The 56013-nt window shown below is 69.9% G+C and carries 54 protein-coding genes (1 of these 54 only partly in view); 23 read left to right on the top strand and 31 right to left on the bottom strand.

Annotation, left to right across the window (positions count from 1 at the left end; genetic code table 11):
* From AB0C38_RS41600 to hisS, 4 genes are all read left to right on the top strand, one after another.
* Positions 1–606 carry the 3' portion of an MAB_1171c family putative transporter gene (locus tag AB0C38_RS41600; RefSeq protein WP_360684215.1) on the top strand. Its footprint begins 522 nt before the window's first position, so 606 of the gene's 1128 nt are visible here — the last part of the coding sequence; its start codon lies beyond the left edge, outside the window; its stop codon occupies positions 604–606.
* Position 607: 1 nt separating this feature from the next.
* Entirely contained in the window at positions 608–1771 is a 1164-nt protein-coding gene (locus AB0C38_RS41595; RefSeq protein ID WP_360684212.1) for an amidohydrolase family protein, read from the top strand.
* Positions 1772–1856: 85 nt separating this feature from the next.
* Positions 1857–2246 carry a hypothetical protein gene (locus tag AB0C38_RS41590; RefSeq protein WP_360684209.1) on the top strand — a complete coding sequence of 130 codons (390 nt, stop codon included), beginning with the start codon at positions 1857–1859 and terminating at the stop codon, positions 2244–2246.
* Positions 2247–2270: 24 nt separating this feature from the next.
* Entirely contained in the window at positions 2271–3560 is a 1290-nt protein-coding gene (gene hisS, locus AB0C38_RS41585) for a histidine--tRNA ligase (protein ID WP_360684206.1), read from the top strand.
* A gap of 111 nt (positions 3561–3671) precedes the next feature.
* Here hisS and AB0C38_RS41580 read toward each other — a convergent pair whose 3' ends face one another.
* From AB0C38_RS41580 to AB0C38_RS41545, 8 genes are all read right to left on the bottom strand, one after another.
* Positions 3672–4862 carry a HAMP domain-containing sensor histidine kinase gene (locus tag AB0C38_RS41580; protein ID WP_360684203.1) on the bottom strand — a complete coding sequence of 397 codons (1191 nt, stop codon included), beginning with the start codon at positions 4860–4862 and terminating at the stop codon, positions 3672–3674.
* On the bottom strand, positions 4859–5506 hold the full coding sequence (locus tag AB0C38_RS41575; protein WP_360684314.1) for a response regulator transcription factor: 648 nt from the start codon (positions 5504–5506) through the stop codon (positions 4859–4861). Before AB0C38_RS41575 ends, AB0C38_RS41580 begins: the two co-directional genes overlap by 4 nt.
* A 64-nt stretch (positions 5507–5570) precedes the next feature.
* Positions 5571–6851 carry a cation:proton antiporter gene (locus tag AB0C38_RS41570; protein WP_360684200.1) on the bottom strand — a complete coding sequence of 427 codons (1281 nt, stop codon included), beginning with the start codon at positions 6849–6851 and terminating at the stop codon, positions 5571–5573.
* The gene (locus AB0C38_RS41565; RefSeq protein WP_360684197.1) at positions 6848–8113 is read right to left on the bottom strand and encodes a cytochrome P450; all 1266 of its coding nucleotides are present in this window, start codon (positions 8111–8113) and stop codon (positions 6848–6850) included. The genes AB0C38_RS41570 and AB0C38_RS41565 overlap by 4 nt, the downstream gene beginning before the upstream one ends.
* The gene (locus AB0C38_RS41560) at positions 8110–9180 is read right to left on the bottom strand and encodes an alpha-hydroxy acid oxidase (protein ID WP_360684194.1); all 1071 of its coding nucleotides are present in this window, start codon (positions 9178–9180) and stop codon (positions 8110–8112) included. Before AB0C38_RS41560 ends, AB0C38_RS41565 begins: the two co-directional genes overlap by 4 nt.
* Positions 9180–10727, bottom strand: coding sequence for an NAD(P)-binding domain-containing protein (locus tag AB0C38_RS41555; protein WP_360684311.1), 1548 nt, complete (start codon positions 10725–10727; stop codon positions 9180–9182). The genes AB0C38_RS41560 and AB0C38_RS41555 overlap by 1 nt, the downstream gene beginning before the upstream one ends.
* Positions 10728–10807: 80 nt before the next feature.
* Entirely contained in the window at positions 10808–11731 is a 924-nt protein-coding gene (locus AB0C38_RS41550; RefSeq protein ID WP_360684308.1) for an aldo/keto reductase, read from the bottom strand.
* A 50-nt stretch (positions 11732–11781) separates the two neighbouring features.
* Entirely contained in the window at positions 11782–12183 is a 402-nt protein-coding gene (locus tag AB0C38_RS41545) for a MerR family transcriptional regulator (protein WP_360684191.1), read from the bottom strand.
* Positions 12184–12267: 84 nt separating this feature from the next.
* Between AB0C38_RS41545 and AB0C38_RS41540 the strand changes: the two genes are divergently transcribed.
* Positions 12268–12885 carry a TetR/AcrR family transcriptional regulator gene (locus AB0C38_RS41540; protein WP_360684188.1) on the top strand — a complete coding sequence of 206 codons (618 nt, stop codon included), beginning with the start codon at positions 12268–12270 and terminating at the stop codon, positions 12883–12885.
* Here AB0C38_RS41540 and AB0C38_RS41535 read toward each other — a convergent pair.
* Positions 12858–14114, bottom strand: coding sequence for a hypothetical protein (locus AB0C38_RS41535; RefSeq protein ID WP_360684185.1), 1257 nt, complete (start codon positions 14112–14114; stop codon positions 12858–12860). The two genes, AB0C38_RS41540 and AB0C38_RS41535, sit on opposite strands and share 28 nt — an antisense overlap.
* Entirely contained in the window at positions 14111–14680 is a 570-nt protein-coding gene (locus AB0C38_RS41530) for an RNA polymerase sigma factor (RefSeq protein ID WP_360684182.1), read from the bottom strand. Before AB0C38_RS41530 ends, AB0C38_RS41535 begins: the two co-directional genes overlap by 4 nt.
* A gap of 76 nt (positions 14681–14756) precedes the next feature.
* Here AB0C38_RS41530 and AB0C38_RS41525 point away from each other — a divergent pair, with 76 nt between their 5' ends.
* A complete protein-coding gene (locus AB0C38_RS41525) occupies positions 14757–16160 on the top strand; it encodes a hypothetical protein (RefSeq protein WP_360684179.1) in 1404 nt (467 codons plus the stop codon).
* Here the strand turns inward: AB0C38_RS41525 and AB0C38_RS41520 are convergent.
* Genes AB0C38_RS41520 through AB0C38_RS41510 form a run of 3 tightly spaced genes read right to left on the bottom strand, consistent with a single transcriptional unit; the run spans position 16142 to position 18156 of the window.
* Positions 16142–17089 (bottom strand): pentapeptide repeat-containing protein, encoded by a 948-nt coding sequence (locus AB0C38_RS41520; protein ID WP_360684176.1) that lies wholly within the window; start codon positions 17087–17089, stop codon positions 16142–16144. The genes AB0C38_RS41525 and AB0C38_RS41520 overlap by 19 nt on opposite strands.
* Positions 17090–17092: 3 nt before the next feature.
* Positions 17093–17716, bottom strand: coding sequence for a uracil phosphoribosyltransferase (gene upp, locus AB0C38_RS41515; protein ID WP_285482509.1), 624 nt, complete (start codon positions 17714–17716; stop codon positions 17093–17095).
* Positions 17717–17721: 5 nt separating this feature from the next.
* Positions 17722–18156, bottom strand: coding sequence for a protein-tyrosine phosphatase family protein (locus AB0C38_RS41510; RefSeq protein ID WP_360684172.1), 435 nt, complete (start codon positions 18154–18156; stop codon positions 17722–17724).
* 85 nt (positions 18157–18241) lie between these two features.
* On the opposite strand from AB0C38_RS41510, the gene AB0C38_RS41505 reads away from it, so the two are divergent.
* The 5 genes from AB0C38_RS41505 (at position 18242) to AB0C38_RS41485 (ending at position 23564) form a co-directional block, all read left to right on the top strand.
* Positions 18242–18856: a DUF1707 domain-containing protein gene (locus tag AB0C38_RS41505; RefSeq protein ID WP_360684305.1), complete on the top strand. Its 615-nt coding sequence runs from the start codon at positions 18242–18244 to the stop codon at positions 18854–18856.
* 84 nt (positions 18857–18940) lie between these two features.
* The gene (gene deoC / locus AB0C38_RS41500) at positions 18941–19915 is read left to right on the top strand and encodes a deoxyribose-phosphate aldolase (protein ID WP_360684169.1); all 975 of its coding nucleotides are present in this window, start codon (positions 18941–18943) and stop codon (positions 19913–19915) included.
* Positions 19915–21348 (top strand): aldehyde dehydrogenase family protein, encoded by a 1434-nt coding sequence (locus tag AB0C38_RS41495; protein WP_360684166.1) that lies wholly within the window; start codon positions 19915–19917, stop codon positions 21346–21348. The genes deoC and AB0C38_RS41495 overlap by 1 nt, the downstream gene beginning before the upstream one ends.
* Entirely contained in the window at positions 21341–22207 is an 867-nt protein-coding gene (locus AB0C38_RS41490; RefSeq protein WP_360684163.1) for an aldehyde dehydrogenase family protein, read from the top strand. The genes AB0C38_RS41495 and AB0C38_RS41490 overlap by 8 nt, the downstream gene beginning before the upstream one ends.
* A gap of 142 nt (positions 22208–22349) precedes the next feature.
* Complete coding sequence (locus tag AB0C38_RS41485; RefSeq protein ID WP_360684160.1) at positions 22350–23564, top strand: YbaB/EbfC family nucleoid-associated protein; 1215 nt, start codon at positions 22350–22352, stop codon at positions 23562–23564.
* On the opposite strand, the gene AB0C38_RS41480 is transcribed toward AB0C38_RS41485, so the two are convergent.
* Positions 23561–24406: a hypothetical protein gene (locus tag AB0C38_RS41480; protein ID WP_360684157.1), complete on the bottom strand. Its 846-nt coding sequence runs from the start codon at positions 24404–24406 to the stop codon at positions 23561–23563. The two genes, AB0C38_RS41485 and AB0C38_RS41480, sit on opposite strands and share 4 nt — an antisense overlap.
* A gap of 86 nt (positions 24407–24492) precedes the next feature.
* On the bottom strand, positions 24493–25143 hold the full coding sequence (locus AB0C38_RS41475) for a helix-turn-helix domain-containing protein (RefSeq protein WP_360684154.1): 651 nt from the start codon (positions 25141–25143) through the stop codon (positions 24493–24495).
* Between the two features lie 180 nt (positions 25144–25323).
* Between AB0C38_RS41475 and AB0C38_RS41470 the strand changes: the two genes are divergently transcribed.
* Genes AB0C38_RS41470 through AB0C38_RS41460 form a run of 3 tightly spaced genes read left to right on the top strand, consistent with a single transcriptional unit; the run spans position 25324 to position 27980 of the window.
* Positions 25324–26547, top strand: coding sequence for a cytochrome P450 (locus tag AB0C38_RS41470; RefSeq protein WP_360684151.1), 1224 nt, complete (start codon positions 25324–25326; stop codon positions 26545–26547).
* A gap of 10 nt (positions 26548–26557) precedes the next feature.
* Complete coding sequence (locus AB0C38_RS41465) at positions 26558–27751, top strand: cytochrome P450 (RefSeq protein WP_360684148.1); 1194 nt, start codon at positions 26558–26560, stop codon at positions 27749–27751.
* A 34-nt stretch (positions 27752–27785) separates the two neighbouring features.
* Positions 27786–27980, top strand: coding sequence for a ferredoxin (locus AB0C38_RS41460; RefSeq protein WP_086858280.1), 195 nt, complete (start codon positions 27786–27788; stop codon positions 27978–27980).
* Between the two features lie 60 nt (positions 27981–28040).
* Here the strand turns inward: AB0C38_RS41460 and ugpC are convergent, their stop codons facing one another.
* Genes ugpC through AB0C38_RS41435 form a run of 5 tightly spaced genes read right to left on the bottom strand, consistent with a single transcriptional unit; the run spans position 28041 to position 33249 of the window.
* A complete protein-coding gene (ugpC, locus tag AB0C38_RS41455) occupies positions 28041–29114 on the bottom strand; it encodes a sn-glycerol-3-phosphate ABC transporter ATP-binding protein UgpC (RefSeq protein WP_360684144.1) in 1074 nt (357 codons plus the stop codon).
* Positions 29115–29116: 2 nt separating this feature from the next.
* Positions 29117–29989, bottom strand: coding sequence for a carbohydrate ABC transporter permease (locus AB0C38_RS41450; protein ID WP_360684141.1), 873 nt, complete (start codon positions 29987–29989; stop codon positions 29117–29119).
* Positions 29986–30918, bottom strand: coding sequence for a sugar ABC transporter permease (locus AB0C38_RS41445; protein WP_360684138.1), 933 nt, complete (start codon positions 30916–30918; stop codon positions 29986–29988). The genes AB0C38_RS41450 and AB0C38_RS41445 overlap by 4 nt, the downstream gene beginning before the upstream one ends.
* Complete coding sequence (locus AB0C38_RS41440; RefSeq protein ID WP_360684135.1) at positions 30918–32252, bottom strand: sugar ABC transporter substrate-binding protein; 1335 nt, start codon at positions 32250–32252, stop codon at positions 30918–30920. The genes AB0C38_RS41445 and AB0C38_RS41440 overlap by 1 nt, the downstream gene beginning before the upstream one ends.
* Positions 32245–33249 (bottom strand): zinc-dependent alcohol dehydrogenase family protein, encoded by a 1005-nt coding sequence (locus tag AB0C38_RS41435; RefSeq protein WP_360684132.1) that lies wholly within the window; start codon positions 33247–33249, stop codon positions 32245–32247. The genes AB0C38_RS41440 and AB0C38_RS41435 overlap by 8 nt, the downstream gene beginning before the upstream one ends.
* 128 nt (positions 33250–33377) lie before the next feature.
* On the opposite strand from AB0C38_RS41435, the gene AB0C38_RS41430 reads away from it, so the two are divergent.
* Both AB0C38_RS41430 and AB0C38_RS41425 read left to right on the top strand, forming a co-directional pair.
* Entirely contained in the window at positions 33378–34361 is a 984-nt protein-coding gene (locus AB0C38_RS41430) for a sugar-binding domain-containing protein (protein ID WP_360684129.1), read from the top strand.
* Positions 34362–34694: 333 nt separating this feature from the next.
* Positions 34695–35366 carry a hypothetical protein gene (locus tag AB0C38_RS41425; protein WP_360684126.1) on the top strand — a complete coding sequence of 224 codons (672 nt, stop codon included), beginning with the start codon at positions 34695–34697 and terminating at the stop codon, positions 35364–35366.
* Here the strand turns inward: AB0C38_RS41425 and AB0C38_RS41420 are convergent.
* On the bottom strand, positions 35257–35580 hold the full coding sequence (locus tag AB0C38_RS41420; RefSeq protein ID WP_360684123.1) for a helix-turn-helix domain-containing protein: 324 nt from the start codon (positions 35578–35580) through the stop codon (positions 35257–35259). The two genes, AB0C38_RS41425 and AB0C38_RS41420, sit on opposite strands and share 110 nt — an antisense overlap.
* A 68-nt stretch (positions 35581–35648) precedes the next feature.
* On the opposite strand from AB0C38_RS41420, the gene AB0C38_RS41415 reads away from it, so the two are divergent.
* Entirely contained in the window at positions 35649–36251 is a 603-nt protein-coding gene (locus tag AB0C38_RS41415; RefSeq protein ID WP_360684120.1) for an NAD(P)-binding domain-containing protein, read from the top strand.
* Here AB0C38_RS41415 and AB0C38_RS41410 read toward each other — a convergent pair.
* Complete coding sequence (locus AB0C38_RS41410; protein ID WP_360684117.1) at positions 36225–36794, bottom strand: hypothetical protein; 570 nt, start codon at positions 36792–36794, stop codon at positions 36225–36227. The two genes, AB0C38_RS41415 and AB0C38_RS41410, sit on opposite strands and share 27 nt — an antisense overlap.
* A gap of 39 nt (positions 36795–36833) precedes the next feature.
* A complete protein-coding gene (locus tag AB0C38_RS41405; RefSeq protein ID WP_360684114.1) occupies positions 36834–39338 on the bottom strand; it encodes a DUF3516 domain-containing protein in 2505 nt (834 codons plus the stop codon).
* A 151-nt stretch (positions 39339–39489) separates the two neighbouring features.
* Here AB0C38_RS41405 and AB0C38_RS41400 point away from each other — a divergent pair, with 151 nt between their 5' ends.
* Positions 39490–40761, top strand: a complete 1272-nt coding sequence (locus AB0C38_RS41400) for a primosomal protein (RefSeq protein ID WP_360684111.1) — start codon at positions 39490–39492, stop codon at positions 40759–40761.
* A gap of 263 nt (positions 40762–41024) precedes the next feature.
* Here AB0C38_RS41400 and AB0C38_RS41395 read toward each other — a convergent pair whose 3' ends face one another.
* Both AB0C38_RS41395 and AB0C38_RS41390 read right to left on the bottom strand, forming a co-directional pair.
* The gene (locus AB0C38_RS41395; RefSeq protein ID WP_360684302.1) at positions 41025–42236 is read right to left on the bottom strand and encodes an MFS transporter; all 1212 of its coding nucleotides are present in this window, start codon (positions 42234–42236) and stop codon (positions 41025–41027) included.
* Positions 42237–42336: 100 nt separating this feature from the next.
* Positions 42337–43431, bottom strand: a complete 1095-nt coding sequence (locus tag AB0C38_RS41390) for an adenosine deaminase (RefSeq protein WP_360684108.1) — start codon at positions 43429–43431, stop codon at positions 42337–42339.
* 212 nt (positions 43432–43643) lie between these two features.
* Between AB0C38_RS41390 and AB0C38_RS41385 the strand changes: the two genes are divergently transcribed.
* The gene (locus AB0C38_RS41385; protein ID WP_360684105.1) at positions 43644–44768 is read left to right on the top strand and encodes a PA containing protein; all 1125 of its coding nucleotides are present in this window, start codon (positions 43644–43646) and stop codon (positions 44766–44768) included.
* Positions 44769–44962: 194 nt separating this feature from the next.
* Here the strand turns inward: AB0C38_RS41385 and AB0C38_RS41380 are convergent, their stop codons facing one another.
* From AB0C38_RS41380 to AB0C38_RS41355, 6 genes are all read right to left on the bottom strand, one after another.
* Positions 44963–46246, bottom strand: coding sequence for a thymidine phosphorylase (locus AB0C38_RS41380; protein ID WP_360684102.1), 1284 nt, complete (start codon positions 46244–46246; stop codon positions 44963–44965).
* Entirely contained in the window at positions 46243–46632 is a 390-nt protein-coding gene (locus AB0C38_RS41375; protein ID WP_360684099.1) for a cytidine deaminase, read from the bottom strand. The genes AB0C38_RS41380 and AB0C38_RS41375 overlap by 4 nt, the downstream gene beginning before the upstream one ends.
* Positions 46632–47909, bottom strand: coding sequence for an ABC transporter permease (locus AB0C38_RS41370; protein ID WP_360684096.1), 1278 nt, complete (start codon positions 47907–47909; stop codon positions 46632–46634). Before AB0C38_RS41370 ends, AB0C38_RS41375 begins: the two co-directional genes overlap by 1 nt.
* Positions 47909–48997 (bottom strand): ABC transporter permease, encoded by a 1089-nt coding sequence (locus AB0C38_RS41365; RefSeq protein WP_360684093.1) that lies wholly within the window; start codon positions 48995–48997, stop codon positions 47909–47911. The genes AB0C38_RS41370 and AB0C38_RS41365 overlap by 1 nt, the downstream gene beginning before the upstream one ends.
* Positions 48994–50565: an ABC transporter ATP-binding protein gene (locus AB0C38_RS41360; protein ID WP_360684090.1), complete on the bottom strand. Its 1572-nt coding sequence runs from the start codon at positions 50563–50565 to the stop codon at positions 48994–48996. The genes AB0C38_RS41365 and AB0C38_RS41360 overlap by 4 nt, the downstream gene beginning before the upstream one ends.
* 81 nt (positions 50566–50646) lie before the next feature.
* On the bottom strand, positions 50647–51789 hold the full coding sequence (locus AB0C38_RS41355; protein WP_360684087.1) for a BMP family ABC transporter substrate-binding protein: 1143 nt from the start codon (positions 51787–51789) through the stop codon (positions 50647–50649).
* Positions 51790–52411: 622 nt separating this feature from the next.
* Here AB0C38_RS41355 and sdhC point away from each other — a divergent pair.
* The 4 genes from sdhC to AB0C38_RS41335 are packed head-to-tail and all read left to right on the top strand — an operon-like array spanning position 52412 to position 55823.
* Complete coding sequence (gene sdhC, locus AB0C38_RS41350; RefSeq protein WP_284747961.1) at positions 52412–52855, top strand: succinate dehydrogenase, cytochrome b556 subunit; 444 nt, start codon at positions 52412–52414, stop codon at positions 52853–52855.
* Position 52856: 1 nt separating this feature from the next.
* Positions 52857–53270, top strand: a complete 414-nt coding sequence (locus AB0C38_RS41345; protein ID WP_360684083.1) for a succinate dehydrogenase hydrophobic membrane anchor subunit — start codon at positions 52857–52859, stop codon at positions 53268–53270.
* Between the two features lie 28 nt (positions 53271–53298).
* Positions 53299–55053, top strand: a complete 1755-nt coding sequence (sdhA, locus tag AB0C38_RS41340) for a succinate dehydrogenase flavoprotein subunit (protein ID WP_360684080.1) — start codon at positions 53299–53301, stop codon at positions 55051–55053.
* On the top strand, positions 55053–55823 hold the full coding sequence (locus tag AB0C38_RS41335; protein ID WP_360684077.1) for a succinate dehydrogenase iron-sulfur subunit: 771 nt from the start codon (positions 55053–55055) through the stop codon (positions 55821–55823). Before sdhA ends, AB0C38_RS41335 begins: the two co-directional genes overlap by 1 nt.
* The last annotated feature ends 190 nt before the right edge of the window (positions 55824–56013 follow it).

Here is a 56013-nt window from a genome sequence, read left to right as displayed (position 1 = left end):
CGGATCGGCCTGCAGCTGGGCGCGGCCGGCATGGCCTGCGCGGCCGCGGGCAGCATCTTCCGCGCGCTGTACATCGTGGTGGCGTGGGCGTTCGGCCCGGTCGTCAAGGTCCTGCTGCTGCTCGGGGTGCCGTTCGTGATCATCGGCGGGATGCTGTTCCTGCTCGGCGTCACCTACCCCGGTGTGCGGGCGCGGGTTTCGGCGTTGCGCCGCCGCCGCCAGCACCGCCGCGAACACCACGCGCTCGGTCCCTTGTGGACGGTCCTGGTCCAGGCGTTCCCCAGCATCGTGCTGCGGACGCCACCGCGCCGGCGGGTCGAACGCCTTTCCCCGCGCAGCATCCACCGCGTGCACTACCGCCGGGTGATCGAGATCCGGGACGGCCTGGTGCAGCTGTCGCCGTACCTGGCCGCGAACTTCGGCGAGGTCGTCGCGACCGATCCCGGTGCCGCCGCGGCCGCGTTGAAGACGGCGCTGGCGCGGCACGCGGCCGGCGAGGAGAGCGACGGCCACGCCAAGCAGGTCCTGCCCGGGCCGGCCGACGACATGGAATCGGACGTCCGGCCGCTGCTGGCGCTGTCGGCGGCGATGGAGAGCGGGGCGTGACGTGGACACCCTGATCACCGCGGGCCGGGTGCTGCCGCGGCCGTCGGCGCCGGTCGGCGACGGCGCCGTGCTGGTGCGCGACGGGGTGATCGTGGCGGCCGGTCCGCGCGCGGACGTCGTCGCGCGGGCGGCGCCGGACGCGACGCGGCACGACTTCCCCACCGGCACCGCGCTGGCCGGGCTGTTCAACGTCCACGTGCACCTGGCTTTCGACGCTTCCCGCGAGATGCTGGCGCATTTCCAGGCCGGCGATCTTCTGGAGGGCGCGCGTTCGCGGCTTTCTTCGATGCTGCGCAGCGGCGTCACGACGGTGCGGGACCTCGGCGACCGCGACCACCTGGGCGCGGCGGTCCGCCGGTCGTTCGACGGTTCGGTAGCGCCCCGGCTGCTGGTCTCGGGGCCGCCGATCACCGTCCCGGACGGACACTGCCACTTCTTCGGTGGTTCGGTCGCTTCGGACGGCGAAATCCGCGCGCTGATCGACGCGAACGCGGCGGCGGGCGCGGACGTGATCAAGGTGATGGCCAGCGGCGGCCAGATCACCGAGGGCGGCGCGGACATGTGGGAGTCCCAGTTCGACGCCCGGCAGCTTTCGGTGGTGGTCGCGCACGCGGCGTCCCACGGGCTCCCGGTGGCGGCGCACGCCCACGGCGCGGACGCGATCGAGGCGGCGGTGTCGGCCGGCGTGTCGACGGTCGAGCACTGCAGCTTCCTGACCGGGCCGCGCGAGTTCGACCGCCGCGAGCCCGTCGCGAAGCGGATGGCCGCCGACGGCATCTCGGCGTGTTCGACGAGCAGCCGCAACTGGCGGGTGATCGTCGAGAAGCTCGGCGACGACGTCGCGCAGGCGATGTACGGACGGCTGCCGTGGCTGGAGGAGCACGGGGTCCGGCTGCTCGCGGGGACCGACGCGGGGTTGCCGGGGTCGGTGTTCGACGACCCGGTGGGCGCGCTGGAGCTGTACGAGTGGCTGGGGTTCCCGCGGCGGCGGATCTTGGAGATCGCCACCTGCGACTCCGCGGCGGGGCTGGGTCTCGCCGACGTGACCGGCCGGCTCGAGCCGGGCTTGGCGGCGGACGTGCTCGTCGTCGAAGGTGACCCGCTCGCTTCGCTCGCCGCGCTGCGAAACCCGCTTTTGGTGCTGACCCAGGGCCGCGAAGCCTAGTTCCCCGATCGGGGAATGCCCGGTTTGGTGACACCGTTTTAAAACAGTGTTACGCTCGCCGCACCCACCTCGAAGGAGTCCCCCGATGCACGGACCTGTCCAGCTCTTCACCGTGATCGCCCTGGTCTCGCTCCCCACCGTCATGTACGGCGGCTACGCCCTCATGGGCGTCCTGCGCGACCGGAAGCTCACCGACCACCAGCGCGCGATGTTCCGCGCCGGCCACGCGCACGCCGGTGTCCTGCTGATCCTCGCCCTCGTCGCGCTGCAGATCCTCAGCCGGACGACCCTGTCCGACACCACCCTGTGGGTCACCTGCTTCCTGCTGCTCTTCGGGATCCTCGCCCAGTCCGGCGGCTTCTTCCTGCACCTGATCCCGAACAAGGGCAAGCTCGGCGGCCGCGTCACGTCGGTCGGGGCGGTGCTGCTGGCCGCGGGCACGCTGCTCACGGCGTACGGGGTCGCCTTCGCCTGAGCACCGGTCGTTAAGCTGGGTGACGTGCCTGAATACCTGCCGACCGCGCCCTACAAGGGGACCCGGGACTTCCTGCCCGCCGAAATGTCCGTCCGCACGCAGGTCTTCGGTCATCTCTACGACGTCCTCGAGCGCCGCGGCTTCCTCCGCTACGACGGCCCGATCCTCGAATCGGCCGAGATCTACGAGCGGAAGTCCGGGCAGGAGCTCGCCGACAAGCAGCTGTACACCCTCACCGACAAGGGCGGGCGGCGGCTGGCGCTGCGCCCGGAGATGACGCCGTCGGTGGCGCGGATGATCGCCGGGAGCGCGAAGTCGCTGTCGTTCCCCGTCCGCTGGTACAGCCACCCGAACTGCCACCGGTACGAGGCGCCGCAGCGCGGCCGCGTGCGCGAGCACTGGCAGATCAACGCGGACATCTTCGGCTCGGACAGCGCCAACTGCGAGATCGAGATCTTCGAGCTGGTCCACGACATGATGGCCGCGCTGGGCGCGACGCCGGACATGTTCGTGCTGCGCGTCAACGACCGGAACCTGCTGACGTCGGCGCTGACCGACGTCGCCGGCGTGTCCGAGGACCACCTGGCCCAGGTGTTCGCGCTCGTCGACCGGTGGGAGAAGTACCCGCGCGAGAAGCTGGCCGAGAGCGCCGCGGAGATCGGGCTCTCGGACAAGCAGTTCGAGAAGCTGGCCGAGACGCTCGACGCGGGCGAGGCCCTGCTCGACGAGCTGCCGGCCGAGGTGCGGGAGCAGTCGAACCTGGTTCGCGTGCTGAACAGCAGCGCCGGGTCGTTGGTGAAGTACGAGCCGATCATCGTGCGCGGGCTGGCGTACTACACGTCGACGGTGTTCGAGGTCTTCGACACCTCGCCGGAAAACCGCCGCGCGCTGTTCGGCGGCGGCCGCTACAGCGACCTCGCGTCGATGTTCACGCCGCAGCAGATCCCGGGCATCGGGTTCGGCATGGGCGACGTCACGCTGATCGACTTCCTCGAGACGCACGGCCTGACGCCGGCCCCGCGCAGCGAGGTCGACGTCATGGTGATCCCGGTGACCGAGGACCTTTCGGACGCGGCCCGCTCGGTGGCGGCGTCGCTGCGCACCGCGGGGCTCCGGACGTCGACGCCGATCGAGCACCGCAAGCTGGGCAAGGAGCTGACCCGCGCGGACAAGGCGGGCGCGGCCGCAGTGGTGATCATCGGCCAGGAGGACTGGGCGGCCGGCAACGTCACGGTCCGCAGCCTCGCAACGCGCGAGCAGAACCCGGTCGCGATCGCCGACGCCCCCGCGGCGGTCCAGGCCCTGCTGGCCTGACACCGATCTCGCGTGATTGAAGACGTGACCCGCGTGATTGGGGCCGGAACTCGCGAGTTCCGGCCCCGATCACGCGAGATCCGGGTTCCGTCACGCGAGTTCCGGCTCTGATCACGCGGGGTCGGCGCGGAGCAGCCGGAGGGTGAAGGTCGCTCCCGCGCCCGGGCGGGATGCCGCCGCGATCGTGCCGCCGTGGCCCGTCACCACTTCGCGGACCAGTGCCAGGCCCAGGCCGAAGCGGCGGCCGTCGCCGTCGGAGCCTCGGGCGAAACGCTCGAAGATGCGGTCCGCGTCCGCCGCCGGGAAGCCGATGCCCGTGTCGCGGACTCGCAGCTCCACGTGCCTTTCGTCCGGCACGCCCAGCCACACCTCGATCGAGCCGCCCGGTGGGGTGTGGCCCAAGGCGTTGTCCAGCAACGCCGAAAGCACGCGCCGCAACGCCGTCGGGACGCCCTGGACGACGTACGGGCGCCGCTCCCGGGACACCGCGAGCCGGACCTGGCTCGCCCCCGCGCGCACCGCCTCCGCCGCGACCGCCTCCTCGGCGAGGACGCCCAGTTCCACCGGTTCGAACTCCGGCCGGTCGCACGCCTGCGCCGACAACAACAGGTCCTCGACGACTTCGCCGAGCTCCCGGGTGCCACGGACCAGCTGCTCGAGGTCGTCCGCGTCGCGGCCGGTCGCGCGCCGGGCCAGCAGCTGCGCCCGCGTGTGCAGCCGGGTCAGCGGGGCGCGCAGCTCGTGGGACGCGTCCGCGACGAACGTCCGCTGCCGCCGCAGCGCGTCGGCCAGTGGCCGGATCGCCCGGCAGGCCAGCACCCGGCCGCACAGCACCGCCGCCAGCAGGGCGAGCACCTCGGCGACGACCAGCCCGGACACCAGCGCCGAACGGTCCTGGATCTGGTAGACCTCCTCGAAGAACGCCTGGGAGACCACGCCGTCGCGGTTCTCCACGCGGATCGTGTACGTCATCCCGCCGATCGGCCGGCGTTCCGTGTGGACGTCGCCGGGCACCGGCACCGACGCCGTCAGCGCCGGGAGCGGCATCCCGGCCGGCGGCGGTCCCGAAGGCGCGTGCGACGCCGGGGTGAACAGCCAGACGCAGCCGGGCGGCGTCGCCGCGGGGCCGAGCTCGATCGTCCGGCTCAGGGTCCGGTCGGCCTCCGCGTGCTGCCGGGACAACATCATCGCGTAGGCGATCCCGCCCGCGACCGCCACCAGCATCGACACCACCACGGCGATCTGCGCGGTGATCGCCCACCGCGCCCGCCGCAGGGCCCGCTCCTCCGGGTCGGGTCTCATACGGCGCCGAGCTGGTAGCCGAGGCCGTGCACGGTCCGGACGACGTCGCGGCCGAGCTTGCGCCGCAGGTAGTACACATAGGTGTCCACAATGGACTCACCGGTCGAGTCGGCGAAAACGTTCGTCCGCAGCGACGCCCGCGGGTGGATCGCCTTGGGCCGCTGCGCGAGCGTCCGCAGCAGCTCGAACTCCCGCCCGGACAGCGTGATCCGCTCGCCGCGCGGCAGCACGACCTCGTGCCGCTGCAGGTCGAGGGCGGCCGCGCCGAGCGGGAGGCACTCCGCGCCCTCCATGTCCCGCCGACCGAGCGCCCGCAGCCGGGCCAGCAGCTCCTCGGCCTCGAACGGCTTGACGAGGTAGTCGTCGGCGCCGGCGTCGAGCCCGCCGACGCGGTCGGCGAGCTCGCCCAGCGCCGAGAGCACCAGGACCCGCGTGGTCACCGCCTGCGCGCGCAGGCGGGCGAGCAGTTCGAGGCCGTCCAGCACCGGGAGGCGGCGGTCGATGATCATCACGTCGTACTGCCCGGTGAGCCCGAGGTGCAGACCTCGCTGCCCGTCGTGCGCCTCGTCGGTTTCGTAGCCTTCGTCCGCGAGCAGCTCGGCGAGCATGCCCGCCAGTTCCCGGTCGTCCTCGACCAGGAGCACTCTCGGTTTCGTCGCCCCATCGTGCACGTACCCATACTGGCAGTGATTTTCCGAAATTGAACTATCAACTTTTCCCGGTAACCGGGACCGGCTCGGCCATCAGGAGCACCTCGGTGCTCCCCTTGCGCGCGTCCCGCCGGTCGAGCCAGCTGAGCACCGGCGCGGTCATGATGGTGGTCACCAGCGCGACCAGCACCAGCACCGTGAACAACGCCGGCGAGACGATCCCGGCGGCGAGCCCGACGTTGAGCGCGATCAGCTGCATCAGCCCGCGGGCGTTGACGAGCACGCCGACACGCGTCGCGATCGCCGGCGGCTCCCCCGCCAGCCGGGCCGCGCCCCAGGACGCGCCCAGCTTGCCCACGATCGCGACCACCACTGTGATCAGCGCGAACGCGAGCAGCTTCGGGTCGGCGAGCAACGCGAACCGGGTGTTCAGGCCGGAATAGGTGAAGAAGAGCGGAACGAACACGATCGACCCGATCGGCATGATCTTCGCGAGCACGGCGTCGGAGGCCGCGCCGCGGGGGAACGCCACCCCGACGGTGAACGCGCCGAACACCGCGTACAGCCCGATCGTGTCGGTGAACCAGGCGGCCGCGAACAGCGTCATCGCAGTGATGAGCACCCGCTGGTCGACGCTCACCCGGGCACTGCCCATCAGCCGGGTCAGGAGCCGGCGCCCGACGATGAACACCAGCAACGCGAACAGCAACCCGCCGCCGAGCGCGAGCGCGATCGGTCCCAGCGACCCGGCGTGCATCCCCAGCACGACCGCCAGCAGCAGCCACGCGAGGACGTCGTCGAGCGCGCCGCAGGCCAGGGCCAGCGAGCCGAACTTCGTCGAGCCGATCCCGCGCTCGGTGATGATCCGCACCATCATCGGGAACGCCGTGATCGCGATCGCCACCCCGACGAACGCGGCCGACGTCACCAGCGAGACGCCTTCCTTGCCGATGCCGACCCACGACGTGCCGAGGACCGCGACCCCGATCCCGAGGACCAGCGGCACCAGCGTCCCGGCCGAGGAGATCGCCGCGACCGACTTCTTCGACTTCCGGATGCTCTGCAGGTTGAACTCGTAGCCCGCCCCGAACATGTAGATGACCAGGCCGATCTGGCCACCGACGTAGAGCAGGGACTTGATGCCGTCCGGGAACACCGCCGCCTGGACGCCGGGCAGGAGGAGCCCGAACAGCGAGGGGCCGAGCAGCACCCCGGCGACCATCTCGCCGACGACCGGTGGCTGGCCGAGCTTGACCGCGATCATGCAGACCACCCGGACCACCAGGAGGATCACCACGACCGCGAGGAAGAACAACGGTGCCGCTTCGGACGGGCTCATCGGTCGCCTCCGGCGAAGTAGGTCGAGCAGAGGGCTTGCTTCCGGGCGTCGAGCACCATGTACGTGCCGAAGACGAGCTGGGCGAAGCTGCGCCAGACGTCCTCCCAGCGGTCGCGGACCGCGAGCCACACCAAGGGCGCCCGCTTGCGGCGGGCACCGCGGGGCGTGAGCAGCGCCGGGCCGCGGTTGGGGATCGAGCGCGTGTGCCCGGCCGTCGAGGCGAGGCTGAACCGGCGCAGGACCTCGCGCGTCACGACCCGCATCGTCGGCGGGGCCAGCCCGCGGGCCGGGCAGGCGCGGTTCTGCGCGACGCCGAACGGGATGAACTCGTCCTTCGCGGTCTGGGCCGCGAAGCCCGGGTAGCTGAAGCACAGCACCGTGCCCGCCGGGATGGTCAGGTCCGCCAGGTCGATGTCGGCGGTGGAGATCCGGTGCGCGATGCCGAACAGGGGGTACTCGCGCAGCCCCTCGTCGATGACCCGGTCCAGGTAGGCGTCGTCGTCCGGGTGCTCGACGAGCCGCCGCTGCACGTCCGGGCGCTGCGCGACGATCATCAGCAGGTGCGCCATCGCCTCGGACATCTGCACGACGGCGGTGTTGAAGAACGTGCCCTGCAGGTAGTAGGCCTGCTCCTCCGGGGTCAGGGACTGCGGCAGCGGGTGCGGGACGTCGGGAAGGCGCCGCCGCAGGTACTTCGTCAGCCGGGCCCGGCGGCGCATGTTCCGCGGCCGCACGCACTTCAGCGCCGAGACGACGTCGTCGGCGTGCCCCACGATGAGGTCGCGCGCCTCGGGCGGGCAGGGCTCGTCGAACACCAGCTCGTAGTAGAGCTCGGCCCAGATCGGCATCATCTCGTCGCGGAACCGGGCGAGCCCGGGCCGCACACCGTCCAGGACGTGGGCGGCCACGCGGCGGGCCAGCTCCTCGGAGTCCTTTTTGGACCGGATCAGGATGTGCCGGGTGCACTTGGCGACCTCGTCGTAGCGCGGCCCGGCTTCGAGGTGCTCCTGGTGCACCTCGGGCCCGGGCGCGAGCCAGTACCAGAACAGGTCGGACAACGCGGCGCCGCGGCTGCGGCCGTTCGCCGCCGGGTCGGCGTAGACGCGCCGGAAGTCTTCGACGCCGACCTGCTCCCCCGGGATCGTCACCGTGTCCTGGCCGTTGACCAGCGAGAAGATCTTCATCCGCAGCGCGACGACCCGGGCGGGCAGCCAGGCCGGCGCCGTCACGGCCACGGCCGCCGCAAGCGCTTTCCCGATCATCGCCGCACCTGGTCCGGGGTGAGATCGGCCGGGTGCCGGCCGCCGCACATGGCCAGCGCCTGGTCGAAGTCGTCCCGCAGCAGCTCGAGCACCTGCGTGACGCCTTCGCGCCCGCCCGCGGCCAGCCCCCACACGACCGGGCGGCCGACGCCGACCGCGGCCGCGCCGAGGGCCAGCGCCTTGACGACGTCGGTGCCGCGGCGGATCCCGCCGTCGACCAGCACCGGGATCGCCCCGCCGACGGCCGACGCGATCTCGGGCAGCACGTCGATCGTGGCGGGCACGGTGTCGAGCTGGCGGCCGCCGTGGTTGGACACGACGATCCCGGCGACGCCGTGGTGCACCGCCAGGCGCGCGTCCTCGGCGTGGAGCACACCCTTGATCAGCACCGGGAGCTTGGTCTTGCCCCGCAGCCACGCGATGTGGTCCCAGCTCAGCCCGGCGGACATGACGATCTCGCGGACGTGGCTGGTGTTGCCACCACTGCGGTTCTCGCCGATGTCGCGCAGGTTCTCGACGGCGAGTCCCGACGGCAGGTCGTGGAAGTCGTTGCGGTCGTCGCGCTCACGGCGGCCGAGCACCGGCGAGTCGACGGTGACCACGAACGCCTTGACGCCGGCGTTTTCGGCCCGGCGCACGATCGCCTCGGTGAACTCCAGGTCGGGCTGCAGGTAGAGCTGGAACCACAGGCCCGGGTCCGGCGCGACCTCGCGCCCCGCCGCGGCGATGTCCTCGATCGCCGTGGTGGCGGCCATGCTGACGATCATGATCGTCCCCGCGCGCGCCGCCGCCCGGGCGGTCGCGAGCTCGCCGTCGGCGTGCGCGAGCCGGTGGAACGCCGTGGGCGCGACCAGGATCGGCATCGAGGACGACGTCCCGAGCAGCTCGATCGAGAGGTCCCGTTTGTCGCTGCCGCGCAGCACCCGGGGCAACAGCTTCAGCCGTTTGTACGCGGCTTCGTTGTCGGCCAGGGTGAGCTCCTCCTGCGCACCGCCCGCGAAGTAGTCGTAGTGCACCGGGTCGAGGCGCTGCCGGGCCGCCGCCTCGAACTCCGCGACCGTGCGCATCACAGCTCCCGCGAGAAGAACGCGGTCAGCGGTTCGACGTGCACCTCTTTGTCCCATTCGTTCTCGAGGTTCTCGGTGACGTGGTGGGTCGCGACGAGCTCGCCGCGGCGGTAGTGCCGGACGATCGGGTGCAGGTAGTGGCCCTCGCCGCTGTCGTTGGCCTGGTCCTGGGCGGCGCGCGCGACGAAGTCGAACGGGTCGATCTTGTCGTGGTCGGGGCCGTAGTCGAGGGTGACGACGTAGGCGTCCTCCGGCTGATCTCGGAGGACCCGGTCGACCGGCACCTCTTCGAGGTAGCGCGCGGTGTCGCCGTCCACGAGGAGGGCGTCGCCGAGGAAGCCGAACTGCTGGTACAGCGCGGAGGTCCGGTTGATCCGGGTGATCACGGCGTCGGTCATCGCGTCCGGTTTGGCGGGCAGCTCGGTGCTCGGCCACGGGGTGTCGTGGTGGCGCTCGTTCAAGACCTTGGCCAGCGCGCGGACGCCGTAGCGGAAGCCGTGGATGAACGCGCTGGTGGCCTTCTTGAAGTCGCGGACCTGCGTGATCGTGCCGGCGAAGTAGAGGCCGGGCACGTTGACCGACTCCCAGTCCGGCGTCTGCGCCGGGAAGCGGTCGTTGATCGTGAGCTGGGGGCGGCAGTCCTCGTCGAACAGCGACGCGTCGAACCGGAAGCCGGTGCAGCCGATCACGCGGTCGTAGCGGATCTCCTTGATGACCTCGTCGGCGCGGGCGAAGGAGAACTTGACGTGGTAGCCGTCGGCGTCCTTGCGGATCTCGCGGACGTCGCCGTCGAGGATCGCGTGCTGGAGCTTGAGCTGGTACATGTCGAGGATGCCCGCGTTGTAGGCGCGGAGGTGGCCGACGAAGTGGGTGCGCCAGGCGAGCTTCACCGGCCGCGGGCCGCCGACGTGCACTACCGCGGCGGTCTCGATGAGGTTGTCGGCGGTCTCGAAGGCGGAGTTCCCCTTGCCCAGCACCAGGACGCGCTGGTCGGTGAAGCTCTTCGGGTCGACGTCCACGTCCACGTACTGGTCGATCAGCTCGACGCCGGGGAACTGCGGGATGTACGGCTTCGTGACGCCGGAGGCCATGATCAGCCGGTGCGCCTTGAACTCGTCGTCACCGGCGGCGAGGACGAAGAGAGCGCTTTCCGGGTCGCGGCGGATGCGCGTCACCCGGGTGTCGTAACGGACCTTGACCTGGTGCTTCTCCGCGTAGTCGGCGAGGTAGCGCAGGAAGTCCGGGGCGTCCGGGAAGAGCAGGTCGCTGTAGTTCGTGAAGACGAGCGCGTCGTCGCCGCTCTCGGGTTCGGCGAGGATCGAGTTCCAGTCCATCCGCATGCGCAGCTCGGGGTCCGAGTACCCGGTGTGCTTCTTGTTGATGGAGATGAGCGTCCGGTGCCGGGGGAAGGTCTCGAAGAAGTGGCCGGGCGCGGAGCCGGCCTCCAGCACCAGGTACCGGTGGCCGGCGTGGCCGAGGGCCTGCCCCAGCTGCAACCCCGCCGGTCCGGCCCCGACGACCAGATAATCGAGCACTTCCTCCACAATGACCTCCTGAGGCTCGGCACCGACCTTGATCGGCGCCGAGCCTGCTCCGGAGATCTCAGAAAAGGCTCAGAGGGAGTTGCTCATTTGCCGGCGGCGCGGGCCAGCCGCTCCGGGTAGCGCTCCCCCGCGACGGCGTCGGAGGGCGCGGCCGCCGCGATGGCCGCCAGGTCGTCCGCGGTCAGCTCCAGCGATGCCGCCGCCGCGTTCTCCTCGAGGTACTTGCGGCGCTTCGTCCCCGGGATCGGCACGACGTCCTCGCCCTGCGCCTGCACCCACGCGAGCGCCAGCTGCCCCGCCGTGACGCCCTTGGCCTCCGCCAGCTCGCGCAGCGCGTCGACGATCGCCATGTTGCGCTCGAAGTTGCCCTCGGCGAACCGCGGCAGGCCGCGGCGCATGTCGTCCTCCGGCAGGTCCGCGACCGACTTCACCGCGCCCGTCAGGAAACCGCGGCCCAGCGGCGAGAAGGGCACCACGCCGATGCCGAGCTCCCGGCACGTGTCCAGGATTTCGCCCTCGATGCCCCGGGTCCACAGCGACCATTCGCTCTGCAACGCCGTGACCGGGTGCACCGCGTGCGCGGCGCGGATCGTCGCCGCGCTCGCTTCGGAAATCCCGGCGTACCGGATCTTCCCGGCTTCGACGAGCGAAGCCAGCGCACCCCAGGTCTCCTCGATCGGCGTGCCCGGGTCGACGCGGTGCTGGTAGTACAGGTCGATGTGGTCGACGCCGAGCCGGCGCAGCGACTCGTCGCACGACTGCTTGACGTACTCGGCGTCACCGCGGGCGCCCATCGCGCCGTCGGTCCACACGATGCCGAACTTCGTCGCGAGCACGACCTCGTCGCGGCGGCCGGCGATCGCGCGGCCCACCAGTTCCTCGTTGACGCCGTCCGCGTAGACGTTCGCGGTGTCGAGCAGCGTGACCCCGAGGTCGAGGGCCCGGTGGATCGTCGCGATCGACTCTTCGTCGTTGTCGCGGACGCCGTAGGCCTGGCTCATCCCCATGCAGCCGAGCCCCTGGGCGCTGACCTCCAGGCCGCCCAGCTTCCTGGTCTTCACGCGGAAATCTCCTCCCTGCCGGGTTCGATGCCGAGCACTTTCTGCTCGACTCGTTCGTAGTTCTCGATCTTGTAGTCCAGGATGTCGAGGCAGCCCTGCAGCTCGGCGATCCGCTCGGCGACCGACCGCCGCTGGTCCACCAGCAGGGCCTTGCGGCGGCCCGCGCTGGCGACGCCGTGGCGGCGCAGCGACGCGTACTCGCGCATGCTCTTGATGGGCATCCCGGTGGTGCGCAGCTTGGTCAGGAACCCCAGCCAGCCGAGGTCGTCGTCGGAGTAGGCCCGGCGGCCCGCGGTGTCCCGTGCGGGCGGGTCGAGCAGTTTGATGCGCTCGTAGTACCGGAGAGTGTCGATGGACAGTCCGCTACGTCGCGCGGCTTCCGCTATCGAGTAGCTCATGAGCTCGACACTACGACCTGGAGTGCACTCCAGGTCAAATCCTCGTTCTGGTCAAAAATAACAGCGTTCCGATACGCTGTGTGCATGGCTCGACCACGGACTCATGACGAAGCCCTCCGGCTGAAGCTGCTCGACCGCGCCGGCGAGCTGATCGCCGAGGACGGGCCGAAGGCGCTTTCCCTGCGGAAGCTCGCCGCCGACGCCGGGACGTCGACCACCGCCGTGTACTCCCTCTTCGGCAGCAAACCCGATCTGGTGAACGCGCTCTACACCGAAGGTTTCCGCCGGTTCGGCGCCCGGATGGCGGGCACCGTGCTGACCGGCGACCCGGTCGAGGACCTCGTCGCGCTCGGCAGCGCCTACCGCACCAGCGCGCTCGCCGACCCCAACCTGTACGGGATCATGTTCACCAGGTCGGTGCCCGGGTTCGAGCCCAACGAAGACGCCGAGAAGCTGGCCAGGAAGACCCTCGAGCCCCTGGAAGCGATCATCCGGAAGGCCATCGCCGACGGCGTCTTCCTCGACGTCCCGCCCGAGACGGTCGCGGTCGGCTGCTGGGCCTTCGTGCACGGGCTCGTCTCGCTCGAGCTGACCGGCAACCTGCCGGAGGAGTTCGACGTCACGGACTCGTACGAAACCGCCCTGCGCGCGAACGCCTCCGGCTGGCTGCGGCCTCAGTACAACGGCAACCACCCGTCGTAGACGAGGTTGTCCTTCGCGTCCCACGCCCGGACGCGCACCTTCACCTCCGGCGTCACGGCGACGCTCCTCGGCACCCAGGCGAGCGCCATGCCGTCGGTGACCACCAGGTCGGCGCCGCCGCCGGCGCCGAACTCGAAGCCCGCCGCGGTCGCCGAGGCGGGCAACACCACGGCGTACGGCATGCGGGCCTTCCCCGGCGCCGCTCCCGATTCGGTGCTGCCGAGCGTGCTCACCGACAGGACGCGGGCCGGGACCTGCCGGTTGCCGACGAGGTCGGGGTAGGCGCGGGCCTGCGTCTTCCCCGGCCGCCGGTAGTCCGGCTCCCGCGTGCAGACGATCACCCGGTCGCCCCGGCGACCCATGACGACCTGGTAGCCGTCTTCCGCCACCAGTGGTCCGGGCCGGTAGGCCGCGGCGTCCGGGATCACCTCGTCGGCGTCGGCGAGGCAGTCGCCCAGCGCCCGCCCCGCCGGGGAGGTGCGGTCGGCCGCGTCCGGGCGGTCGGTCACCGAGAGCAGGGGCGTCGGCGCGGGCGGCAGGTCCACCTTCCGGGGCGGGCCCGACCCACCGTCGATGATCGCGAGCCGCGTCCGGTCCGGTCCGGTGCGGGTGAGCGCCACGAACTGGTGGCTGACCGGCGAGAACTCGAGGTCGTTCCCGCTCGACGAGCGGAGCGTCGACGCCGCGAGGCTCGCCTTCGGCCAAGCCGGGTCGACGACCCCGGCCGCCAGCCCGGTCGCGCTGTGCAGCAGCAGCCCGGACCGCGTGCCCGCCGCGTACGCGGGCGTGGCTCCCGGATCCGACAGGGTCACGGTCGTCCCGGTCGTCTCGCAGAACATCGGCTTCCCCGCGGCGGTGGCCGCGACCACCGCGTCCCCGCCCAGCTCCTCGGTGAACAGCGGGACCCAGTCCGCGCGCGGAGGCACCCGATCGGTCTTGCCCGCCGCCTGGACCGCGGCCCAGCAGCGGTCCAGCGCCGAGGTCGCGAGCTCGGCGTCGAGCGTCAGCCCGCCGGTGACCGCGGGCGGCACCTCGGCGGGCTGCCGCAGCTGCCGCGTCACGACGACCGCGCCCGCGGCCAGGACCAGCACCGCGGCCGCGGCGGCGTACCAGACGTGCTTGGTCCGGCGCGGTCGCGCGATGCCCTGGCGGACTTCGGCGCGCAGCCGGTCGCGGACGTCGTCCGGCAGCGCTCGCCGCGGTGGGAGTCCTCGCAGGTCGTCGCTCATTTCTCCTCCAGCAGCGTGCGCAGCCGGGTGCGGGCCCGGGACAGGTGGGCGCGGACGGTGACCTCGGCGACGGCCAGCAGTTCGGCGGCGTCGGCGATGCTCAGGTCGCCGAGCAGGCACAGCTCGACGACGGCGCGCTGCGCCTTCGGCAGCGTCCGCACGGCTTCCACGATCTCGCGCAGCCGCTGCTCGCCGTCGATCCGCGCGGCCACCGCGTCGGCGTGGTCCGACACCACCGGTGGGTCCGGGATCTTGTGGAGCAGCCGCAGCCGCCGTCTCGCGCCGCGGTACTCGTCGCGGGCGGCGTTGCCGGCCACCGTGTAGAGCCACGGCAGGGCGCTGTCCCGGATCAGCGTCACGTCGGCGCGGCGCCGCCAGGCGGTCAGGAAGGTGTTCGACGTGAGGTCCTCGGCTGCGGACCACGAGCCGGTCAGCCGGTAGGCGTGGTTCCAGACGGCTTCGGCGTGCCGTTCGAACAGCTCGCCGAAGGCCGCTTCGTCGCCGTCGGAAGCCTGGTCCCACAGCGCCCGATCGTCCACCGGCGCCCCCGTCGCATGGCTGGTCACACCCTTCAGTGGCCGGCACCGGCCGGGATGTTGCGCACAACTTTCGCGAACCGGACGGCCACTTCCGGTCGTGATCATGGAACAGGTCCGGACCACGGACAACCAGACCCGGCCCTGGCGGCTGCCCGCGGCGGTCGCGTGCGTGTCGGCGGCGGTGTTCCTGCTGGCCCGGCCGCACCTCGTCGACGACACGTTCATCACGCTCGCCTACGCGCGCAACCTCGCGTTCCACGGGCACTGGGGACTGCTGGCCGACGCGACGTCGAACTCCGCGACGTCACCGGCGAACGTCCTCGCCCTGGCCGCCCTGACCTTCGTGGTGCGCGACGCCGTCTTCGCGGCCGGAGTGCTGTACGTGCTCTGCCAGGTCGGGCTCGTCCTCGCCCTGCGCCGGCTCGGCACGGCGTTGCCGCGCTGGTTCCCGGCGCTGGCGTTCGCGGCACTGACGGTCAACCCGCTGCTGCTCTCGTCGATCGGGCTGGAGGTCGCGCTGGGAGCGGCGGTGCTGGGGTGGGTGACGGTGTTCGCCGTCGAGCGGCGGCCGCTCGCCTTCGGGCCGGCCGCCGGCGCCCTCGCGCTCGTGCGGCTGGACCTGCTGATCTTCGCCGTGGTCCTGGGTTTCTCGCTGCCTTCCGGACGGGCCGTGCTCGGCGTCTTGCTCGTCGCCGTGCCGTGGTTCGCCTTCAGCTGGGTCGTGCTCGGCGCGGCGGTGCCCGACACGTTCGTGATCAAGACGCTGCAAGGTGCGCAACGGGCTTGGGGCGACTGGGACTTCGGGAACGGCCCGCTCTTCTACGCCCGCACCGATTCGTTCGTGACGGTGCTGTCCTTCCTCCCGCTCACGGTCGTGCCCTTCGCCCTCCGGCGGTCACCGGCGCTCCGGCCGTTCGCGCTCCTGGCCCTGGGCGGCGTGCTCTACCACGGGATGTACGTGCTGCTGACGGTTCCGCCGTACCACTGGTACTACGGCCCGGGGATCACCGCGGCGACGCTGTTCGCCTGCGCCTGGGCGGCTTCGAGCCGGATCGCGACCGGCACCGTCCTCGCGCTGGTGGCCGCGAGCGTGCTCGCGTACGCGGCGCCGGGACTGCCGCGCGAGTTCGCGCCGCTCACTTCGAACTACGCCTCGACCGCGAAGTACGCCGAGATCGGCCGCGACCTCCACGCGCTGGCCGGGTCACGCGTCGTCGGCAGCGCCGGGGAGATCGGTGTGCTGGCCTACACGTGCGAGTGCGCGATCGTCGACGTCTTCGCCGACCGCGGCCTGCTCCCGGCGGCCATCGAGGCCCGCGGCGCCGGCAACCGCTGGCTGCGGGCCGCATTGCGCGTGGACTACGCGTTCTTCGACTTCGACGTCCACCCGCGGCGGCCGGACCTGGTGCTGCGCAGGTTGCCTTCACCGCCGCCGGACGCGCTCGCGCACTGGACGCTCGACGCGCCGACGCTCGGGCGGCAGGAGCTCTACTTGGTGCCGTCCTGAGGGAACCGCGCGTCGGACAGGTCGAGCTCCTGGTGTTCGCCGCCTTCGAAGTCGGCCCCCTCTTCGAAGACCGTGCGCGAAAACTCGAACCGGCCCCCGGATCGGATGCGGGTGAAGCGGACGCTGCCGGCGAAGTGCGCCCGGGAAAAGAAAGCGCCTTCCTCGAAGACCGACCGGTCGAAGTTCGCGATGTCACGGAACTCGGTGCCGTAGAACCCCGCCTGGCGGGCGAAGTGCGTGCCGCGGATGTGGAGCTGACCGACGAACCGGGCGCGGCTGAAGTCGGCGGCGGCCAGGGTGCACCCGCTCAGCCGGAAGTCGACGAGCGTGGCTCGCTGCAGGTCGATCGACATCCCCGGCCAGTAGCCCGCCGCGTCGTGGCTCAGGTGCGTCTTGAGCAGCTCCTGCACGGCGAGCCGGACGAGGAGCTCACTCTCCTCGGGGCTGTCGTCCAGGTCGCGTGCCGCACTGCCTTTGAGTCCCACGTCCGGGGGCTTGAACGGCATCCGCAGGTACGCGCACAGCACGTTCACGATCGTCTGGCGCTGCTTCGGGTTGTCCTGCCCGAGCCGCTCCAGCGCGTAGAGCCCACCGAACCGCATCGGCGCCTTGTCGCTGCCGAGCTGCTCGACGGCCTTCGTGTACAGCTCGGTGACCCGCCGCTCCTCGAGGTCGCGTTCGGTCACGCCGGCGACGCGGGTCGTCTCGGCCAGCTGCAGCTCCAGCGTGCGCTGGCGCCGCGTCGCCAGCCACAGCGCGAAGACACCGCCCGCGCCGGCGCCGATGCCGAACGCCGTCTTGACGGCGTCGATGCGCACCGGCGCGTCCGGCGACCCGGACCAGCCCAGCAGCAGCCACAGCAATCCGGCCGTGACGACCGCGACCACCCCGGCGGCCGCGGCCACCCACCGCCACTTCAGGACGGGCAAGGCTTAGACGGCGCCGTACTGGCGGTCACCCGCGTCGCCGAGGCCCGGGACGATGAAGCCCGAGTCGTTGAGGCGCTCGTCGATGCTGGCGGTGACGACGCGGACCGGCAGGCCGGTCTTTTCCAGGTGCGCCAAGCCTTCCGGCGCGGCCAGCGCGCAGATGGCCGTGACGTCGTCGGCGCCGCGGTCGGTGAGCAGCCGGATCGTGTACTCCATCGAGCCGCCGGTGGCGAGCATCGGGTCGAGCACCAGCACCGGCCGGTCGGCGAGCGACTCCGGCAGCGATTCGAGGTACGGCGTCGGCTTGAGGGTTTCCTCGTCGCGCGCGAGGCCGACGAAGCCCATCTGCGCGTCCGGGATCAGCTTGTGCGCCTGGTCGGCCATGCCGAGGCCGGCCCGCAGCACCGGGACGAGCAGCGGCGGCTTGGCCAGCTTGTAGCCCTCGGTGCGCGCGACCGGCGTGTGGATCCGCTCGGTCTTGACCGGCACGTCGCGCGTGGCTTCGTAGACCAGCATGACGGTCAGCTCGTGCAGCGCGGCCCGGAACGCGGCGCTGTCCGTGCGCGCGTCGCGCATCGTGGAGAGCCGGGCCTTCGCGAGGGGGTGATCGACGACGTGCACATCCATGCGGGTCAATCTAGCCGTCCCGCGAACCTTTTCACCCAGCCGCGCTGCCAGGGCGTTTCGACCGCTCGTTCGTTGTAGTGCTCCCGCACCCAGGCGATGGCTTCGCCGGCCGGGACGCCGGAGAGGATCGCCAGGCAGGACAGCACCGTGCCGGTCCGCCCGGCACCGCCGTAGCAGGCGACTTCGACGGTTTCGGTCTTGGCTCGTTCGTGGACGGCCTTGATCTGCCGGCGTGCCTCGGCGGGCTTGACGGGCAGCAGGAAGTCCGGCCAGGTGATCCATTCGTGCGGCCAGGTGATGCCCCCGCCGTGCTTGCGCCGCAGCCGGCTCGTCCCCAGGTAGAGCCCGAAGTCCGGCTCCGGTTCGTCCGGCCGCGGGCGCCCCAGCCCGCGACCGCGGACCTGGACGCCGTCCGGAAATTCGACCGTTGGTGATCCCATCCGGGAAGTGTCCTCCAGAAGATGGACACAGAGGGTGGTTTTCGCCGCTAAGCTCCGCCGGGTGAGCGAACTGACGCCCGACCAGATGAGGGCTTCCGACGCGGACCGCGAGCGCGTCGCGCAGGTGCTGCACAACGCCCTCTCGGAAGGGCGGATCACCGTCAACGAGCTGGAAGAGCGGCTTTCGACGATCTACGGGGCGAAGACGCTCGGCGAGCTCAAACCGGTGACGGCGGACCTGCCGTCGACCTCGGCGGCGATCGAGCCGGCGACGACCCGGGCCCTGGGCTTCCCCGACCAGCGCATCGGCGGCCACCCGGGCAGCCCGGTGTCGATCGGCGTGCTGTCGGGGGCGGTCCGCAAGGGCAGCTGGGTCCTCCCACCGCAGCACAACAGCTTCGCGTTCTGGGGCGGCGCGGAGATCGACCTGCGCCAGGCCCGCTTCGCGGACCGGAACTGCACGATCACCGCGGTCGCGATCATGGGCGGCATCCAGATCACGGTCCCGGACGACATCAACGTCGACGTGACGGGGATCGGGTTCATGGGCGGGTTCGTGATGGAGGACAAGTCGGGCGCCCCGCCGGCACCGGCGACGGCGCCGACGGTGAAGATCAACGGGCTGGCGTTCTGGGGCGGCGTGGTCGTTTACCGGAAGCCGGCGAAGCGGGTCGAGCCGCCGCAGATCGAAGGGTCCTGACCTCGGCGTTGTGACGCGTAACGCACCCAGCGTCACAACCAATGGGGGCTCGCGTTGTCGGACCCGCCGCCTAGACTCAGGCCCATGACAGCCACGACCAGCACGTCAGCGGCGCCGGCCACCCCGGCACCGCTGGTGGACGCGACTCGCGACGACGCGAGCCTGCGCCGCTTCCTGCTCGGGCTGCCCGGTGTCGACCAGGTCGGCGTCGAGCAGCGCGCGGCGGGCCTCGGCACGCGCAGCATCAAGAAGGACGCCAAGCGGTGGGCCATCGACACCGCCATCTCCATGGTCGACCTGACCACGCTGGAGGGCGCCGACACCCGCGGCAAGGTCCGGGCGCTCGCCGCGAAGGCCGTCCGCCCCGACCCCGAACGCCAGGACACTCCGCGCGTCGCCGCCGTCTGCGTGTACCCGGACATGGTCGCCACCGCCGTCGAAGCGCTCAAGGGCAGCGGTGTGCACGTCGCCAGCGTCGCGACCGGCTTCCCCGCCGGGCGCACTTCGCGGGAGATCAAGCTGGCCGACACGAAGATCGCCGTCGACGCGGGCGCGCACGAGGTCGACATGGTGATCGACCGCGGCGCCTTCCTCGAAGGCCGCTACATGGACGTCTTCGAGGAGATCCAGGCCATCAAGGCCGCCTGCGGCGACGCCCACCTGAAGGTCATCCTCGAGACCGGCGAGCTGGCGACCTACGACAACGTGCGGCGCGCGTCGTGGCTGGGGCTGCTGGCCGGCGGCGACTTCATCAAGACGTCCACCGGGAAGGTCTCCCCCGCCGCGACGCTGCCGGTCACGCACATCATGCTGCAGGCGGTCCACGACTGGCACGTGACGACCGGCGAGCTGCGCGGCGTCAAGCCCGCCGGCGGCATCCGGACCACGAAGGACGCGATCAAGTACCTGGTCGCCGTGCACGAGGTCGCCGGCGAGCAGTGGCTGAGCCCGGACCTGTTCCGCTTCGGCGCGTCCAGCCTGCTCAACGACCTGCTGCTGCAGCGCCGCACCCAGGTGGACGGCCACTACAGCGGCCCCGACTACGTGACGGTGGACTGATGCCTGTTTTCGAGTACGCACCGGCGCCGGAGTCGCGCGCCATCGCGAACCTGAAGGACCACTACAAGCCGTTCGTCAACGGCGAGTTCGTCGACGGCTCGGGTGAGCCGCTCAAGACGATCAACCCCGCCACCGAAGAGGTCCTGGCCGAGGTCGGCACCGCGTCGAAGTCCGATGTGGACATCGCGGTCAAGGCCGCGCGCAAGGCTTACAGCTCGGTGTGGTCGAAGATGCCGGGCAGCGAGCGTGCGAAGTACCTGTTCCGCATCGCACGGCTGATCCAGGAGCGCTCGCGCGAGCTGGCGGTGCTGGAGAGCCTCGACAACGGCAAGCCGATCAAGGAGTCGCGCGACTCCGACATCCCGACCGCGGCGGCGCACTTCTTCTACCACGCGGGCTGGGCGGACAAGCTGGAGTACGCGGGCTACGGGCCTTCGCCGCGTCCCCTGGGTGTCGCGGGGCAGATCATCCCGTGGAACTTCCCGCTGCTGATGCTGGCGTGGAAGATCGCGCCGGCGCTGGCCACCGGCAACACCGTGGTGCTGAAGCCGGCGGAGACGACGCCGCTGACCGCGTTGGTGTTCGCCGAAATCTGCCAGCAGGCCGAGCTGCCGCCGGGCGTGGTGAACATCCTGCCGGGCGCCGGCGACATCGGTGCGTCCATTGTGGAGCACCCCGACATCGACAAGATCGCCTTCACCGGCTCCACCGAGGTCGGCAAGGCGATCCAGCGCCAGGTCGCGGGCACGCCGAAGAAGCTCACGCTGGAGCTGGGCGGCAAGGCGGCGAACATCGTGTTCGAGGACGCGCCGCTCGACCAGGCCATCGAAGGCATCGTCAACGGCATCTTCTTCAACCAGGGCCACGTCTGCTGCGCGGGCTCGCGGCTGCTGGTGCAGGAGTCCGTCGCCGAAGAGGTGCTGGAGAAGCTCCGCTACCGCGTCTCGACGCTGCGCGTCGGCGACCCGCTGGACAAGAACACCGACGTCGGCGCGATCAACTCGGCCGAGCAGCTGGCGAAGATCCGCGGGCTCGTCGAGTCCGGTGACGCCGAGGGCGCGCAGCGCTGGACCAGCCCGTGCCCGATGCCGGAGCGCGGGTTCTTCTTCGCCCCGACGGTGTTCGCGAACGTCCACCAGTCGATGCGGATCGCGCGCGAGGAGATCTTCGGTCCGGTGCTGTCGGTGCTGACGTTCCGCACGCCGGACGAGGCCGTCTCGAAGGCCAACAACACGCCGTACGGGCTTTCGGCCGGCATCTGGACCGAAAAGGGCTCCCGGATCCTGTGGATGGCGAACCAGCTGCGCGCCGGCGTGGTCTGGGCCAACACCTTCAACCGCTTCGACCCCGCCGCACCGTTCGGCGGCTACCAGGAATCCGGCTTCGGGCGCGAAGGCGGCCGCACCGGGCTGGAGGCGTACCTCGATGTCTGATCGGATTTCCGTCGCGAAGACGTACAAGCTGTACGTCGGCGGCAAGTTCCCGCGTTCGGAGTCCGGCCGGGTCTACCCGGTGACGGACGCGAAGGGCAAGTTCCTGGCGAACGCGGCCCACGCGTCCCGCAAGGACGTCCGCGACGCGGTGGTCGCGGCCCGCAAGGCATTCCCGGGCTGGTCCGCGGCGACGGCGTACAACCGCGGCCAGGTGCTCTACCGGGTGGCCGAGGTCCTGGAAGGCCGGCGCGACCAGTTCATCGCCGAGGTTTCGGCATCGGAGGGCCTGGCCGCGAAGAAGGCCGAGTCCATTGTGGACGCGGCCATCGACCGCTGGGTCTGGTACGCGGGCTGGACGGACAAGATCGCGTCCGTCCTGGGGTCGGCCAACCCGGTCTCGGGCCCGTACTTCTCGTTCACGGTCCCGGAGCCGACCGGCGTGGTGGGCATCCTGGCGCCGCAGCAGTCGTCGCTGCTGGGCCTGGTCAGCGTGCTGGCCCCGGTCCTGGCCACGGGCTCGACGGCGGTGGTGGTCTCGAGCGCGGAAAGGCCCCTGCCGGCGATCACGCTGTCGGAGGTCCTGGCGACATCGGACGTCCCGGGCGGAGTGGTGAACATCCTCACGGGGCGGGCGTCGGAGCTGGGCTCATGGCTGGCGTCCCACGGCGACGTGAACGCACTGGATCCGACGGGCGCGCAGCCGTCGGATCGTCCGGAATTGGCGCGCGAAGCGGCGAACACGGTGAAGCGGGTGCTGACGGTCCCCGAGGCTGAACCGGACTGGACATCGGCCCCGGACTTGGGCCGCCTGCGGCGGTACCTGGAGGCGAAGACGGTCTGGCACCCGCTGGGCGTCTGAGTTCCTGACCACGGAGGCCACCACCCGGACGAACCCGGGTGGTGGCCTCCGTCGTGTTCACGCGCTTCGGCTGACGCGCCCACCTCGATCACCGGTACAGTCCCTGCCAGGTACGGAGCGTGACGCATCGGGGAGGGTGCAGGTGCCGGACGACGAAGAGTGGGCGTTCGAGGCGGAAACCGACCTCTGGGACGACGGCGAGACCCCAGCGCAGTCGCCGGAAGGCGAACCGGAGCCGAGCGGGCCCACGGGCCGCGACGGAGATTCGGTCGTGACGGTGATCGTCTCGCCCGACGGCGAGGTCCGGCAGGTCAGGCTCACCGAAGACTGGAAGAGCAAGGTCGACCCGCGTGGCCTGCACTCGGGCGTGCTGACCGCAGCCAACGCGGCGACCGTCGAAGCGCTGGCGCAGCGAGCCCGAGAAGTCCAGGAGAACCCGCCTTCACCAGTCCGGGGGAACGCGGACGAAACCCCACTCACCGCCCAGGACGTCCTCCTGCTGGACGACGCGGTGAGACGCGAACTGGAACAGTTCTCGACCCGAATATCCTCCGTTGGCCTCGGCGTCGTCTCCGCGGAAAGCAGTGGCGGTCAGGTGAGCGGCAGCGCCCAGGGCGGCCGCTACCTCAGCTTGGACCTCGATGCGACCTGTGGCCGTTCCCGCGATCGGCGGCACCATCATCGCGATCGAGGCACTGCTGGACGTGATCGAAACCGAGCAGAACTCCATTCAGGCCAAGGTCGACGCTCTCGGCGACCGATGGGAACGGACGAACACCACGACCATGTCGCACCCCGGCGACTGGCGGGTCAACAACTGATCATGACCCATTTCCCGATGGACCCGCGGACCTACGTCTGGCTCCCGCCCCGTCTGGCCACCAAAATCCGGCGCACGCTACCGCTCCTCGGCGGTGTGACCACCCTCGTCGCGCTGGCCATGTGCGTAGCCGTTCCCGTTCTCGGATACAGCCTGCCGACGAGCCACTCCGCGACCAACGGCATCTCCGTCATGTTCGGCATGTTCAGCGCCGTCCTTCTGCTCATGTCCGGCATCGCGCTGGTGTTCGCACCGGCGTGGGTCGAGGTCGGGCACCACCCGGGCGGTGCCATGTCCGTCGGCCCACTCTGCGGCGGCAGCGTCTCGGTCGTCGTGCTCCCGCTCTTCTTTTTCTTCTACAGCGGGGGTCTGACCTGGTCCGAGCCTCAGGCGGACGGAGACATCCAGATCACCTTCGGGATCTTCGTCTTCATGATGATGCCGCTGATCGCCGTCGCGCTCGGGGTTGTCGACGCCGTCGTGGGGTGGCCGCTGCTGAGGCCCTCCCCGCGCACCATCCAGCGGTACGCCCGCTAGCTCATCGTCACCGAGAAGTCCGTCAGCGTGAACCTCGCCCTGCCCCCACCGGTCGAGCAGAACTCGATCCCGTAGCCGATCTGGTTCACCGTCGGGTTGGGCGGAATGAAACCCTTCCCGATCGCGAACGCGATCATCGCCTTCAGATCGAGGCTCCCCGAGTACTGCGTCGCGCGGGAAACGAACGCCACGTACCCGTCGTCGTCCGCCCAGACGTCGTACGTCGAGCCTCCCGCTGTGTACGTTGCCAGCTTGTCGCCTGATGGCTGCTGCTTCAGGTTCTCCGTCCACACCATCAGCTCGCTGACGCCGTCGCCGTCGCCCACGCCGTTCAGCCACAGGTCGTACGCCACGTCGTAGATGCCCACGCCCGGGCCGCGGCCGGCGAACGTCGTCTTGATCACCGAATAGTCGTTGAACGGTTTCCCGTTCTGGTCGTTGATGTCCTTGTGCACGTTCGGATAGGTTTTCACCGACGTCGAGTCGGGCTGGGTGGATTCGACGTACCAGTTGTCGTACGCGCACGCGCGCAGCGTTTCCGGGCCCGCTTCGTCGGCGTTCCACATGTTGTTGTGGACGTAGTAGCCGCCGTCCGACCAGCCGCCGTCGGCTTCGGACGTCGAGAACTCGGGACTGCGGCAGCTGCGCACCGGCGTCGTCGACGGGGGCGTGGGAGTTGGTACCGCAGCACGGGAAGACGCCGAGGAAGGCGCCTGCGAAACCGAGGACGCAGAAGCGGACGACGTGCTGGGCAGCGCCGTCGAAACAGGAGCGGGCGACGAGGTGCCGCCGGCCGGGCCGTCACCGCAGCCGGCGATCACCAGGAAGGGAATCGTCAACACCACGGCCAGTATTCTTCGTCGCATTTTCCCGCCCGCAACCCGAATTCGGCAGAACGAGGCGGAACCTTAACACGGAAACCAAAGAATCAGCTGTGCTCGGTCATGGGGTCCAGATCGTGCGACGTGATCGGACGCCCCGGGAGCTCCGTGCCCGGCCGCGCGCTGAGCCCGTCGATCATGATCCCGACGCACCGGCGGGCCGCCAGCTCCGCCACGTCCGGGGACTTCGCGCGCACCTGCCGCAAGAGCGTCGCGAACAGGATCGCGATGTCGCCCGAGCCGACGTCGAGCCGCAGCTTTCCCTCGGCCTTCGCGCCGGCGACGAACTCGTCCAGGACCACCAGGATCTCGTCGCGCAGCCGGCGGACCTCCGGGTCGTTCTTCAGGATCACCAGCGCCCGCGGCGACACCATCGCCAGCTGGACGCTCAGCTGCAGCTCCACCGACTGCCGCAGCAGCCGCGAAAGCGCGCTCCACGCCGACGTCTCCTCGGCGGCGATCACCTTCGCGTCGATCAGCACCCGCTCGAAGTTGTCCATCGCGACCGCGCGGACCAGCGCGTCCCGGTCCGGGAACCGGCGGTACAGCGTGCCGACGCCGACGCCGGCCGCGCGGGCGATCTCCTCCATCGGCACCTCGGGACCGGAGACGGCGAAGATGGTCTTCGCGGCGGCCAGGATCTGGTCGCGGTTGCGCCGCGCGTCCGCCCGCAGGGTGGTCTCGGGGTCTGCCGTCATGCCGTTCGCCTCTCGCTGGATCGCGCGAGGTGATTCTCGCATGGTCAAGCGGCCACACACTCGGGCTCGACCGAGTCACCCGTTAGCTAGTGGACGACTTCCGTCCGCTTCGGTACGTTGGATTGTAGAACCGGAATGTATTCCTCCGCATACTGTAAGTCCGTTTTTAGGGGGCCCGATATGACCGAAGTCGCCGAAACCACCACGAAGGACGATGTCTTCCCGCTGGACCGCACCTGCCCGTTCGCCCCGCCGGCGGCGTACGAGAGGCTGCGCGAAGCCGGGCCGGTCCAGCGCGTCGGGCTGCAGTCCGGCCAGGAGGCGTGGGCGATCACCCGGCTCGAGGACGTCCGGCAGATGCTCACCGACCCGCGGTTCAGCTCCGACCGGTTCAACCCCGGCTTCCCGTTCCTGACCAAGCAGGGCCGGCCGGTGCGGCGGACCAACTTCACCGCGTCGCTGATCAACATGGACCCGCCGGAGCACGGCGCGGCCCGGCGCGAGGTCGTGGGCGAGTTCACGGTCAAGCGGATGAAGGCGCTCCAGCCGCGCATCCAGCAGATCGTCGACGAGCACATCGACGCGATCCTGGCCGGCCCGCAGCCCGCCGACCTGGTCACCGCGCTGAGCCTGCCGGTGCCGTCGCTGGTCATCTGCGAACTGCTCGGCGTCCCGTACGCCGACCACGACTTCTTCCAGGTCCGCAGCTCGACCCTGCTCAACCGGGACGTCGAGCAGGACGACCGGATCAAGGCCGTCGACGAGCTGCAGTCCTACCTCGACCAGCTCGTCTCCACCAAGGAGAAAGAGCCGGCCGACGACCTGCTCAGCCGCCAGATCGCCAAGCAGCGCGAAGAGCACGGCGAAGCCGACCACGACTCGCTCGTGTCCCTGGCGTTCCTGCTGCTCATCGCGGGTCACGAGACGACGGCGAACATGATTTCGCTGGGCACGGTCGCGCTGCTGGAGAACCCGGACCAGCTCGCGATCATCAAGAACGACCCCGGCAAGACGCTCGACGCCGTCGAGGAGCTGCTGCGGTACTTCACGATCGCCGAGTTCGCGACGTCGCGCGTCGCCACCGAGGACCTCGAGATCGGCGGGCAGCTGATCCGCGAAGGCGAGGGCGTGCTCGGGCTGAGCTACTCCGGCAACCGCGACCCGGAGGCGTTCGACAACCCGGACGAGCTGGACCTGGAGCGCGGCGCGCGCCACCACGTCGCGTTCGGCTTCGGCCCGCACCAGTGCCTCGGCCAGAACCTGGCCCGGATGGAGCTGCAGATCGTGTTCGACACGCTCTTCCGCCGTCTCCCGGAGCTGAAGCTGGCCGTGCCCGTCGACCAGCTGCCGTTCAAGCACGACTCGTCGATCTTCGGCCTCTATTGCCTGCCCGTCACCTGGTGAGGAGAACGCCATGACCGCGGTCCACGAATTCCCGATGACCCGCACGTGCCCGTTCGCGCCGCCGCCGGCGTACGAGGAGATCCGTGAGGAGGACGCCGTCACGCGGGTGCGGCTGCCCGACGGCGGCCAGGCCTGGGTGGTCACCCGGCTGGAGGACGTCCGGACCGTGCTGAACGACCGGCGGTTCAGCGCCGACCGGCAGCACCCGGACTTCCCGCAGCTGGTCAAGGGCGGGTTCCGGCGGCAGGGCGACGAGCGCACCATGATCACCATGGACGCGCCCGAGCACGGGCCGGCCCGCAAGGCCGTGCTCGGCGAGTTCACCGTGCGCCGGATGGAGGCGCTGCGGCCGCGGATCCAGGAGATCGTCGACGGCCAGGTCGACGCGCTGCTGGCCGGCCCGAACCCCGGCGACCTGGTCGAGACGCTGTCACTGGCGGTGCCGTCGCTGGTGATCTGCGAGATGCTCGGCGTGCCCTACGCCGACCACGACTTCTTCCAGATCCACACAGCAAAGCTGATCAAGCGCTCGACGTCGCCGGAGGAGCGGCGCGCGGCGTTCGACACCATCCGCGGGTACATGGCCGACCTCATCGCGAAGAAGGAGGACAACCCGCCGGACGACCTGCTCGGGCGGCAGATCGTCAAGCTCCGCGAGGACGGCACCTATCGGCGGGAGCAGCTGGCCGCGACCGGGTTCCTGCTGCTGGTGGCCGGGCACGAGACGACGGCGAACATGATCTCGCTGTCCACCGTGGCGTTCCTCCGCAACCCGGAGCAGCTCGCGGCGATCACGGCCGACCCGGGCAAGACGCTCGACGCCGTCGAGGAGATGCTGCGCTACTGGACGATCGTCGACGCCGCCACCGCGCGGCTGTGCGTCGAGGACGTCGAGGTCGGCGGGCAGCTGATCCGCGCCGGCGAGGGTGTCCTGGCGCTGGGCTACGCGGCGAACCGCGACCCGCGGGCGTTCGAGAACGCCGACGAGCTGGACATCGAGCGCGGCGCGCGCCACCACGTGGCGTTCGGCTTCGGCCCGCACCAGTGCCTCGGCCAGAACCTGGCCCGGATGGAGCTGCAGATCGTGTTCGACACGCTCTTCCGCCGCATCCCGACCCTGGCGCTGGGCGCGGACGTCGACGATCTGCCCTTCAAGGACGACGCGAACATCTACGGCCTGTACCGGCTGCCGGTGACCTGGTAGAGATCGAACTGCCATCCCACCACAGGAGAGAACCATGAAGATCATCGCGGACACCGGCAAGTGCGTCGGCGCCGGCCAGTGCGTGCTGACCGAGCCCGAGCTGTTCGACCAGAGCGAAGACGACGGCACGGTCATCGTCCTGAACGAGACGCCCGAGGGTGAGCTGGTCGAGAAGGCCCGCGAAGCGGTGCACGTCTGCCCCAGCCAGGCCCTCTCGCTGCAGGAGTAGCAAGAGAACGGCCACCTCGCGGGTAAGGGGTTCTCGCGAGGTGGCCGTTGCCTGCCGCGTTCAGGAGAGCCGGAGCGTCGTCTCCGGGCTGAACGCGTGGGTCTCGCCTTCGCCGCGCAGACCGACCCGGACGTTGTCGCCCATCCGGGGCGGGGTGCGGCCGTCGACGCGGACGACGAAGCGGTCGTCGCCCACCTTGCCGTGCAGGTACGCGTCCGCGCCCAGCTCCTCGACCAGCTCGACCACCAGCTCGAAGCCGCCTTCGGAGACCAGCTCCAGCGACTCCGGGCGGACGCCGAAGACGACCTCGCGCAGGTCGCCCGCCGCGGCCACCACCGAGCGCGGCAGCGGCAGGACGACGTCACCGAGCTTGACGCCGCCTTCGGCCAGCGGCAACGTCGCCAGGTTCATCGCCGGCGAGCCGATGAACCCCGCCACGAACGAGTTCGTCGGGTTTTCGTACAGCTCCCGCGGCGACGCGCACTGCTGCAGGACACCGTCCTTGAGCACGGCCACGCGGTCGCCCATCGTCATCGCCTCGACCTGGTCGTGCGTGACGTAGATCGTCGTCGTCCGGAGCCGGCGTTGCAGCTGGGCGATGTTCGCCCGGGTCTCCACCCGCAGCTTCGCGTCCAGGTTGGACAGTGGCTCGTCCATCAGGAACACGCTGGGCTCGCGGACGATCGCCCGGCCCATCGCGACGCGCTGCCGCTGGCCGCCGGACAACGCCTTCGGCTTGCGGTCCAGGAACTTCGACAGGTCGAGCATCTTCGCGGCCTCGGCCACCTTCGCGTCGATGTCCGCTTTGGACAGTCCACGCAGCTTGAGCGCGAAGCCCATGTTGTCGGCGACCGTCATGTGCGGGTACAGCGCGTAGGACTGGAACACCATCGCGATGTCCCGGTCCTTCGGCGGCAGGCTCGTGACGTCGCGCTCGCCGATGTGGATGGCGCCCTCGTCGACGTCCTCCAGCCCGGCGAGCATCCGCAGCGCCGTCGACTTGCCCGAGCCCGACGGCCCGACCAGGACCAGGAACTCGCCGTCCGGCACCGCGAGGTCGAGCTTGTCGACCGCCCGCACCTCGTTCGTGCCGGGGTAGATCCGTGACGCCTGTTCGTAACTGACTCCCGCCATGACTACTTCACCGCTCCCATCGACAGACCCCGGACGAGGTGGTTCTGCGCGATCCAGCCGACGATCATCACCGGCAGCGAGGCCAGCAGCGCGGCGGCGGAAAGCTGGGCCCAGTACAGGCCCTCACTGGTGATGAACCCGACGAGGAACACCGGCACCGTGCCGGCGCGGGCCGCCGTCAGGTTGACCGCGTAGAAGAACTCGGTCCAGGAGAAGATGACGCAGATCAGCGCGGTCGCCGCGATCCCGGGCGCGACCACCGGCATGATGATCTTGCGCAGCAGCGTCGGCAGGTTCGCGCCGTCGATCCGGCCCGCCTCGATCATCTCGTGCGGCACCTCGAGGAAGAACGACCGCATCATCCAGATGGCCAGCGGCAGGTTCATCGACGTGTACAGGATGACCAGCGCCCACACCGTGTCCAGCAGCTCGGTGTTCTGGGAGATGATGTACAGCGGGATGATCGCCGCCACGATCGGCAGCATCTTGGTCGAGAGGAAGAAGCCGAGCGCGTTCGACGTCTTCTTCACCGGCGCCAGCGACAGCGCGTACGCCGCCGGGATGCCGAGCAGCAGCACCAGCAGCGTCGAGAGCACCGTGACGAACGCGGAGTTCGACACGTAGGGCAGGAAACCGCCCTTCAGGACGTTCGCGATCTGGTCGAACGTCGGGCTGAAGAACAGCTTCGGCGGGTCGGTGTAGGCGTCGGCCTCCTGCTTGAACGCCGTGAGGATCATCCACAGCAGCGGGAAGACGAACAGGATCGCGATCACCCAGGTGACAACGGTGAGCGCACCGGGGCCGAGCTTGCGCTTCGGCTTGCGAGCCGGAGGAGCGGCGGTGGCGGCCGAGGGGCGGGTTTCGACGGTGGTCATTTGATGCCTCCGTCCACCGAGAAGGTGCGGAACATCAAGCGCAGCGCGAAGGTCGCGACGATCATCGTCAGGATCACCACGATGACACCCATCGCCGAGGACTGGCCGATGTCGAAGCCTTCGAAGGCGCGCTGGTAGATGTAGTACGGCAGGTTGGTGCTGGCCACGCCCGGCCCGCCCTGCGTCATCAGGAAGATCGCGTCGAAGCTGTTCACGATGTAGATCGCGCCCAGCAGCGTCGCCAGCTGCAGGAACCGGGACAGGTGCGGCAGCGTGATGGAAGCGAACGTGCGCCACCGGCTCGCACCGTCCACGGAGGCCGCTTCGAGCACCTCCTTGGACTGGCTCTGCAGACCGGCCAGGATCAGCAGCATCATGAACGGCGTCCACTGCCACACGATCTGCGCCATCACCGACGCCAGCGGGAACTCCGAAAGCCAGTCGGTGTCGGTGCCGAAGACGAAGTGCAGCAGCCCGTAGGTCGGGTCGAACACCGTCGTCTTCCACAGCAGCGCGCCGGCCGCCGGCAGGATGAGGAACGGCGTGATCAGCAACGTCCGGACGAAGCCGCGGCCCATGAACTTCCGGTCCAGCAGGATCGCCAGGCCGAGGCCGAGCAGCAGCGCGACGAGCACGCAGACGACGGTCAGCAGCACCGTGTTGAGCAGTGCGACCAGGAACGTCGTGTCACTGAAGACGTCGATGTAGTTGTCCAGGCCGACGAAGTGCCGCGAGCCCGGCCGGACCAGGTTCCAGGACTGGAACGAGTAGAACACGGTCAGCAGGAACGGCAGCTGCGTCACGGCGATCACGAAGATCAACGCCGGCAGCAGCGGCAGGCGCCGCTTGGCCGCGGTGCTCAGGCCTTTCTTTTCCTCGGCCTTCGAGTGCGTGTGGGTCTTGGGCTTGTCTACGGAGAGCGTGGACATCACTGCACCGCCTTGTAGGAGTCGCCCACCGTCTGGGCGTAGTCCTGGGACTGCTTCAGGGCGTCGTCGACCGACTCGCGGCCGGCGATGGCCGCCGACAGCTGCTGGCTCACCCGGGTGCCCAGGTCCTGGAACTCGGGGATGCCGACGAACTGGATGCCGGGGTAGGGCACCGGGTTCGCCATGGCCTTCTGCTGGTTCGCGTCCGCGATGCCGTCGAGCGTGGGCTTCGCGTAGGCCTGCGCGGCCTTGGCGTAGTCGGGAATGTCGTAGGTGGACTGACGCACGCCCGGCGGGACGCGGTTCCAGCCGTAGGTCTGGCCGACCTTCTGCACGTACGCCTTGTCGGTCATCCAGGCCATGAACTTCCAGGCCGCGTCCTTGTCCTTGGCGACCTTGGGGATGCCCAGCGCCCAGGTGTAGAGCCAGCCGCTGGCCTGCGTCTTGACGACCGGCGCCGGCGCGTACCCGGACTTGCCGACGATCTTGCTGCTCGACGGGTCCTCGTTGGTGCCCGCCATGACCGTCGCGTCGTACCACATCGCCGCGTTGCCCTGCGTGTAGCGCGTGCCGCACTCGGAGAACCCGGCGCTGGAGGCACCGACCTCGCCGTGGTCGCGGATCAGGTTGACGTAGAAGTTCGCGGCTTCCTTGAACTCCGGCGACGTCAGCTTGGCGTTCCAGTCCTTGTCGAACCACTGCGCGCCGAAGGTGTTGGCCACGGTCGTGAACGGCGCGAGGCTCTCGCCCCAGCCCGGCTTGCCACGCAGGCAGATCCCGGCGACGCCGTTGGCCTTGTCGTCGAGCTTCGCCGCGTACTCGGCGATCTGCTGCCAGGTCGGCTTGGCCGGCATGGTGATCCCGGCCTTTTCGAAGAGGTCCTTGCGGTAGGCCAGGAACGACGACTCGCCGTAGAACGGCACCGCGTACATCTGGTCCTGGTACGACAGCGACTGCTTGATGCTGGGGATGAAGTCGCTTTCGTCGTAGGTCGGGGTGGCCTTCATGTGCGGCTCGAGGTTCTCGAGCCAGCCGTTGGCCGCCCACTGCGGTGCCTCGTAGTTGCTGATCATCACGACGTCGAACTCGCCGCCCTCGGTGGCGGTCGACGCGGTGATCTTCGCGCGCGCCTGGTTCTCCGGCAGCGACACGAACTTGAGGTTGATCCCCGTGGCCTTCTCGAACTCCGGGGCGAGGGAGATCGCGTCCTTCATCTGCGGGTTGGACACGATCGCGATGACGAGGGTGCTCCCGCCGGTGCCGACCGAGCCGGCCCCGGCGCACCCGGTGGCCAGCAGGGACGTCGCGGCGAAGAGGGTGAGGAGCTTACGCACGGCCGCCTCCCGGGAGTACTTGCACCTTGAGGCCCGAGCCGCTGCGCATCTTGGCGAGCGCCTCGGGGTACTGCTCCAGCGGCAACCTGTCCGTGAGCAGCGATTCGGTGTCGATCGCACCGGTCGCGACGAGGTCGAGCGCGGCGCCGAAGCTGTGCAGCACGGCCATCGAGCCGACGATGGTGATCTCGTCGTTGTAGATGCGGAACGGCGAAAGCGCGACGCGGGCCTCCGCCGGTGCGACGCCGAAGACGAGCAGCCGGCCACCGCGCCGGATCGAGTCGAAGGCGGCTTCGATGGCGGGGGCGGCACCGGTGCAGTCGACGGCGACGTCGAACTTCTCGTCGTTCAGGTCTTTCACATCGGCCGCGGTGGCGACGGCGCCGAGACTCGTGGCCCGCGGGAGCCGGGCCTCGTTGCGGTCGACGACCGTGACCTGCGCGCCGGAACGCTGCAGCAGCTGCTGCATGATCAGGCCCATGGTGCCGGCCCCGACCACGAGGAAGCGCTCTCCGGCTTCGACGCCGACGCGGCGCACGCCGTGCACCGCGCAGGAGACGGGCTCGACCAGCGCACCCTGCTCCCAGGTCATCGAGTCGGGCATGCGGTAGCAGGTGGACGACGGGACGGCGACGTACTCCGCGAAGGCGCCGTTGACGGTGTCGCCGGTGGCGCCCCAGTTCGCGCAGAGGTTGCCGTGGCCGGCACGGCACGGGCCGCAGTAGCCGCAGAACAGCGACGGGTCGACCGCGACGCGGTCGCCGACCTTCCACTCGCCCGGCACGTCCGCGCCGAGCTCGACGATCTCCCCGGCGAACTCGTGCCCGGGGACGATGGGATACGGCGTGGGCGGGAAGTGCCCGTCCGCGATGTGCAGGTCGGTCCCGCAGATCCCGCACGCTCCGACCTTGACGACGACCTGGCGTTCTCCGGGTTTTGGATCGGGCACCTCGCCGACCCTGATCTCACCGGGCCGGTCGACGATGGCGGCACGCATGCCTAGCCCCTTCCTCGCGCTCATATGAGCAGCGTTGACCTATGGCGTCGAGAACATGTGAAGGCATTACAGGACTGACCTCGGTGTTACGTCAACCTTTCGGGGAGATTTCGGGCTATAGTGCTCATATGAGCGTCTCCAAGAAGCAGTCGTCGCTGACCGAAGCGATGCTGCTGGCCACCATCGCCCGGCGCTTCTACGTGCAGGGACGCTCCAAGCTGGAGATCGCCGACGAGTTCGGCGTCAGCCGCTTCAAGGTGGCTCGCATGCTCGACACCGCCATGGAGTCCGGCCTGGTCAGAGTCGAGTTCTCGCTGCCGGCGCCGGTCGACCTGGCGCTGTCGGACGAGGTCCGCTCGGCGTACGGCCTGAAGCAGGCGCTGGTGCTCGAACGCTCAACCGAGCGCGAGCCGAGGGAGGTCGTCCGGGCCAAGATCGGGACATTGGCGGCGCGGCTGCTGGAGGAGATCGTCCGGCCGCACGACGTCGTCGGGCTTTCGTGGGCCCGCTCGGTGAACGCGATGACCGAGGCGATCCGGGCGCTGCCGCGGTGCCCGATCGTCCAGCTGTGCGGGGTGCAGGCCGGGATGGACATGCGCGGCCGTTCGGTGGAGACGGTCAGCCGCGTGACGTCGGTGTCCGGCGGTGACGCGTACCCGATCTTCGGCCCGCTGGTGCTGCCGGACCGCCGGACCACGGAGACGCTGCGGCGGCAGCCGGGCATCGCGGAGACGTTCGGCCAGTTCCGCAACCTGACGAAGGCGGTGGTCAGCATCGGCGCGTGGCTGCCGGGCGAGTCGACGGTGTACGACGCGCTGGACGAGGCCGAGCGCGCGGCGATCTCGGCCCGCGGCGCGACGGCGGAGGTCGCGGCCCGGCTGTTCGACGCGTCCGGAAACGCGTTGTCGACGGGGCTGGCCCACCACGTGCTGGCGATCAGCCACGAAGAGCTGACGGCGGTCCCGGAGGTGATCGCCCTGGGCTACAGCAAGCCGAAAGCCTCGGCGGTGGACGCGGTCCTGAGATCCGGCATGGTCTCGACACTGATCACCGACGCCGCGGCAGCAGTCCCCCTCTTGGCCCTGGCGGCCAAAAACCCACCCCGCACGTGACCGGAGGGTCGACACGCGTGATCCAGAGGTCGACTCGCGTGATTGCGGAGCCGACACGATGCCGCAAGCCCGCCCCGCCGTGTCGACCCGCCAATCACGCGAGATGCCCCTCCAATCACACGTGATGCCCCTCTGATCACGCGAGTTGCGCGCCCGATCACGCGAGTTCCGCCGCTGATCACGCGAGTTACGGGTTTCGGCCCCTACTCCCGCGGGGGTACGACCGGCGCGGTGCCGTACTCCGGCGGGTGCAGGCCGAGCCTCGGCGGCTCCGGGGCGAAACCCGGGTCGCGCCCGATGTGCCGCCGGGGCCGCTCGGCGAGCCTTGAGCGCGTGAAGACTTCCCCTCGCTGGCGTCAAGCCGTCGTCTGGCTGCACGTCGTCTCGTCCGTCGCCTGGATGAGCCAGGCCCTCGCTCTCGTCGTGCTGATGTCCCTGGCCCTCACGGACCCCGTGCCGGCCGCGACGGCGATGGCCGACCGGCTCGACTCCGTCCTGCTCGCCCCGATGGCGAACGTCTCCGCCTTCACCGGCCTGCTCCTCGCCGGAGCGACCGCGTGGGGCTACTTCCGGTATTGGTGGGTGCTCACGAAGTTCGCCCTCACGTTCATCCAGCTCTACGCCGGGATCTTCCTGCTCTCCCCCGCGCTGCGCGCCTCCGTCGACACCGGCACCGCGACCTGGGCGCAGATCGCCGGGGCGTCGCTGATGGCGAGCGCGCTTTCCTTCCAGGCGTGGCTTTCGATCGCGAAGCCGGGGAAGAAGACGCCGTGGTCCCCCGCCGCGAAGCCGCCGGGCGCGCCGTCCTGGGTGTTCGCCGCCGGGGTCGGCGCGTCCGCGTTCGACGTCGTCACGGGGATCCTCCTCGGCTACCCGCTGCCCGCGTTGTCCCTGGTCATGCTGATCGTGCTCGGTCTTGAGCGGCGACGACGTCGTCGCCGTGCTCAGCCGCCCACCGTCCGAAGCCTTCGATCGGCTCCAGGAAACTCGAGCCCAACGACGTGAGGGCGTAGGCACCTTCACGGCGCTCGACGAGACCGTCGAACTCCAGGCGCCGCAGGGTTTCCGTGAGCACCTTCGCGCTGATGCCGCCGATCGTGCGGCGCAGTTCACCATGACGGCGTGGGCCGAAACGCAACGCCCACACCACCACCGGGTTCCAGGTGTTGGCGACCAGGTCGAACGCGAGCCGCGTCCGGCAGTCGGCGAGGAAGTCCATGGTTACCGTTCGGTTCCTTCCCGGGTTCCTACCGTCGTGCTGGTACCAGCCAAGCACAAGGAGGACGCATGCGGATCGGGATCTTCGGCACGGGCGGGATGGCGAGGGCGCTGAGCCCGCACTGGGCGAACGCCGGCCACGAGCTGATGGTGGCCGGCCGCGACCCCGCCCGGGCGGCGGCGCTCGGCGCCCGCACCGGAACCTGGGCCGAGGTGGCGGCTTTCGCGGACGCGCTGCTGCTGGCGGTCCCCGCCGACGCCGTCTTCGAGGTTCTCGGGGCCGCGGGTCCGCTGCGCGGCAAGGTCCTGGTGGACTGCACCAACCAGCCCGGCCCGACCGGCACGGAGCCCCCGCCGGGCACCCCGGTGGCGACCCGCATCGCGACCGCCGCCCCGGACGCGCACGTCGTCAAGGCGTTCAACCTGGCCCCGCCCGACGTCTGGCGGAAGCCGCCCAAGACGCTCACGGTCCCGCTCTGCGGCGACGACCCGGCGGCCCTCGACGCGGTCCGCACGCTGGTCCGCGACGTCGGCTGCACGCCGGTCCTCGGCGGCGACCTCGACCGGGCGCACCTGCTGGAGGCGACGGCGGCGTTCGCCATCGGCCTGTGGTTCGCGGGTGAGGACGCCCGGGCGATCCTGGTCTCAGCCCACGGCGGAGACGTTCCCTGAGGCCAGGTCCGCCACCCGCGCCCGCAACGGCGCTCCGCCGCGGGGAACCACCGTCACCGCGCCGTCGGCCAGGTCCGTCACCACGGTGCTCAACGTCATCAGCGGGTCGCCGCCGGTGGCGCTGCGGTACACCTCACCGGTCAACGCCGAGACCAGCCACTTCGCGTCCGGCGCCACCGGGGCCAGGTGCGCGCACACCTCCGCCCGGTCCAGGCTCTCCTCCGACGCCGCGTCCCGGTGCGGCGGCAGCCGGCGGAAGTGGTTGGTGTGCCAGGAAAGCCCACTGGCCACAATGGTCACCGCGGTCTCGTCCCCGGCCTTCTCGACCACCGTCGCCGACGGCGAGCCGACCTGGCCCCCTCGGCCAGCGCCGTCAGCTCGGCGTACGCGTCCGGCGACCGGCCACGACGGCAGTCCCGCCAGGACGGTCCGGATGTCGGCGGCGGCAGCGGAACCCAGCGCGCGGAAAGCGGCTTCCCGGGGCCCGCTGACGACCGTCGAGCGCACGTCGCCGAGCCGGTGCTCCCGCACTGTCGCCACCACGCGATCACGATGACTGAGCAGTCAGGAAATCGCAACGGGCTAGTGCGCGCCCACCTCGGTCACCCGCACCACGGCCACGCCGGCCTCGTCGGACGCCGCCAGGTCGATCTCGGCGCTGATGCCCCAGTCGTGGTCGCCCGCCGGGTCGTCGAAGATCTGGCGGACCTTCCAGACGTCCGGCTGCTGCTCGATGATCAGCAGCGCCGGGCCGCGCGCGTCCGGGCCGGTGCCGAGCGTCTCGTACTCCTCGAAGTAGTCCTCGATCGCGTCTTCCCACGCGTCGGCGTCCCAGCCGGCCGCCGCGTCCAGCTCGCCGAGCACGTTCCACGCCCGCCGCCCGAACAGCTCGACCCGGCGGAACAGCTCGTTGCGTACCAGGACCCGGAACGCGCGCTCGTTGCGCGTGACCGCCGGCGGTTCGGACGGCGGTCGCTTCGACACCGGGCCTTCTTCGTCCGGGTGGCGCAAAGCTTCCCATTCGTCGAGCAGGCTGGAGTCGACCTGCCGGACGAGCTCGCCGAGCCACTCGATGAGGTCCTGCAGCGGCTCGGTCTTCGCCTCGTCCGGCACCGTGTGGCGCAGGGAGTCGTAGACGTCGGTGAGGTAGCGCAGCACCAGCCCTTCCGAGCGGGCGAGCTGGTAGAAACCGATGTACTCGACGAAGTTCATCGCGCGCTCGTACATGTCGCGCACCACGGACTTCGGCGAGAGCTCGTAGTCGTCGACCCACGGGTGGCCCTGCCGGTAGCTGTGGAACGCGCCCTGCAGCAGCTCCTCCAGCGGCTTCGGGTAGGAGACGTTCTCGAGCAGCTCCATCCGCTCGTCGTACTCGATGCCTTCGGCCTTCATGGCGTTCACGGCCTCGCCGCGCGCCTTGAACTGCTGCTGCGACAGGACCGGCCGCGGATTGTCCACCGTGGACTCCACAGTGGACACGACGTCGAGGGGGTAGCTCGGCGACTCCAGCTCGAACAGGTCGATCGCGGCCAGCGCGAACGGCGAAAGCGGCTGGTTGAGCGCGAAGTCGAACTGCAGGTCGACGGTGAGCCGGATGATCCGGCCCTGCTCGCCCGGTTCGGGCAGCCGTTCGACGACGCCGGCGGCGAGCAGCGCGCGGTAGATCGCGATGGCGCGCAGGATGAGCTTGCGCTGCGACGCGCGGTCCTCGTGGTTGTCCTCCAGGAGGTGCCGCATCGAGTCGAATGCGTTGCCCGGCCGCGAAATCACGTTGAGCAGCATCGAGTGCGTCACCTTGAAGCTGGACGTCAGCGGCTCGGGCTCGGCCGCGATCAGCCGGTCGAACGTGCTCTCGGTCCAGTTGACGAAGCCCTCCGGCGCCTTCTTCCGGACGATCTTCTTTTTCTTTTTCGGGTCGTCGCCCGCCTTCTCCAGGGCCTTCGCGTTCTCGACGACGTGGTCGGGCGCCTGCACGACGACGTAGCCGTCGGTGTCGTAGCCCGCCCGTCCGGCGCGGCCGGCGATCTGGTGGAACTCGCGCGCCTTGAGGTGGCGCTGGCGGACGCCGTCGTACTTCGTCAGCGCGGAGAAGACCACTGTCCTGATTGGTACGTTGATGCCGACGCCGAGGGTGTCGGTCCCGCAGATCACCTTGAGCAGCCCCGACTGGGCCAAGGTCTCGACCAATCGGCGGTACTTCGGCAGCATCCCGGCGTGGTGCACGCCGATGCCGTGGCGGACCAGCCGCGAGAGCGTCTTGCCGAACCCGGCGGCGAAGCGGAAGTCGCCGAGCAGGTCGGCGATGGCTTCCTTCTCGGCCTTGCTCGTGACGTTGATGCTCATCAGCGTCTGCGCCCGCTCGATGGCCGCGGCCTGCGAGAAGTGCACGACGTAGACCGGCGCCTGGCCGCCGTTGAGCAGCTCGGACATGGTCTCGTGCAGCGGGGTCAGCGCGTAGCGGAAGGTCAGCGGCACCGGGCGCTGCACCGACGTGACCACCGCCGTCGGCTTGCCGGTGCGGCGGGTGAGGTCCTTCTCGAAGAAGGACACGTCGCCCAAGGTCGCCGACATCAGGACGAACTGGGCCTTCGGCAGCTCGAGGATCGGCACCTGCCACGCCCAGCCGCGGTCGGGCTCGGAATAGAAGTGGAACTCGTCGGCGACGACCTGCCCGACCGGCGCCGCGGCACCGAACCGCAACGCGATGTTCGCCAGGATTTCGGCCGTGCAGCAGATGATCGGGGCGTCCGGGTTGACGCTGGAGTCGCCGGTCATCATCCCGACGCTGTCGGCGCCGAAGATCTCGATGAGCTGGAAGAACTTCTCCGACACCAGTGCCTTGATGGGCGCGGTGTAGTAGCTGCGGCGGCCTTGGGCGAGCGCGGTGAAGTGCGCCCCGACGGCGACGAGGCTCTTCCCGGAGCCGGTCGGCGTCGAGAGGATGACGTTCGATCCGGAGACGACCTCCATCACCGCCTCCTCCTGCGCCGGGTACAGCTCGATGCCCCGATCGGCCGTCCAGGTCGTGAAGGCCTCGAAGAGGGCGTCGGGGTCGGGATCCGCAGGCAGGAGGTCTGTGAGAGTCATCAGGCGTCCATCGTGCCATCCGCTCGTCGCAAAGTCGGCAGGGGCGATCGCATCACGAGTGGTAAACCCGTAGGCTTCGCGGTACCGCGCACCGACCGGGGCATACTTTCGGTCTCGCGCGCACACGGGCGGTAATCCGGAGGGCTTAGGAATGGCACAGGACATCATCCCGATCGAACTCGGCCTGCCGCAGGGTGACGTCGTCACCCTGTGGGCGCCGCGCTGGCGGGAGGACGGCGAGGAGTGGGAAGCGTTCCTCGGCGACGAGGACGACCTGTACGCGTTCCCGGACGCCGCCCACCTGGCGGCGTTCGTGCGCACCTCCGAGCGGCACGACCTGCTGGACCACCCGGCGTGGGACGCGGTTCCGTCGCTGAACGTCCCGGAGCTGATCCCGGACGAGGACCACACGTACGACCTCGTCGGCGTGCCCGAGCTCGTCGCCGAAGAGCCGGACGTCTGGCACATCGCGGAGCTGGCCGAGATCGTCGGCATCGTGCGCTCGCTCGCCGACGTCTGCGACCTCGAAGAGGTCCACGAGATCCTCGACTCGACCGAGGGCTTCTCGCTGCTCGACCAGGGCACCCTCCCGTTCACCGGCGGCGTCGGCGTGCAGGTGTGGAACGACCTGTCCGAGACGGTGTCGCAGAAGTGGGACACCGTGCTGGACGCGATCGACGGCCTGGTGACCGCGCCGGACGTCGACGAGAAGATCCTGGAGCAGACCGCCGAGGAGCTGGCGGCGTTCCACGAGGAGTCCGCGGAGGCCGAGGCCGGCGCCGAGGGTGAAGAAGACCTCGAGGCGATCGACTCCGCCGACGAGGACTCCGAGGACGACGAGGACGAAGACGAGGACGACGCCCCGGTCGGCTTCTGGGCCGAGGTCGGCATCGACCCGATCAAGATCATCACGTCCGGCGCGGAGTACTATACGCTGCGCTGCTACCTCGACGACGCGCCGGTGTTCCTCGGCAGCGAGGGCGAGATCGACGTGTTCACGTCGGAGAAGGCACTCGCGCGGGCCCTGGCCGACGGCAAGGACCTGGCCGACACGGACCTCGCGGACGTGTCCACGTGGGACGAGGTCCTGGCGAAGGCGACGGCGGGCGAGCTCGAGGTCGAGGTCGACACCGAGAACACGTACGTGCTGACGGGCCTGGACGCGGACATCGCGGAGGGCCCGACGGCGATCGACCCGACGCAGCTGGAGCTGGCGGTCGAGCTGATCACGGACGCGGCGGACTGGGCGGGCGACGACGCGGCCGAGACGGCACTGGCGGGCAACGAAAGCCTGGGCTGGCTGGTGTCGTTCGTCCTGCGGCCGGACCCGACGCGCCTCGAGCCGTCGGCGCCGTTCGACGCGGAGCAGAGCGCGTGGCGGAAGCTCGTCGAGGGCTTCGAGAACCGCCTGACGGTCGCCTGAGTCTTTGCCGCGAAGGCCGCCTCCCGCAGGATCGGGGAGGCGGCCTTCGTCGTGTCCGGGGCCGGGATGGCATGAAAGGGTCGTTCATGTCGTCCGGCGACCTGAACGACCCTTTCACGACACCCGGCCTCCCCGCACGACCGGATCGATCCACACCCCCGGCCGGTTGTGGACAACCCGCCCACCGGCCGCTTCGGCAGCCCGTTTCCGTCCGGGGCGGCCGATACGCTGGAGACGGGGGGCGCCCCCGCGGCCGGCGGGTGTCAGTCGTCCGAAGCTCGTTCCGAGCGGACCGGGACCACCAGCACCGCCAGCGCCGGGAAGATCGCCGCCACGCAGAACGCCAGTGCGTACCGGCTGTCGCCGATCACCAAGCCCAGCAGCGGCGGGGTCAGCGAGGCCGCGATGTTCTGGCCCGTGTTCTGCGTCCCCATCGCGCGGCCCGACCACGCCAGGCCCGCCAGCTCCGCCGACGCCGTGAAGCCGAGGCCATTGTCGGCGACCGTGATGATCCCGGCGAGCGCCAGCGCCAGCAGCACCAGCCAGAGCCACGAAGCGTCCCCCAGGGCCACCAAGAGCATGACGAAGCAGCTCAAGACCGCGAGCTGCCGCATCGGGCGCAGCCGGCTGCCGACGCGGTCGGACCACCACCCCGACCCCAGCCGCCCCGCCGCGCCCAGGATCTGGACCACCGCCAGGTACCAGCCCGCCGCCAGCGGGCTCCAGTGCTGCACCGCCACCAGGTACGCCGGCGCGAACGCCGACACCGCGAACTGCGGCACCACCAGTAGCGCGCTCGCGCCGTGGACCCGCCACAGCGTCGCGTGCCGGTACGGCGAAGGCGGCTTCTCCCCCGAAGCGGGCCGAGGCGGCCGGGGCGGGTCCGTGACCAGCCACGCCACCAGCAGCGCGACGACGATCGCCAGCCCGGCCGGCAGCAGGACGGCCGCGCGGAACCCGAAGTGCGCGGCCAGCGGCGGCAGCCCGAGGGCCGCGACGCCGACGCCGAGCGGCTGGGCCGTCTGGCGGATCCCCATCGCGATCCCGCGCTCGGACTTCGCGAACCAGCCCATCACGACGCGGCCACTCGCCGCGTTCACCGAAGCCGTGCACGCTCCGGCCGCCAGGAACACACCAAAGAGAAGCCCGACCGGGTGACTTCCTACCCCGGCGTACACCAGGAGTAACCCCGAGGCCCCCAGTCCGAGCGCCATGATCAGACGCTCTCCGTAACGGTCCGCAGCCGCGCCCCACACGATCAGGGTGAACAGCAGCCCGATGCTCGGCGCCGCGACGACCGTGCCGGCCTGGGCCAGCGTCAGCCCCTCCGCGTCCCGCATGACCGGGACCAGGAACGGGATGCCGTAGAGGAACGAGCAGCTCGCGGTCTGCGCGGCAAGGCCGAGCGCGAGGACGAGCCATCGCCGTGAACTCGCCTGTAGCTGCTCGACCGAACTGCCCGCGACCTGCGCCATCGTCGTCACCGTCTCAATATCTGAGAACAACTTCCTACATGGTGAACGATAGTTGGCATGGCTAAGGACCGCAAGCACCCAGCGGGCGGCGGCGGGCCCCTCAGCGCAGCGCGGCGTACCCGGGCTTGATGACGTCGTCGATCAGCGCGAGCCGGGCGTCGAAATCGATGAAGGCGGATTTCATCGCGTTGATCGTGAACCACCGGAAGTCGTCGAGGTCGTACCCGAAGGTCTCGTGCAGCGCGGCGAATTCGCTGGTCATCGTGCATCCGCTCATCAGGCGGTTGTCCGTGTTCACGGTCACCCGGAAGCGCAGCCGCTTGAGCAGGCCGATCGGGTGCTCGGCGATCGAGCGCGCGGCGCCTGTTTGGACGTTCGACGTCGGGCAGATCTCCAGGGGGATCCGGCGGTCGCGGACGTACGCGGCCAACCGTCCAAGGTGGACCGTGCCGTCCGCGTCGGTCTTGACGTCCTCGACGATCCGCACGCCGTGCCCGAGCCGCTCGGCGCCGCAGTGCTGAATCGCCTCCCAAATGGACGGAAGTCCGAACGCTTCGCCCGCATGAATCGTGAAATGCGCATTGTTCTGCCGCAAATACTCGAAAGCGTCGAGATTGCGGGTCGGCGGGAATCCGTCTTCGGGTCCGGCGATGTCGAACCCGACGACGCCGGCGTCGCGGTAGCGGACCGCCAGGTTCGCGATCTCGAGGGCCCGGGCGTGCTGGCGCATCGCGCAGAGCAACGTCCCGACGCGGATCGAACCGCCGTTCGCGGCCACTCGCCGTGTGCCCTCCGTGAACCCCTCTTGGACAGCCTCAACCACCGCATCGAGTGACAGACCGCGTTCGACGAACAACTCCGGTGCGTAGCGCACCTCGGCGTAGACGACGCCGTCGGCGGCCAGGTCCTCCACCGCTTCCGCGGCGACCCTGACCAGCGATTCCTCCGTTTGCATCACTCCGCAGGTGTGCGCGAAGGTCTCGAGGTAGGACACGAGTGAGCCGGAGTCCGCCGCATGGCGGAACCACGTGCCCAGCTCGGCCGGATCGGTGGTGGGCAGACCGGCATAACCGGTGGCTTCGGCGAGCTCGGCGACCGTGGCCGGGCGGAGGCCGCCGTCGAGGTGGTCGTGCAGGAGGACCTTCGGCGCGCGGCGGAGTGTCTCGCTGGTCAGAACAGGGCTTTCGTCAGGCATCCCCCAACGGTAACCTCGTTGTCATTCCCCTACATGGCGGTAACTCTCAGGCTCTGGTCAACGCTCAGCGTTGACGATCATGCGACGAATCGGCCATCCGGGGGCAGCCTCCGTAATACCCGCTTCACGGGGGCCATACGCACAGCAATTTCGCAATCGTTAAGCTTCGTGGCACGTCCCTCCATTTCCCCGCCGACGAAGGACACACAGCAGTGACCACTGACAACCACATTGCCGCCCCGTCCTTCGACCGGATGCGCAACATGCTGGTGCGCGCGGCCGAAGTGCGTGAGAGCGAGCAGCAGCAGATCTTCGACGCGCTCGACGACATCTACGCCCGCCTCGCGCCGGTGGACTCGCTGGGCGCGGTCCGCAAGCGGCTGTCCGAGATGCCCGACCGCACCGAGGTCAGCGTCCTCGCCGAGCGCCTCGACGAGACGATGTCCCGCCTCGAGGCCCAGGACAACGCGATCGCCGCGCTGACCCGCGCCGTCGAGAGCATCGTCGACAAGCTGGCCAAGCCGTTCGCGCAGCTCGACGGTCGGCTCGACGGCATGGCCGCCCGCTTCGAGGGCGTCGCGGGCCGGATGGACGGACTCGAGGACAAGCTCCAGAACATCCACCGCCGGATCGACGAGGTCGGCAGCCACCTCGACAAGCAGGACGCGAAGCTCGACTCGATCCCGCAGTCGGTGTCCGGCCCGGTCCGCGAGCGGATCGAGCAGGCCGAGGCGTCGCTGCGCGACCGCGTCGACCACACCGACCACGAGCTGCGGGGCAAGGTCGACGAGCTGAGCCGCGCGACGCAGGATCGCCTCGGCGAGCTGGACCGCGTCACCGGCGAGCGGATCGGTGCGAACACCGAGGCGCTCAAGACGGCGCTGACCGAGACCGGCGAGATGATCGACGCCTCGGACCGCCTGGAGAAGCTGGGCAACCGGCTCGAAGCGGTCACCACCCGCCTCGACGACATGGCCGGCCGCCTCGACAAGGTGGAGGACGGCTTCCTGTCGGGCATCAGCGACCTCGACGGCGCGCTCAAGACCGGGCTGTCCAAAGTCGAGGGCACGCTGTCCAAGCAGCCGGACACCGACTCGGTCGACACGCTGGTCCGCAAGAGCAACGACGAGAGCGTCCGCCGCATCGGCGGCCAGCTCGACGAGGCGATGGCGACGTTCGCGGAGCTGATGCTCGGCGGCGGCCCGGCCGTGCAGCAGATCTCGCCCCCGCCGCCCGCGCCGCGCCAGCCGCGTCGCAGCTCGCGCAACGGCCGCGCGCCGAAGCCGGCTGACGCCAAGGCCAAGCCGGGCGAAGGCTCGGAAGAGCCCACGGAGTAACCCAGCCAGACGAAGAGGCCCCCGCCGGATTCCGGCGGGGGCCTTCTCGTGTCTCAGCCCGGAACTCGCGTGATCGGAGCCGGAACTCGCGTGACTGGAGCCGTGACGGCTCTGATCACGCGAGTCACGGCCTCAATCACGCGGGATACGACCTCGGGCGTCACTCAGTCGGGTGATCATCTTCGCGATGATCATCACACCGTGCCGCGGATCGTCTCCCGGACGATCGGACCCGGCGCGGAAGCCGCCGAAGCGACCGAGAAGCTTCCGTTGAGCGCCGACAAGGCCGCCGGGACCGCTTCCGGGGTGTCCGTGTGCAGTTCCAGGAGCGGCTCACCCTCGGTGACGGCGTCGCCGGGCTTGGCCAGGCACAGCACGCCCGCCGCGGCCTGGACCGGGTCCTCCTTGCGGGCCCGGCCCGCGCCCAGCCGCCACGCCGCGACGCCCACCGCGTACGCGTCCAGCGAAGCCAGCACACCCGACGCCGGCGCGTGAACCGTGTGGACGTGCGACGGCGTCGGCAGCGGCGCCGAAGGGTCGCCGCCCTGGGCGGAGATCATCCGGCACCACGTCTCGTACGCCTCGCCGGAAGCCAGCACCGCTGCCGGGTCGGTGGAGATTCCGGCCAGGGCCAGCATCTCCCGCGCCAAGGCGACCGTCAGCGAAACCACGTCGGCGGGACCGCCGCCCTTCAGGACGTCGACCGACTCCGCGACCTCCACCGCGTTCCCGACCGCCCGCCCCAGCGGGACGTTCATGTCGGTCAGCAGCGCCGTCGTCGGCACGCCGTGGTCAACGCCGATCGACGTCAACGTCGAGGCCAGCGAACGCGCCTGCTCCAAGGACTTCATGAACGCGCCCGACCCGAACTTCACGTCCAGGACCAGCCCGGACGCGCCTTCCGCGATCTTCTTGCTCATGATCGAGCTGGCGATCAGCGGGATCGACTCCACAGTGGACGTCACGTCCCGCAGCGCGTAGAGCTTCTTGTCCGCCGGCGCCAGCCCGGACGTCGCCGCGCAGACCACCGCGCCGACGTCCTCCAGCTGGGCCTGAATCTCGGCCGTGGACAGCGAAGCCCGCCAGCCGGGGATCGACTCCAGCTTGTCGAGCGTCCCGCCGGTGTGCCCGAGCCCGCGTCCGGACAGCTGCGGCACCGCCGCGCCGCACGCCGCCACCAGCGGTGCCAGCGGCAGCGTGATCTTGTCGCCGACCCCGCCGGTCGAGTGCTTGTCCACCGTCGGCCGGGAAACGTTCAAAGAGAGCCGCTCGCCGGAGGAGATCATCGCGCCGGTCCAGCGCGAGATCTCGCCGGAATCCATGCCCCGCAAGAAGATCGCCATCGCGAGCGCCGACATCTGCTCCTCGGCGACCTCACCGCGCGTGTACGCGTCGACGACCCAGTCGATCTGCTCGTCCGAAAGCCGGCCGCCGTCGCGCTTCGTGCGGATGACGTCGACCGCCGCGAAGCCCGTCACGGCAGGTCGTCCGGGCCGAAGGCGTCCGGCAGGACGTCCGACATCGGCAGGATGCCGCTGGGCGTGTCCACCAGGCACGCGGAACCGCCCAGCTCGAACAGGATCTGCCGGCAGCGCCCGCACGGCATCAGCAGGTCACCCGCGCCGCTGCGGCACGCGACGGCGACCAGGCGACCGCCGCCGGACAGCCGCAGCTGCCCGGCCATCGTGCACTCCGCACACAGCCCGAGCCCGTAGGACGCGTTCTCGACGTTGCACCCGGTGACCACGCGACCGTCGTCGACGATCCCGGCAACACCGACGTGCAGGCTCGAATAAGGCGCGTACGCATGGGAAGCCGCTTCGATGGCCTGAGAACGCAAGGCGTCCCAGTCTATTGTGGACACTAGTCCTCACCCCGCCGGTACGGCTGCCCGTCGGCCTTCGGCGGCCGCAGCCGCTGCGAGGCCACGGCCAGCACGATCAGCGTCACGAAGTGCGCGGTGTACGGGATCAGGTCCGACGGCAGCGTGTCGTTGGACCAGTAGATCAAGTACAGCACCCCGGCGCCGACGACGCCGAGCCCGGCCGCGATCCACTGCTTGCGGAACAGCTGGACGACGACGATCACGGCGAGCAGGATCACCGCGCCGTACAGCAGCGCGAGCACCGCTTCGCCGCCGCCGGCGAGCTGCAGGCCGTCCGCGTAGCCGAACAGCGCCGCGCCGCCGAGCAGGCCGCCCGGCCGCCAGTTGCCGAAGATCATCGCCGCGAGGCCGATGTACCCGCGGCCGTTCGTCTGGTTCTCCAGGTAGTCCGCGCCGCCGCGCAGCAGCACCAGCGACGCGCCACCCATGCCGGCCAGCGCGCCGGAGATCAGCATCGCGATGTACTTGTGCCGGTAGACGTTGACCCCGAGGGACTCCGCGGCCACCGGGTTCTCGCCGCACGAGCGCAGCCGCAGGCCGAAGCGCGTGCGCCAGAGCACCCAGAAGCTCACCGGCACCAGGATGATCGCGATCATCGTCAGCGGCGCGACCTCGGTGACGAGCCCGCGCAGGATGCCCGCGACGTCGGAGATCCCGACGCGCTGTTCCTTCTCGAGGTCACCGAGCCAGTCGGAGAGGCCGCTCGCCGAGTAGGTGTCGAACTTCGGCACCACCGGCGACTGCCGCGGGTTGCCCGACAGCGGCTCGAAGATCAGGTTCGCCAGGTACTTCGTGACGCCGAGGCCGAGCAGGTTGATCGCGACACCGGAGACGATGTGGTTGACGTTGAACGTCACCGTCGCCACCGCGTGCAGCAGCCCGCCCAGCGCGCCGAAGACGAGCGCGGCCACCAGGCCGACCCACGCGCCGCCGTAGTACGAACCCCAGGCGGCGCCCCAGGTCCCGAGGATCATCATGCCCTCGAGACCGATGTTCACCACGCCCGCGCGTTCGGCCCAGAGGCCGCCGAGCGCGCACAGCAGGATCGGCAGCGCCAAGCGCAACGCCGTCGACGCGGTGTTGGACGACGTCAGCGCGGAGACGCCGGTCGAGTACGACGCCGTCGAGACGACGGCGATGGCGATCACGGCCCAGATGACCCCGCGGAGCCAGCCGGGGATCTTGGACCGCTTGCGGTGCACCGGCATGGCGCCGGGACTGCCCGCGTCGGGCCGGGAAAAGTCGGTGACGGCCATCAGACGGCACCTCCCCCGGCGACCGAAGCGCTCTTGCCGCTGAGTGCGCGGCCCACTCTCCGTTGCTCGGCGGCGAGATCGGCGCGGCGCACGACCTCGTACGCCACGACGACCGACAGCACGATGATGCCCTGCATGATCGTCGCGATCTCCTTGGACACGTTGATCTGCTCCAGCGACACCGCCGAGGTGTCCAGGAACGCCCACAGCAGCGCGCCGAGCGCGATGCCGCCGGGGTGGTTGCGGCCCAGCAGCGCGACCGCGATGCCGGTGAAGCCGTACATCTGCGTCGAGGTGATGCCGTAGGTGTAGTCGCGGCCGAGCAGCTCCGGCATCGCGACCAGGCCGGCGACGCCACCGGAAAGCAGCATCGCGATCAGCGTCATCTTCTTGGCGCTGACGCCGCCCGCGGCGGCCGCGGTGGTGGACTCGCCGGACGCCTTGAGCTCGAAGCCGAACCGCGTGCGGTTGAGCATGAACCAGTAGGCGCCGCCGACCAGAGCGGCGATGACGACGAACCCGAACAGCGTGCCCGAGCCGAGCGGGATGCCCGGGATCCGGCCGGACGACGCGATCTCCCGGGTCCCGATGTTGTTGCCCCGCTGCACGCCGAACTGGTCGGCGTTGATGAGGAACGCGATGATCCCGCCGACGATCGAGTTCAGCATGATCGTCGCGATCACCTCGCTCACCCCGCGGGTGACCTTGAGGATCGCCGGGATGGCCGCGTACGCCGCACCGGCGACGACCGCCACGATGAGGATGACCAGCGTGTGGATCACCGGCGGCAGCTGGAGCGCGCCGCCGGCGATGGCCGCGACGACCGCGGCGAACCGGTACTGGCCCTCGACACCGATGTTGAAGAGGTTCATCTGGAAGCCGATGGCGACCGCGAGCCCGGACAGGTAGTACACGGTCGCGAGGTTCGCGGTGTCGACCGCGGTCGACCCCTTGAACATCTGGCCGATCATCGTGCCGTACGCCTCGAGCGGGTCGGCCCCCGAGATGATCAGCGCGATCGCCGACAGCAGCACGGCGAACACGATCGCCAGCAGCGGTGGCAGCAACTTCGTGCGCCAGGAGGTCATTCTTCGTCACCCTCTCCGGCGCCGGTCATCGCCGAACCCAGTTCTTGCGGAGTCACCGTGGCGGGGTCGGCCTCGGTGACGAGGCGCCCGCGCAGCATGACGCGGATCGTGTCGGACAGGCCGATGAGCTCGTCGAGGTCGGCCGAGATCAGCAGCACGGCGAGGCCGGCGGCGCGGGCCTGGCGGATGTTCTCCCAGATCAGCGCCTGCGCGCCGACGTCGACACCCCGCGTCGGGTGCGACGCGATGAGCAGCACCGGGTTGCCGGACAGTTCCCGTCCGACGATCAGCTTCTGCTGGTTGCCGCCCGAGAGCGCCGCGGCCGGGACGTCGATCCCCGGCGTGCGGACGTCGTACTCGCGCACGATCCGCTCGGTGTCCGCGCGGGTGCCCGCGATGTCGAGCAACTGTCCTTTGGAGACCGGTTCGCGGGTCTGGTAGCCGAGCATCCGGTTGACCCACAACGGTTGCGTGAGCAGCAGGCTGTGCCGGGTGCGGTCCTCGGCGATGTAGCCGATGCCCGCCTCGCGCCGAGCCAGCGTGCCGGCCTTCGTCAGGTCACGGGCCTTGCCCTCGGCGTCGACCAGCTCGATGGTGCCGCCGGACGCCTTGCGCATGCCCATGACGGTCTCGACGAGCTCGGTCTGGCCGTTGCCCTCGACCCCGGCGACGCCGAGCACCTCGCCCGCGCGCACGGTGAAGGTGATGTCGTCGAGCGCGTTGCGGTCGGAGCCCTCGGCACCCAGCGTCAGCCCGGTCAGCCGCAGCACGGCCCGGTCGGTGACGGTGGACTCGCGGGTCTCCGGGCTGGGCAGCTCGGAGCCGACCATCATCTCGGCGAGCTGGCGCGAGGTGATGGTCTTCGGGTCGGCCGTGCCGACCGTGGTGCCGCGCCGGATCACCGTGACGGTGTCGGCGATCGCGCGCACCTCGTCGAGCTTGTGCGAGATGAAGAGGAACGTGTACCCGTCGGCCTTCATCTCCCGGACGGTCGCGAACAGCGCGTCGACCTCCTGCGGCACGAGCACCGCGGTCGGCTCGTCCAGGATGATGATCTTCGCCCCGCGGTAGAGCACCTTGACGATCTCGACGCGCTGGCGGTCGGCGACGCCCAGCTCCTCGAGCAGGGTGTCGGGCTTCGCGTGCAGGCCGGTCCGCTCGGCGAGCTCGGCCAGCCGGGCCCGGGCGGCGCGGCCGATGCCGTGCAGGCCCTCGGCGCCGAGGAAGACGTTCTCGCCGACGGTGAGGTTGTCGGCGAGCATGAAGTGCTGGTGCACCATGCCGATGCCGGCGCGGATGGCGTCCTGCGGGTTGCGCAGCCGCACCTCGTCACCGTTGATCGCGATGGTGCCCTCGTCCGGCGGCTGCATGCCGTAGAGGATCTTCATCAGGGTGGACTTGCCGGCGCCGTTCTCGCCACAGATGGCGTGCACCTCGCCGGCGGCGACGGTGAGGTTGACGTCGGAGTTGGCCACCACGCCAGGGAAACGTTTGGTGATCCCGGTCAGCTGGACGGCGGGCACGCCCCGGTCGGGGACGGCCTCGGCCGGGGCCTCGGCAGTGCTCATGGGCGGGAGAGTTCCATCTCTGTCAAAACACGTGAGGGCTCGGAGGGGAGAAACCCCTCCGAGCCCTGTCCGCGTTGTCAGTTACTTCTGCGGCTTGTCCGAAACGGTGATCGCGCCCGAGATGATCTGGGCCTTGTAGCCGTCCAGGACGTCCTTGATGTCGTCGACCTTGCCACCGGAGGTGGCGTAGCCGACGCCGTCGACCTTGAGGTCGAACCGCTTCGGCAGGGTCGTCAGGTCACCCTTGGCGAGCGCGGTGACGTAGTCGAACACCGCGACGTCGACGCGCTTGAGCATGGACGTGATGATGACGTCCTTGTCGGCCTCGACGGTCTTCTGGTTGTACTGGTCGGAGTCGACCCCGATGGCCAGCACGTTCTTCGCCTTGGCGGCGTCGAACACGCCCTTACCGGAGGCGCCGGCGGCGTGGTAGATGACGTCCGCGCCCTTGGCGATCTCGGCCGCGGCCTTCGCGTTGCCCTTCGGCGGGTCCTGGAACCCGGAGAAGTCACCGGCCGGGGTGAGGTACTCGTCCTCGATCTTGATCTTGGACGAAACCGTCTTCGCGCCCTGCAGGAAGCCGGCCTCGAACTTCTGGATCAGCGGGGTGTTGACACCACCGACGAAGCCGATGTGGCAGCTCTTGCTCTTGTACGCGGCGGCGACGCCGGCCAGGAACGAGCCCTGCTCCTCGGCGAAGACCAGCGGCGTGACGTTCGGGAGCGTGATCGAGTCGTCGTCGACGATCGCGAACTTGGTGTTCGGGTACTTCGCCGCGACGGCCTTGACCGAATCGGCGTAGGCGAAGCCGACCGCGATGATCGGGTTCAGGCCCGAGGCGGCCATCTGGTCGAGACGCTGCTGCTTGGCCGACTCGGCCTCGCTGGCGCTGGCGGTGCTCTCGTTGACCGTCGTCACGCCCAGGTCGGACTTCGCCTTGTCGGTGCCCGCGGCGGCGGCGTCGTTGAAGGACGCGTCACCCCGGCCGCCGACGTCGAAGGCCAGGCCGATCTTCAGCTTGCTGCCGTCGACCTTGCCGCCGGCGGCGGTGCTGCTGGAGGCGGCGGCGGGCGCCGCGGGCGGCTTCTGCGCGGTGACGCAGTCCGAACCGCCCGACGAAGGCGCGGCGCTGTTGTTGCTGCTACCACCGCTCGAGTCCTTGGCGCACCCGGCCAGGGTGAGCACCCCGGCCATGGCCACGGCGGCCAGCGCGGTTCCACGCATGCGACGCAACGTGTGTCTCCCTCCCCGCTGATCCAGCGGATGGTCAAGGGCGCGTCCCGGCCCACTGCCGAGTCGACCGCCAGACCGTACCCAACGGACAGGAAAGCGCCATAGGAACGGCACGCTACGTAACACAAACGTTTACTCACGAGTCGCACGCGCGACCGGTCGCACACCCACCGTGATCAAAGACGTCACCAGGTGCTGCTTTCGGCGGAATCCCGAGCTGGCGGGACGGCCGAATTACCGTTTGCTGTGACTCAGTGTGCCAGTCCGACCGAGGAGTGGACCAGTCCGATCACCCTGTGAGACGCAGGTGGGCGGGGCGCCTTCCGAATCGTTCCGGCTGCCCGCCGCCCGATCGGGCGTCAGCCGGACGAGCGAGCCGGCGCGGTGCGTCCACAGTGGACCCCTCGGCCTGTGACGGCGCCCACAACCGGCGCACGCCCAGGTGTCTGGTCCATCACAGAGAGGAACCCGGAGGTGAGCCGTCCGTCCGGGGCGGGTCTAGCATCCGATTCATCCACGCTCGATGACGTTGACTTCGACATTGCCGCCGTACACGGCGGCTGCGGACCTCACGGCCACCGGGCACAAGTCAGACGTTGGAGGCCGTTCACCGATGTCCACCACGGCGAGCACTGCCACTCAGGCAGGGGCGAGCGATCGGGCGGGTGCCTCACGCCGGCAGGGGACCTTCTACCGGGGCGACCCCGGCATGTGGTCCTGGGTGCTGCACCGCATCACCGGCGTGCTCACATTCTTCTTCCTGTTCGTGCACGTGCTCGACACCGCGCTGGTGCGCGTGTCGCCGAACACCTACGACCAGGTCATCGAGACCTACAAGACCCCGATCGTCAACCTCCTGGAGGTCGGCCTGGTCGGCGCGGTGCTGTTCCACGCGCTCAACGGCATCCGCGTCATGCTGGTCGACTTCTGGTCGAAGGGCCCGAAGCTGCAGAAGGCCATGCTCTGGGTGATCGGCGTGGTCTGGGTCGTCGTGATGGTCCCCGGTGCGTTCTTCATGCTGAAGCGCACCGTCGAAACGCTCTTCGGGGGTAACTGACATGGCCGACCTCGCCTTCGCGAACCCCCGCGCGCCGAAGCGTCCCGCCGCCCGCCGGAGCAACTTCGAGCTCTACAGCTGGCTGTTCATGCGGATCTCCGGCCTCGCCCTGATCATCCTGGTGCTCGGCCACCTGCTGATCATGAACATCCTCGACGGCGGTGTGCACCGGATCAACTGGGGCTTCGTCGCCGGCCGCTGGGCCTCGCCGTTCTGGCAGTTCTGGGACCTGGCCATGCTCTGGCTCGCCGAGATCCACGGCGGCAACGGGCTGCGCACCATCATCGACGACTACGCGCGCAAGGACAGCACGCGGTTCTGGCTGAAGATCGTGCTCTACGTGTCCATGGCGCTGATCCTGGCCGTCGGCACGATGGTGATCTTCACCTTCGACCCGAACATGCCCGCGAACTGACTCCACCTGACTTCGGAGACTTCCCACCATGCAGTTCCACAAGTACGACGTGGTGATCGTCGGCGCCGGCGGCGCCGGGATGCGCGCGGCCATCGAGTCCGGTCAGCGCACCCGCACCGCGGTCCTCACCAAGCTCTACCCGACCCGGTCCCACACCGGCGCGGCCCAGGGCGGCATGTGCGCCGCGCTGGCGAACGTCGAAGAGGACAACTGGGAGTGGCACACCTTCGACACGATCAAGGGCGGCGACTACCTGGTCGACCAGGACGCCGCCGAGATCATGGCGAAGGAGGCCATCGACGCGGTCCTCGACCTCGAGAAGATGGGCCTGCCGTTCAACCGCACGCCCGAGGGCAAGATCGACCAGCGCCGCTTCGGCGGGCACACGCGCGACCACGGCAAGGCCGCGGTGCGCCGCGCCTGCTACGCCGCGGACCGCACCGGCCACATGATCCTCCAGACGCTGTACCAAAACTGCGTCAAGTACGGCACGGAGTTCTTCAACGAGTTCTACGTGCTCGACCTCGTCACCAGCCCGGACGAGAACGGCAACCCGGTCGCCTCCGGCGTCGTCGCCTACGAGCTGGCCACCGGCGAGCTGCACGTCTTCCAGGCGAAGTCGATCGTGATGGCCACCGGCGGCGCGGGCAAGATCTTCAAGACGACGTCGAACGCGCACACCCTCACCGGGGACGGCCTCGGCATCATCTTCCGCAAGGGCCTGCCGCTGGAGGACATGGAGTTCTTCCAGTTCCACCCGACCGGCCTCGCGGGCCTCGGCATCCTCATCTCCGAAGCCGTCCGCGGCGAGGGTGGCATCCTGCGCAACGCGTCCGGCGAGCGGTTCATGGAGCGCTACGCCCCCACCATCAAGGACCTCGCGCCGCGCGACATCGTGGCGCGCTCGATGGTGCAGGAAGTGCTGCAGGGCCGCGGGTGCGGGCCGAACAAGGACTACGTCGTCCTGGACGTCACGCACATCCCCGAGGAGACGCTGAACGCGAAGCTCCCGGACATCATGGAGTTCTCCCGGACCTACCTGGGCGTCGACCCGGTGAAGGAGCCGGTGCCGGTGTTCCCGACCTGCCACTACGTGATGGGCGGCATCCCGACGAACATCCACGGCGAAGCGCTGCGGGACAACGACAACGTCATCCCCGGCCTGTACGCGGCGGGCGAGGTCGCGTGCGTGTCCGTGCACGGCTCGAACCGCCTGGGCACGAACTCGCTGCTGGACATCAACGTGTTCGGCCGCCGCGCCGGCATCGCGGCCGCGGAGTACGCGCTGGCGCACGAGCACGTCGAGCTGCCTTCGGATCCCACCACGCTGGTGGAGGAGCAGCTGGCCGGCCTGCTGTCGGAACACGGTGACGAGCGCGTCGCCGACATCCGCAAGGAAATGCAGCAGACGATGGACTCGCACGCGTCGGTGTACCGCACCGAGGACACGCTGAAGCAGGCGCTGACCGACATCCAGGCGCTGAAGGCGCGGTACGAGCGGATCACCGTGGCGGACAAGGGCAAGCGGTACAACACCGACCTGCTCGAAGCCGTCGAGCTCGGCTTCCTGCTGGAGCTGGCCGAGGTGCTGATCGTGGGCGCGATCGCACGCAAGGAGTCCCGCGGCGGCCACGCGCGCGAGGACTACCCGACCCGCGACGACACGAACTTCATGCGGCACACCATGGCGTACAAGCAGGGTGCCGGCCTCGCTTCGGACATCCGGCTCGACTACAAGCCGGTTACCTTCACCCGCTACGAACCGATGGAGCGGAAGTACTGATGACTGCTATTGCTGAAGCTCCTTCGTCTTCCGCTTCCGACGAGCACACGCCGATCACGGTCACGCTGAAGATCCTGCGGTTCAACCCGGAGGTGGATTCGGAGCCGCACTGGGAGTCGTACGAGGTCCCGGCGCAGCGCACCGACCGGCTCCTCAACCTGCTGTTCTACGTCAAGGACTACCTCGACGGCACGTTCTCGTTCCGCCGGTCGTGCGCCCACGGCGTGTGCGGGTCCGACGCGATGCAGATCAACGGCATCAACCGGCTGGCCTGCAAGGTCCTGATGAAGGACCTCCTGTCGACGTCCGGCAAGCCGACAACGATCACGATCGCCCCGATCAAGGGCCTGACGACGTTGAAGGACCTGTACGTCGACATGGACCCGTTCTTCGAGGCTTACCGCGCGATCAAGCCGTACCTGATCAACTACAGCCCCGAGCCCACGCGCGAGCGTCTCCAGTCCCAGGCTGACCGGGACCGGTTCGACGACACTACGAAGTGCATCCTTTGTGCTTGCTGCACTTCTTCGTGCCCGGTGTATTGGAACGACGGGTCTTACTTCGGGCCGGCGGCGATCGTGAACGCGCACCGGTTCATCTTCGACTCCCGGGATGAGGGGGCCGAGGAGCGGTTGGACATCCTCAACGACGGCGAGGGTGTGTGGCGCTGCCGCACGACGTTCAACTGCACGGACGCTTGTCCGCGCGGGATTCAGGTGACGAAGGCGATCCAGGAAGTGAAGCGCGCGCTGCTCTTCAAGCGCGTCTGAGGCTCTCACGACGAAGCAACCGGCGGCCGGCAGCGCAGGCCGACCACGAGGTCACCAGACCTCCCCCGCCCCTCATCCCAGCGTCTCTTCAGCCGGCGGTCGGGTTTGTCAAGGCACGCTTTCCGCCATCATGACCGCATGACGGCGTGGCGTGAGTTCGAAGCGGCGGAACCGGAGTTCGCTCGGCGCG

The sequence above is a fragment of the Amycolatopsis sp. NPDC048633 genome, from assembly GCF_040650695.1.
GTDB lineage: Bacteria > Actinomycetota > Actinomycetes > Mycobacteriales > Pseudonocardiaceae > Amycolatopsis.
The sequence above is the reverse complement of the archived record's forward strand: the minus strand, read 5'-3'. Positions and strand labels throughout refer to the sequence as shown.

Bases quoted from the DNA above. Each gene is read 5' to 3' on its own strand.
- AB0C38_RS41420 (WP_360684123.1), bottom strand. From the start codon at position 35,580: ATGGACTTCCTCGCCGACTGCCGGACGCGGCTCGCGTTCGACCTGGTC.
- AB0C38_RS41450 (WP_360684141.1), bottom strand. From the start codon at position 29,989: ATGACCACCGTCGAAACCCGCCCCTCGGCCGCCACCGCCGCTCCTCCG.
- AB0C38_RS41565 (WP_360684197.1), bottom strand. From the start codon at position 8,113: ATGATCGGGAAAGCGCTTGCGGCGGCCGTGGCCGTGACGGCGCCGGCC.
- AB0C38_RS41360 (WP_360684090.1), bottom strand. From the start codon at position 50,565: ATGAGCACTGCCGAGGCCCCGGCCGAGGCCGTCCCCGACCGGGGCGTG.
- AB0C38_RS41470 (WP_360684151.1), top strand. From the start codon at position 25,324: ATGACCGAAGTCGCCGAAACCACCACGAAGGACGATGTCTTCCCGCTG.
- AB0C38_RS41535 (WP_360684185.1), bottom strand. From the start codon at position 14,114: ATGAGCGACGACCTGCGAGGACTCCCACCGCGGCGAGCGCTGCCGGAC.
- deoC (WP_360684169.1), top strand. From the start codon at position 18,941: ATGACAGCCACGACCAGCACGTCAGCGGCGCCGGCCACCCCGGCACCG.
- AB0C38_RS41365 (WP_360684093.1), bottom strand. From the start codon at position 48,997: ATGACCTCCTGGCGCACGAAGTTGCTGCCACCGCTGCTGGCGATCGTG.
- AB0C38_RS41570 (WP_360684200.1), bottom strand. From the start codon at position 6,851: ATGAGCCCGTCCGAAGCGGCACCGTTGTTCTTCCTCGCGGTCGTGGTG.
- AB0C38_RS41510 (WP_360684172.1), bottom strand. From the start codon at position 18,156: ATGGGATCACCAACGGTCGAATTTCCGGACGGCGTCCAGGTCCGCGGT.
- AB0C38_RS41405 (WP_360684114.1), bottom strand. From the start codon at position 39,338: ATGACTCTCACAGACCTCCTGCCTGCGGATCCCGACCCCGACGCCCTC.
- AB0C38_RS41545 (WP_360684191.1), bottom strand. From the start codon at position 12,183: ATGAGCTACTCGATAGCGGAAGCCGCGCGACGTAGCGGACTGTCCATC.
- AB0C38_RS41540 (WP_360684188.1), top strand. From the start codon at position 12,268: ATGGCTCGACCACGGACTCATGACGAAGCCCTCCGGCTGAAGCTGCTC.
- upp (WP_285482509.1), bottom strand. From the start codon at position 17,716: ATGGATGTGCACGTCGTCGATCACCCCCTCGCGAAGGCCCGGCTCTCC.
- AB0C38_RS41495 (WP_360684166.1), top strand. From the start codon at position 19,915: ATGCCTGTTTTCGAGTACGCACCGGCGCCGGAGTCGCGCGCCATCGCG.
- AB0C38_RS41550 (WP_360684308.1), bottom strand. From the start codon at position 11,731: ATGGGGATGAGCCAGGCCTACGGCGTCCGCGACAACGACGAAGAGTCG.
- AB0C38_RS41525 (WP_360684179.1), top strand. From the start codon at position 14,757: ATGGAACAGGTCCGGACCACGGACAACCAGACCCGGCCCTGGCGGCTG.
- AB0C38_RS41400 (WP_360684111.1), top strand. From the start codon at position 39,490: ATGGCACAGGACATCATCCCGATCGAACTCGGCCTGCCGCAGGGTGAC.
- AB0C38_RS41490 (WP_360684163.1), top strand. From the start codon at position 21,341: ATGTCTGATCGGATTTCCGTCGCGAAGACGTACAAGCTGTACGTCGGC.
- AB0C38_RS41390 (WP_360684108.1), bottom strand. From the start codon at position 43,431: ATGCCTGACGAAAGCCCTGTTCTGACCAGCGAGACACTCCGCCGCGCG.
- AB0C38_RS41460 (WP_086858280.1), top strand. From the start codon at position 27,786: ATGAAGATCATCGCGGACACCGGCAAGTGCGTCGGCGCCGGCCAGTGC.
- AB0C38_RS41345 (WP_360684083.1), top strand. From the start codon at position 52,857: ATGGCCGACCTCGCCTTCGCGAACCCCCGCGCGCCGAAGCGTCCCGCC.
- AB0C38_RS41395 (WP_360684302.1), bottom strand. From the start codon at position 42,236: ATGGCGCAGGTCGCGGGCAGTTCGGTCGAGCAGCTACAGGCGAGTTCA.
- AB0C38_RS41560 (WP_360684194.1), bottom strand. From the start codon at position 9,180: ATGCGCACGGTCGCGGAGTTCGAGGCGGCGGCCCGGCAGCGCCTCGAC.
- AB0C38_RS41590 (WP_360684209.1), top strand. From the start codon at position 1,857: ATGCACGGACCTGTCCAGCTCTTCACCGTGATCGCCCTGGTCTCGCTC.
- AB0C38_RS41580 (WP_360684203.1), bottom strand. From the start codon at position 4,862: ATGAGACCCGACCCGGAGGAGCGGGCCCTGCGGCGGGCGCGGTGGGCG.
- ugpC (WP_360684144.1), bottom strand. From the start codon at position 29,114: ATGGCGGGAGTCAGTTACGAACAGGCGTCACGGATCTACCCCGGCACG.
- AB0C38_RS41465 (WP_360684148.1), top strand. From the start codon at position 26,558: ATGACCGCGGTCCACGAATTCCCGATGACCCGCACGTGCCCGTTCGCG.
- sdhC (WP_284747961.1), top strand. From the start codon at position 52,412: ATGTCCACCACGGCGAGCACTGCCACTCAGGCAGGGGCGAGCGATCGG.
- AB0C38_RS41475 (WP_360684154.1), bottom strand. From the start codon at position 25,143: ATGACGGCAGACCCCGAGACCACCCTGCGGGCGGACGCGCGGCGCAAC.
- sdhA (WP_360684080.1), top strand. From the start codon at position 53,299: ATGCAGTTCCACAAGTACGACGTGGTGATCGTCGGCGCCGGCGGCGCC.
- AB0C38_RS41445 (WP_360684138.1), bottom strand. From the start codon at position 30,918: ATGTCCACGCTCTCCGTAGACAAGCCCAAGACCCACACGCACTCGAAG.
- AB0C38_RS41435 (WP_360684132.1), bottom strand. From the start codon at position 33,249: ATGCGTGCCGCCATCGTCGACCGGCCCGGTGAGATCAGGGTCGGCGAG.
- AB0C38_RS41415 (WP_360684120.1), top strand. From the start codon at position 35,649: ATGCGGATCGGGATCTTCGGCACGGGCGGGATGGCGAGGGCGCTGAGC.
- AB0C38_RS41430 (WP_360684129.1), top strand. From the start codon at position 33,378: ATGAGCGTCTCCAAGAAGCAGTCGTCGCTGACCGAAGCGATGCTGCTG.
- AB0C38_RS41335 (WP_360684077.1), top strand. From the start codon at position 55,053: ATGACTGCTATTGCTGAAGCTCCTTCGTCTTCCGCTTCCGACGAGCAC.
- AB0C38_RS41370 (WP_360684096.1), bottom strand. From the start codon at position 47,909: ATGGCCGTCACCGACTTTTCCCGGCCCGACGCGGGCAGTCCCGGCGCC.
- AB0C38_RS41505 (WP_360684305.1), top strand. From the start codon at position 18,242: ATGAGGGCTTCCGACGCGGACCGCGAGCGCGTCGCGCAGGTGCTGCAC.
- AB0C38_RS41355 (WP_360684087.1), bottom strand. From the start codon at position 51,789: ATGCGTGGAACCGCGCTGGCCGCCGTGGCCATGGCCGGGGTGCTCACC.